This window comes from Kocuria sp. CPCC 205235 (genome assembly GCF_040980905.1).
Taxonomy (GTDB): Bacteria; Actinomycetota; Actinomycetes; order Actinomycetales; family Micrococcaceae; genus Kocuria; species Kocuria carniphila.
The window spans coordinates 1-57671 of record NZ_JAVKPR010000017.1; the positions used below are offsets into that span (position 1 = coordinate 1).

Below are 57671 nucleotides of genomic sequence, written 5' to 3' on the forward strand. Positions count from 1 at the left end.
ACTACATCGCCCGCAGCCTCCTCGAATCAGGCGGCTTCAGAAACCAGCTACACCCTCGGATGCGATGAGCCGGAAATGCGGCAATTCGATCAAGGCCTCGGGCATCCGGTCCCGCAAGCCGAAACGGTCTTTGCCGTCCTTGTCCTCGAACAGCGAGCGCCCGAATCCGATCGTCACCGTCAGGTGTCCCGCGGACAGGTCGTGGGCCTCGCCCGTGTCCTGCGGTGGGGCGTACTGGGAGCCGCCGTCGAAACCGGTATCGGAGACATCTAAACCCTGAGTGATGCGCGCGCACGCCGCGGTCCACCGGGTCAGCAGCTCCACAAGCTCGGCCCGATCCTCGGTGAGCACATTGAGCGCGGCAAAGCACAACCGGTCCTGAGCGGGAGTCACGATCCCGGCCTGGTGCTCGCCGAAAAAGTCGACGACGTCGCTGTGGGCCTCCCCGTTCACCGCATCCTGGATCGCGGCGGCCGCGGGTCGACCGAACCAGCCGAGGCCAGCACCCACGGCCACGGCGCCGGCTCCGGTGCCGAACAGGGCTCGGCGGCTGACGCCTTTCTCCGCGCCCTTCTGGTCGGGCCGGCCGGACGGGTCGGTGTGATTCCCCGTGCCAGGTTCGGCTGCGGGGTCGTGCTCTTCTGGGCGGTGGTTCATGGGTTATTCGACGACCTTTTCCGTCACCATGGACAGCGGTTCGGACAGCGCGTTCACGGCATCCGAGAGTTCCTTGACCTGCTCCTGGCTCAGCTCGTCGTAGTAGACGAACCCGTCGCCCTTCTTGTGCTGATCCAGCAGTTTCTGCAGGTCGGTGAAACGGGTCTCCAGTGTGCTGTTCAGTTCGGCGTCGCGCTTCTCGAGCAGCGGGGACAGGTTTTCGTACGCGATACGTGCACCGTCCACGTTGGCCTGGAAGTCCCACAGGTCCGTGTGGGACCAGATTTCCTCTTCACCGGTGACCTTGCCCGTGGCCACCTCGTCGAGTAGTTCCTTGGCACCGTTGGAGAGCTGGTCCGCGGTGAATGACATGTCGCGGGTGCGGTCGTAGAGTACTCGGGTGTCGGCCACCAGCTGATCGGCGTACTTCTGGCGATCGGCCAGGCTCATGGCCTCGTAGCCGTCCTGGGGCGGCCACAGGTCCTTCTCGATCCGGTGCCAGCCGGTCCATTCCTGACCTTCTTCCAGGTCCGCTTCGCGCAGATCGAGCTTGGGGTCCAAGTCGCCGAAGGATTCGGCCACCGGTTCCACGCGCTCCCAGTGCATGCGCACGGGTGCGTACATCTCCCGCGCCTTCTGATCGTCCCCGGACGTGTACGCCTTGGCAAACTCCTCGGTGCCCGTCATCAGCTGCTCGGTCTGATCCTTGACATAGGCCGCGTACTGCGTGGTGGCCTGATCTTTGAGCTGAGAATCCTCGGCGTTGACCTCGGCACCGCCCTCGCCTTCGGTCACGGTGAATTCGTTGCGGATACCGTCACCGACCATGCCCGGCTTGCACGCCGTGAAGTACTTGCCCTGCGGAGCGGACACGGTCAGCGTGCGATTGAGACCGGGTGCGATGTTCTCCACCTCGCCCACGATGCGCAGCCCGTCCTCACCTAGCAGATAGAACTCGGTCACCTTGGAGCCGTCGTTGGTCACGTCGAAACGCAGGGTTCCCGCGGGTGCTTGTCCCACGCCGACGTCGCATTGGTCGTCGGTACTCGACACGGCAATTGCGCCGTTCTCGCCACCCTGATCGTTGGGTTGGCACGCGGCCAGCGTGAACAACAGACCCACGGCGGTCACGGCGGCGGGAAGGCGGGCGGAGACAGAGCGCATGGATGGTCCTTAGAAATTCAGTGCCCCGGTGTCGGGTGCATCAGGCAAGTACAAGAAATGAGGTTTCAGGCGGAGGCCGAGGAACTCGCGACCGGAGCGGAAGAGGCCGCCGGCGGCGTCGTCGGCTTTCTCTTGGCCGAGCGGGAGCGGGCGATGAACAGCGGCATGACCGTGAGCACGTAGGCCCACCACACTCCGAACTCGAGCCATGTGGTGGCCGGTGAGAAGTTGAAGACGCCCTTGAGGAGCACGCCGTACCAGCTGGTGGGCGGGATCTGTTCGGACACGTCGAAGGCTAGGGAGTTCAGGCCGGGTAGCACGCCCGCTTCTTGCAGGTCATGGAACCCGTAGGCCAGAACACCTGCCGCGATGATGACCAGGAATCCACCGGTCCAGCGGAAGAACGTGGAGAGGTTGAGCTTGAGCAGGCCGCGCGTGATGAGCCAGGCCAGGGCGATGGCCACCAGGATGCCACCGAGTGCCGCGAGCGTCGGGGCGAAGATCCCGCCGCCGGCGTTTGCCCGCGTGGCGGCCCACAGGAACAGGGCGGTTTCCAGGCCCTCGCGGCCCACGGCGAAGGCGCCCAGCAGGATCAGCCCCACTGCGGAGCCTTTCAGGGCGACGTCTGCCCGGGATTCGAGCTCTCGTTTCAGGCCTCGGGAGGCGCTGGCCATTCAGAAGATCATCCAGGTCACGAATCCCACGGCCAGGATGGACAGGGTTCCGCCAATGATTTCCTGGGCTTCGAACGTGAGGGTGGAGGGTCCGAACGTCAGGAGTGCGCCGAAGGCCAGTGAAATGGCGATGGCCACGGCAATGCCGATCCACAATCGACGAACGGCGTAGCGCTGGCCGGTGCGCTTGAGGTATCCGATGAGGATCGCGACGATCAGCGCGGCTTCGGGGCCTTCGCGCAGACCGATCAGAAATGTCTGGAACATCCGACTGTCTTCCACTTATGAGGTTAGGTGAGCCTAACCTGAACAAGGTGAAATTAGCACAGTGCCTGTCGGTAAAGAAGATGTGCGAGCGAGATTCTTTCAGGGCCACTCAGTGCGTCGTTATGTGACGCGAACAACGCGCTTCAGCGAGCGTCCGGCAACCCGATCGATGCCCGGAATGCCGCGGCTCCGGTGACCTCCACGGGGTACGGTGCGCGCACCAGGTCTCCCGGGGCCAACCGGTACATTTCGACGTCGCGCCACCCCACGCCGTCGGCGTGCACGTAGCGTCGATAACCGTTGGGCACGTAACCGAGTTTCCGGGACACCGCCAGGGATGCTTGGTTGCCCACCATGCCGCCGGACTCCAGAACTTGGGCGCCCAACTCGTCGAACGCGAACGCCAGAACAGCCTGGCGCATCAGCGTACCGATGCCCTGACCCTGCTCGTGCCGCAACAGCCACGATCCGGTCTCGGCCGCGCGAGTCTGGCGGAAGTCCTGAATTGCTTCGAGGTGCTGGATGCCCACGAACCGACCGTCCATGCTCACATGCAGCAAGAGGATCCATGACTCCGGTGACCAGGACGCGAACGCGTCGTAGTAGTACTGCAGCGTGTTGACCGCCAGGTCGTCTCCCGCCTCGGCCCAACGCCGCATGAAGGGCATGGGCTCGTCCGGGGAGTAGATGCCGTGTTCGTGGATGGCTGCCGCGATCTCGGGCACGTCGACGTCGCGGACGAAACGCATGCTGAGCGGGCCGCAGGAGATGCGCAGCGCGAACGGCGCAAAGATGTCTTCCAGGGGATCCACGTGACTCATGGTGGGCAGCTTAGCGGCAGCGCCGCTGGTCACATGGTCAATCCGCCGCTCACGGACAGGGCCTGTCCGGTGATGTAGGCCGAGCCTTCGCTGAGCAGGAAGGCCACGGTCGCGGCAATCTCCTCGGGCTGGCCGAGCCTGCGGGCCGGAATGCCCTTGGCCATGCCGGAAAACACCTTGCCGGTCATCCCCTCGGATTCTGCGGCCTGGCGATACATCTCGGTGTCGGTGGGCCCCGGGCACACGGCATTCACGGTCAGCGGCACGGCCGCGTTCTCGCGAGCCACGGATTTGACCATACCCAGCACTCCGGAGCGCGCCGCCGACGATGCCGCGTCACCCATGGAGCCCGCTTTGGCACTGTCCGAGGCGACGACCACGATGCCCGCGCGCCGACCCTTGTTCCCGGCGTTGCGAAGGAACGGTAAGGAGTGGCGGACCAGGGACATCACGCCGATGAGCTCGGTTTCAATGATCTCCCGGGCCCAGCCGGCCTGGGTTTCGTGCAGGGGCGCAAGTTCGTGACGGTGACCCGCCGTGACCACCAGGGCGTCCAGCCCGCCGAGGATTTCCGCGGCGCGGCTGACGCCCCACTCCACGGCGCCGTCGTCGGTGATGTCCACGGTGAGGTGACCCAACACAATGCCGAGTTCGTCCTTGGGGTCATCGAAAGGCCCATCCATGCGGACGTTCCTGCCCGCGACGACCACACGCGCGTCCTCGGTGACCAGATGCTCCACCGTGGCGGTACCGATGCCACCGGCCCCGACCACCAGAATCTTCTGACCCACGTGCTGACCCAAGCTCATGTGCGTGCTCCGTTCAGTGTTGTAATACGGTGCTGCCGACTTTAACCCCGATCCTAGTTAGACCGATTATGCAGAACCATGAGCAAGCCCACTATGCTTGAATCTGGGCACCAGTCGAACCATGGCCACCATGATCAGCAGTTCCACCAGGGTCTGAGTGACCACGACCAACGGCGCAAGATCCATGGCGGCGGGCAGCGCAAGAGCCAAGGGCAGGATTACCAAGGAATTGCGCGTGACACCCGAGAAGACGAGTGCTCGTCTCGCGGCGACGTCGTACCCGCCGCATCGTCCCACCCACTGGCCCAAACCGAACATGATCACGGCGAAGGCAACAAACAACGGGATCACCACCAGCAGGGCTGCTAGCTGCGCGCCGACCCCAGCGATTTGGGAAGCGACCACCACGGCGAGGGTGAGCATCATGAGCGGGACCATCGCGGCCATTGCGCTGGCCTCCACAATGCGGCCGACGCGAGTGCGTGCTGCCAGTTGAGTCAGAATTGCGGCTGCGAGCGGCAGCACGATCAGCAGAACGAAGGCCTCAACGAACGGTCCGATCTCCACGACCGAGACCACAGCCGCACCGGCCATCAACCACAAGTAGACCGGCAGGAGCAGCATCTGCACGAGCATGAGAACGGGCGAGGCTGCAAGGAGACGGTCGTGGGCGCCACCGGCCAAGCCCGTGAAGACCATGACGTAGTCCACGCATGGGCAGAGCAGCACCAAGAGAACCCCGGCCAGCAAGGCCTGATCATGGGCGACAAAACGCGACAGCCCGAACACCACGACCGGCGCCAGCACGAAGTTGAGCAAGAGCATAGAGCGAAGAAATTTCCAGTCCCGTACTACAGCACCCAGCCGTGTGAACGGGATGCCCAGGAAGGTCGCATACAACAGCAGCGCGAGGACGGGGTTGATCAGGGTCTCCGCCGGAGCGGCGATTCCAGGCACTGTGAGGCCAACGATCACCGCAACACCGATAGACGCCACATACAGCGCAACTTGATGCCGCTCGAACCACTGAATCACTCGATCCAGGCTAGTTCACTCGTTCAGACGCCGCCGACTTGGATCAGCCCCGGATATGCAAGAAGCTCCCCGCCCGTTCGGACGAGGAGCTCCCAGCGAGAAGTCTTGCGGAATTACTGATCCTTGATCAGTGACAGCTCGAATTCCAGGCTGATCTTGTCGCTGACCAGGACTCCACCGGAGTCCAAGGGGGTGTTCCAGGAGACGCCCCAGTCCTTGCGGTCGATGCGTCGGCCGCCTTCGAGGCCGGCGCGCAGCCCGCCCGTGGGGTCGGTGTCGATACCCAAGAGCTCCATGGGGATGGTGATGGGCCGCGTGATGCCGCGGATGGTCAGGTCACCGGAAATGATGAACTGCGACTCGTCCACCTCATCCAAACCGGTGGACTTGAAGACGATCTCGGGGTGATTTTCCGCATCGAAGAAGTCGGGGCTGCGCAGGTGTTGGTCACGCTGGTTGTTGCGAGTGTCAACGCTCTGGACCTTGAGCCGGACCTCCACCGTGGAGTTGTCCCAGTCGCCGGTGTCCAGGTGAGCGTGACCTTCAACCTCGTTGAAAGCACCGCGCACACGAGTCACCATCGCGTGGCGGGTGGAGAACCCGAAACGCGAGTGCGACGGATCGATGGACCAGTCGCCGTTCAATGTCGAATCAATTGTCAAAAAGGACACCCCCATGTCAGGACCAGCTGAGCCGTTGTAACCAATGCCGCAGCGGCCGTTCAACCCTCAACCCATGTAGTTATGCGCCATGTCATTGAGACTGTTTAGATCTTCAACCCAAAGTATTCAAATCAATCATTCCGGACTGGACCCTGGTCACGCTACCCCATAGTTGGTGACCCTTGAGGGAGGGTTAGCGTGTGCCTTCCGAGAATCTGCAACTTACTTGGGGGTAAGAAGCGGCTATATTTCCCTACGTCAGGGCGACACCGGGGCAGTCTTGATCTTCGTGCGTCTTCACACGGACCTGTCGCCGCTCCCCCTGAAGATAGGGTGGAATCCATGGGCTGGCAGTACTGGACAGAATCAGCAGGCACGGGCACGTGGCGGGAGGTGCCCGAACCCCACGCTGACATCAATGCGCATGAGCTGCGGGTCCGTACCGTGGCCACTGCCGTTTCTCGCGGGACGGAGACCCTGGTCCACACCGGAAACGTCCCGGAATCCATTGCGCACCTGATGCGGGCTCCGCAGCAACTGGGTGACTTCCCCTTCCCCGTGTCTTATGGCTACCTGGGCGTGGGTGTTGTCGATGAAGGACCGGCTGACTGGCTCGGGGCACGGGTGTTCGGCCTGCTGCCGCACCACACCCATCACGTGGTCACCACGGAGGACGTCCAACGCATTCCCGATGACGTGCCCGACCACCGCGCGCTACTCGCCGGGGCCGCCGAAACCGGACTCAACATTCTCTGGCAGGAGCCCCCGCGCATTGCGGACCGGGTTGCCATCATCGGTGCCGGAATGATCGGCACCTCCACGGCGCTACTCGCTTCCGGAATGGCGCTGGATCGGCTCGAGATCCTGGAAACCAACCCGGACCGCCGCCAGCTACTGACCTCCCTGGGACTCACGGCGGTGGATCCCAGTGAGGCATCCCCGGACAACGACATCGTCATCCACACCTCCGGCACCGAGCCCGGTCTGGCCCGTGCCCTGGAGATCGCCGGTGACGACGGCACGGTGGTCGAGGCCTCGTGGTTCGGTTCCCGCGCGCCCTCGGTCCCCCTGGGTGCAGATTTCCACGCTCGTCGGCTGTCCATCGTGGCCAGTCAGGTGGGTCAGGTAGCCGAGGGACGCCGCGCCCGCCGCACCAGAGCCGAGCGACTACAGACCGCGCTACGCACCCTGCGCGATGAGCGCTTCGACGCGCTATTGACCGGCCAATCCCCACACCAAGAACTTCCCGAGGTCATGGACGAGATCACCGGAGACACCGACCTGGCCCGCACCACCCTCTGCCACATCCTGACCTACTGACGCCCCGCAGACACCCACGCACTGACCAGCCCCATCCACCCGAGCAGGAGAACCATGCACAGCCTCACCGTCAATGACCACGTGATGATCGCCCACAGCCTGCCCGACGAGTTCTTCGGCCCGGCTCAGGGAATGCACGGCGCCACCCTCACGGTGGAGGCCACGTTCACCCGCGCCGAGCTGGACGAACACGCGGTGGTCCTGGACATCGGCCAGGCCATGGAGATGCTCGACGACGCACTGTCCCCGCTGCGCTACGCCAACCTGGACGAGCACCCCGATTTCGCGGGCAAGCTCTCCACCACCGAGGCCACTGCGCACTACATCGGGCAACGGCTCGCGGACTCCCTGAGCGATCAGCCGGACGTCGGAATCACCGTGACCCTCACCGAGAATCCCCGCGCCAAGGTCGCCTATACCGTGCCAGAGCGCCCGTGACAATACTGATCGAGCCGGATCTCGGACGCGTCAGCGGCGGCCTCCGCTACAACCGCGCCGTGGCCGACGCCGCAGACGGTGCCATCATGCGCCACGCCCTTCCCGGGGCGTGGCCGGATCCGTCCGCCCAAGACGACGCCGCTCTGCGTCACCTCGCCGCGCAGTTCGATGAGCCGATCATCGTGGATGGCCTGATCGGCTGCAGTCTGAAGGAACCCCTCGATCTGGCAGTACCGGTCATCCAACTCGTCCACGCTCCCCTGGCCGCCGCTGACCCGGCCGCATTGGACCGCGAGCGCGCGAATCTGGCAGCTGCGAGCGCCGTCGTCACGACCAGCCGCCACGCCGCCGATCAGGTGCGTGATCTGTATGGTCTGGAGGCCATCGCAGCAGTGCCCGGCGTGAGAGCGCGCCAGCCGGCCGCGGGGACCGCGGCCGGATTGCACCTGGTCTGTATCGGTGCCGTGGAGGAGAACAAGAACCAGCTGTTCCTCGCGCGCGTGCTCGCCGCGCTCTCGGAGGCCGGTGTAACCGGGTGGCACTGCACGTTTGCGGGACCCCCGACCGATCCGGAATATGCGGAGCAATTGCGTCGTGCGTGTGTGCAGCTCCCGTCGGGCAGCGTGACCATGGCGGGTGAACTAGATTCGCAAGCCATCGACGATCTCTTGGCCGCGTCGGATCTTCTGCTGCTGCCCTCGCATCGCGAGACCTACGGGATGGTCATTACGGAGGCGGCGTCGGCTGCGATCCCCGCTCTGGTATCTGCCGGGACGGGAGCTGAAGAAGCACTCGCAGCGGGATTCACCCTTTCCCTGGTGGAAAACCAGTGGGGAGCGGCTCTGACTCGGTGGCTGACGGACGTCGAGTACCGCGGGTCATTGCGCGATGAGGCCGCGAGGCTCCGACCAGGGCTACGCACCTGGGGAGACACCGCCCGCACGGTGCTCGCCGCTGTGGCTTCGTGTGAAGCCCCCGCCACAGCCGACATCGCCACGGAAAGGAACCCGACATGATCGGAGCCGCCCAGGATTGGCTCGAAGCTCGCGTTCCTTTCGACGACACCGCTCGACAACAGTCCCTGCCGCTACTGGACCGTGCCGCGCAGGCCTTGTTGGACGCGGACCCCAGCGGGCAGAGTCGGCTGACGATTGTGGATCTCGGGGCCGGCACCGGAAAGTCAGCGGCCTGGTTCCGCGAGCATCTCACGCCTCGGCTGCCCGGTCGCACTATTCAGTGGCTGCTCGTGGATGCTCATGAACCGTCGCTGGAGATCGCAACGCAGCACGTTGGGGAGGCCGACACCATCGTGACCCGGTTGTCTGAGCTGCCAACTGCCCTGGGTGAATACCTACCGGGGCATCCCGCGCCGGGCTCCCTGTTCCTCACCTGCAGCGCGGTCTTGGACGTGCTCACTCAGGACGATGTGGACGCCATCCTCACCACACTGGACACCTACAAGGGTCTGGGATTGTTCTTGTTGAGCATCACCGCGGACTGGCACCTGACCCCGCCCGACCCCCGGGATGAGTGGCTGGCCCAGGCCTTCGCCGCCCATCAGCGATGGGACGGCAAGCTGGGTGCGGACGGCGGCCACGTCATGCTGCGTACCGCACGAGAACGTGGGGTCCCTACAGCCCACGGCAACACTCCCTGGCAGTTGAGTGGGCCCCAAGATGCCGAATTCATCCGGCGGTTTCTGACCGAACGAGTGGCGGCCGTCATCGAAGCCGAGCCGGATTCCGAGGCTGAGGCCATGGACTGGTTGGAGACCAGGAACAGGCAGGTTGCAGAGAACCTGAACGTGACCGTGGACCATCTCGACGTGCTGGTGGACTCGCGCAAGGGCGGTTGATTCCGTGAAGAAACCCTGGGTGCGGCGGACCGCGATGATCGCGGTCACCGTTGTGCTGCTGTGGCTCACGGCGCGCGCAGTCGGGACCCAGGCACTGTTGGCCGGTGGTCAGGTGTTTTCCCCACTGAGCATTGCCGCGGCGCTGCTCGCCGGATTGATCGTGGCTCTGACCCAGGCGATCCGCTGGAAGGTCTTGGCGTCACAGCAGCAGATCACGCTCGGTTTCCGCCGGGCCTGGGCCGACTGCTACGCCTCAGCTTTCGGCAACATGCTCCTACCCGGCGGACTGGGTGGGGACGCCGCCCGGGTGGCCGTGTACCGCAATCGGGGGCGACGGCGTTGGTGGTCTCCCCTGCTGGCCGTGGGTGCAGAACGGCTCAGCGCCACCGCTTGTCTGTTCATCGCCACCGCCATCGTGCTGGCCGCGAGCGCCGAGACGGGCGGAGCGCTTTGGTCGGTGGCCGTTATCGCCGCGGTTGCCGCCACGGTGTTTCTCGCCACTGCGATCGTGTGCCTGCGCGGGGTGCCGGCCCGTGACCAAGTCATCGTGTGGAGTTCCTCGGCGCTGAGTGTGGTCACCCTCATTGCACTCTTCCTGCTGGCCATGGCCCAATTGGGCGGGCCGAATCATGCACCGGTTGCGACCGTGGGATTGGCGTCCATGAGTCTTCCGGTGGGAGTCGGAGGCTGGGGAGTTCGAGAGTTCTCGGTCGGTGCACTGGCCCCTGCCTTGGGAGCTCCCGCGGATCAGGCGGTGACCGCCGCCACCGGGTACGGCCTGCTCACCGTGGTGTCTACGCTCCCCGGTGCGGCTGTCCTGGCCTGGGGTACGTGGCGTCGTGCTCTCTCGCTGCCTCGCTGAGCACGAACTCGGTGCAGACATCGTCCTCGAACGTGTAGCGGCGGAACGGTGCGCGCAGCGCCTCACCCATCACGGCCGACCCTTCGAAGCGCACACCGGGAACACCGTCGCCGATCAACACCGGTGCAACCGTCAGGAACAGCCGGTCCAGCAGCCCTGCCGACAGGAACGCGGAGACCGACTTGCCGCCGCCCTCCACCAGGATCGACCCACTCACGTGCTCACGCACCACGCGCAGAACCGCCGCCGGATCCACCGAGGTGCCCGTGGCACCGTCACCCTCGCTCTGCGTCTGCGGGCCCGATGCCTGGGTCGCGCCCGCGGGAAGCCGCACGATCTCCACATGCTCGCCGAACCCGGAAGGTACCTCAACGTTCTGACCGACCAACCATAGGGTTCGTGCGTCAGGGGATTGCAGCACGCGGCTGGTCACCGGAATCCGGGAGCGGGGGTCCAGCAGAACGCGCACGGGATTCTCGCCCTCGACCGCTCGGACCGTGAGCTGAGGATCGTCACGAGTGACCGTGGTGGCTCCCACGAGCACCGCGTCCACGGCCGCACGGAGATGATGCAGGTGGGTGCGATCCGCCTCGCCGGAAACGAATTCCGCGTCCCCGCCACGAGCCGCGATGAAACCGTCCGCGCTCTGAGCCAGCTGTGCGATGACCTCCGAATGCTCAGCAAGGGTCCGGTACACGGGGAAGGTATCGTCCTCGACTGCCACGCGACCCGCCAGTGGATCATGGCGCATACGCTGCCGCTTGGTCTGCAAGTAGTGAGAGTTCTCGGGCCGGTCCAGCACCGGCAGCACCACGCGGTCCGCCACCGTAATACCCAGGCTGGTCAGGGCCTCCGCCTTGGCCGGGTTGGAGGACAACAACCGAACCGTTGAAGTCCCCAGGTCGCGCAGCATCTCGGCGGCGGCGGTATAATCCCGGGCGTCATCCGGCAGACCCAACGCCCGGTTGGCGTCCACCGTGTCCATGCCCTCATCCTGTAGGGCGTACGCGCGGAGCTTGGCCGCCAGCCCGATCCCACGACCCTCATGACCTCGCAGGTACAACAGGATGCCCGTGCCCTCGGCGGCAATGGCCTGCAGCGCAGCTTCCAACTGGTCTCCGCAGTCGCAGCGGTGGGAGCCAAGGGTGTCACCGGTGAGGCATTCACTGTGCATCCGCACGATCGGTGCCTCGGCCCGAGCTGGATCGCCCATCAGCATGGCCACGTGTGTGACATCCCCGAAGGTGTAGGCGCACGTGGTGAAAACGCCATGATCGGTCGGCAGCACCGTTCGAGACTCGAGCAGAAGAGCGTGATCCTGTTCTGACTGTTGCATGCGTTTCAGTCTATGGTCAGCACGCTGCCGGACGGGCCACGGGATAATTCACGGGCGCGGCTGTGTCGCCCAGCCGTTTCAGGCTCACGACGCCGCTCGGCGGCGTTCCAGCCACAGGATGTCCCGCCCGAACGAATACAGCACCGACACCACCGCGGCGGCGACGCACAGCACCCCGAAGGCCGGGATGGCCACCGCGATCGGCGTACCGGCGGCGAGCAGGAGAATGCCCTGGGCTGCCGCAATGACCCTGCGGCTCAGAGATTTCGGAAGCTGTCTCCGCCAAGTCGGCCGGAACGCACTCATCAGGTGGAATGCGTAGTACATCAGCCCCGGGATCAAACACCAGGGACCCCACAGGGGAACGAGTCCCATGGACAGAATGAGGATGAACAAAGCGTCCACGGCCTCGTCGTACAGTGCACCGGCCCGAGTGCTCCCGGTGCTACGGGCGATTTTCCCGTCCAGGCCGTCCATGGCCAGGGCCGTTGCTCCCAGCACCACGGCGGTCCAGGTGAACCCCGGACCGTCGTGCCCCAAGAACAAGGCTGTGACGATCACGATGACTCCAAGCCGGAGTGTGGTCAAGTCGTCCGCGCGGGTCCATGAATCGCGACGCAACAGACTGCGGATTGCGCCAACCCCGGCCACGAGGAAACACACCACCGCATCCAGCGGGTTCGGGGTCAGAGACCAGGCGACCAACAACGCCCCCAGAAGAACGGGTAGGGCAACGATGAGGCGTCGAGCAAGACCATTCATCCGCCGTGCACCGACCTCGCGGCGTCCCTGAGCCATCGCTTCTGACCGCGAGTCTCCACGGCGCGCGGGTGATAGTGCGCGCGGGCCCATGCCAGAGCGTCGTCGGCGGCCACCCCGCTCATGACGGCGAGCAGGGCTATGGCCGTGCCCGTGCGACCCACCCCGCCGCTACACGCGATCTCCACGCGCTCGGTCATGGCCCGTTCGTGGGCTTCGCTCAGTGCAGCCACTGCGTTGAATGTGTTGGCGGGCGTGCGGAACTCGGGCCACTTGGTCCAGCGATACGGCCACGCTTCGATGCGGGGGTCCTTCCCCAGCAGATAGATCGCGAATTCCGGTGCGCTCGCGCCACGCCGACGACACCGCACTCCGGTCCCGCGCACAACTCGCCCGTCCGGCAGCTTCAATACACCCGTTTCGGTTTCCCACGCGCCCATGCATCAAGCGTAGGTGCCCCCTCAATGGACGAGTCCCGCACCGCAGATCGCGGGGCGGGACTCCACAGGAACAGTCCGCTCAGAAGCTGAACGTGGCAGTGCAATCATCTCCGATCCATTCCCACAGTTGGACGGTTCCGGCGACTTCTGCGTTGTCGACGAGTGAATCCGGATCAACGCCCTTGGCTTTCACGCAGATCCCGCACGCGATGTAGTGCCCGCCGGCGTGGGCGAAACGATCCATGAGGTCGGGCAGTGGTGGGCACCCTTCGCAGGCAGTGCCCTTGGTGAAACCGGTGACGGCCAAGCGGACCGATTCTTTGGTCAGAAAAATGAGCGTGTCTCGGCCGGATTCTGCGGCACCGACGGCGACCAGGAAAGCCACCGTCACCTTCTCCGCGTCTTCGAGGCCTGTGGTGAGTGTGATGGCTGCTTTGGTCATGATGCCCTCCAATGGGGCCGAAGAGATCCGAGTTGAACCCCTATTTACAAGTATGACCTCCCGTGATAATGAGTCAATGGGTCCAGTGGCCCCGACCGTCTCCCTTGTGTGCCGTTCGGATATATCCGACACCGACTGCTATGTGCAGGACCGCTCCCAGGTCGGCCAGAGCATGCGGCAGCCTCCCCAACCGGCCTCGCTTCCTCGGACCCGATGCGGCCATCACCAACGCCACGAAGAGGATCGCGCTCCGCACCTTACCCAGGTACGACACGCTGAGATGACCGCGGTAGGCGGCCTTCGACGTCAGTAAGACGTTGGCAACGTCCACGACGAGCACTGTGATCGGGACCCGCCGCGGGATTTCGCCCACGCTCGCTAGAGTCCACGCGATCGCCGAAATTCCCGCCCGATCAGCCAACGGATCCAAGGCCTGACCGACCTTCGATTCCCAATGCATACGTCGCGCCAGAGCGCCGTCGACCCAGTCGGTGGCGGCCCAGAGCGCAACACCCACCGAGGTTGCCAAACCGGTCCGCCCACCTCGAATGTGACGGACCAACGGAACGGTTGCGGCAAGCCTCACCGCGGTGAAGATGTTGGGCAGCTGGTGGGTGACGCGCATCTGGATGTCGTTCCTTTGAACTGGACGGTCAGGAGACCAGGAATGCGTCGATCTGATTGATCGACGATACCGATCCCTCCTCCATGCCCATATCCAGTACCTCTTGCAAAGCCTCGGCAGAAGCGAACACCGAGACGTACGTGGCGCGCACGTTCTGGTCGTTCGATTCGAACGAATAGCTGCACTCGGACGCGGGTAGTCCTTCGGCCGGTTCAAAGTTCTCGTTCGCGAAGTAGTCCTGGAACGTGAATTGGTTCGGCCGGTTCACGCTGGTGATGCGCCACAGGCCGCAGTACTTCTCCCCTTCGGGGCTCGTCATGTAGTACTTGCTAGAACTTCCCTCCGTCAGTTCGTGTTCCACGAACGTGGCCGGATAAGTGGGTGGTCCGAATACTTTCTCGAGCTGGCGGGGATCCGCATACAGTTCCCACAGTCGCTCCTAGGTTGCGGAGAATTCCGCGATGATCGTGATCGAATGCGCTTCTTCGTTTTTGGTGACCTCGATGACTGGCATCTCAACTGTCCTTCAGGAGTTCGTCGACGCGGTCGATGCGGTCTCGCCACACTTGCTCAAGCTCGTCGAGCAGAATTGCCACGGATCGTACGGCCTCCACGTCACCGCGTGCGTGCTGTTCGCGACCTCGACGCTGTTTGACCAGCAGTCCGGAGCGCTCCAGTACGGCAACGTGTTTCTGTACGGCTGCGAACGACATGTCGTAGTTCGCGGCCAGGGCCGAAATCGACTGCCCCTCGGAGAGCACTCGACGCAGGATGTCGCGTCGCGTCCGGTCCGCAAGTGCATGGAATAAACTGTCGGTTCGCTCCTCGGTGATTTGGCTCATACCGCAAATCTACAACCAGTTGGTTGTAGATACAAGAGGTTATGATCATGACGCGGAGTAATATTCCATCAGTGGGCTGATGGCGAGGCGCTAGGATGTGGAACGATCATTCATCCATGGATAAGCCCGCTATCGGGAGATTGTGGGGCTACGAGTCGTGACCACATTTGGTATCGAGGAGGAATTCCTCCTCATTGACCGCGAGACGCAACTACCCGCAACGCCCGCACCACAACAGGCGGAAGCGTTGCTGGAGATTACCGCTGGCGGCGGCAAGGCCACGCCGGAATGGCTCACGTGCCAGCTCGAGCACACCTCCCCCATCTACAGCGACGCCGCCATGGCACTGGACTCCCTGCTGAGTTTCCGCCGCGAACTCGCCTCGGTCACCGGATCCATGGGGTTCGACGCCGCCGCGGTGGGTACCGCGCCCGACATCGCCCTGGCTGCCGCCCAGATCACCCCCGGCGAGCGCTATCACCAGCTGGCGGGAATGACTCCGGCGATTGCCGCCGATCAGTACCTCAATGGCATGCACGTCCACATCGGTTTGGACTCCCTCGAAGATGGTGTCCGAGTCCTCAACGGTCTGCGCCCCTGGCTGCCGCTAGTGGTTGCCCTGGGTGCCAATTCGCCCATGTGGCGTGGCGCCGACAGTGGATTCGCCTCGTGGCGGTCCATTCATTACCGCCGATGGATGGCCAATGGCATCCCGCCGCAGTACGAGAATCTGGCCGATTACCAGGCCCGGTTGGATGCGCTCCTGCACTTCGAAGTGGTCGAGAGCCCCAGCACTCTCGCCTGGCTCACCCGCATTTCGTTCGCGCACGGCACCATCGAAATCAGGGCCTGCGACGTGCAGCTCGAAGCCGACGACGCCGTGGTCATCGCGCTGTTCATTCGCGCCTTATCGCGCATGGCCCTCGATACTCCGGTGGTCACGCAGATCCAACCCGAAGTATTGGAGATTGCCGTGTGGCAGTCGGCGAAGTTCGGGCTGTCAGGCTCCCTGTTGGATCCCACCACGAGCACCCAGAAACCCGCGGCGGATCTGATTCATGAAACGCTCGAACGGCTCCAGCCCTACTTCGAAGGACCCGAGGACGAGGCGGTCGTCCGGCGCGGCCTGGACCGGATGCTCTCGCACGGAACCGGGGCCGAACGCCAGCGCCGCGCGATGCAGGACGGTGGACTGAAGGGGCTGTTGACGCATGCGTACTCGTCGTTGACGGCACACCCCGATCACTGAGGACACGATTTACTGCGGGCGATTGTTTCCATGCGCTTGGGCATCTTCCCCATGTAGCACAGTCGTGCTAATTTAGTTGAGTCAGCACACTCGTGCTACAACGCTCTTGAGGAAACGTTGCCATGAGCTCGCATACTCAACCATCTCGAGTTGGTCGCCGCACCGTGCTAAAGGGAGCAAGTGCTGTTCTTGGCCTTGCCGCACTGGGTGGGGCCTGGCGTGCAGAGTCTCGCGGAGTCATAGACCCCGCGCGTGGCCCCGCTTTCGATCCGTGGACCGATTGGCAAGCGCACGAGCGCGGCGACCTCGCGGCCCTGGTCTCGGCGGCCATTCTCGCGTCCAACGCGCACAACGCCCAACCCTGGTTGTTCCGCATGGAAGACACCCGGATCGATCTGTTGGAAGACGGGACCAGACATCTCGGAACCCTTGATCCTTTTGGACGCGAGATGCATATCGAACTCGGCGGTGCTTTGGAAAACCTCCTGCTGGCTGCTGGCGCCAACGGTTACGAACACCGGCTTTCGTTGTCACCCCGCACCGAAGATCCGGCCCACGTCGCCTCGGTTACGCTGTTCCCCGGTCCGTCAGTGGCCTCATCGCTCTACGCCGCGATCCCACACCGGCATACCAACCGACATCCCTTCGATACGTCTCAGACGTTGCCCCTATCAGCCTTCACCTCCCTCGAGAGGCTCAATGACGAGCAGGCTGTACAGATTGTCTGGTTCACTTCGAAGACCGAACGAGACAGTATGCATGAGTTGCTCGCCGGTGCCGCCGAAGCCATCAACGCCGACACGGAACAGTCCTACGACAACGGCCTGCGCTGGCTGCGTCAAGACCGCAACTCGATCGAGGAACACCGGGACGGATTGACGCTGGACACCATGGGCCTGGAAGCTCCCACCGTTGTCGCAGCCAAGATGCTGCCTGACCCCAGCGCCGAGGAGTCCGGACGGGCGTGGATAGCCTCCATACATGAGCAGGCCAATACTGCCGGGGCCTTCGGAATCCTTGCGGTTCGCAACGACCGGGACCGCGCCGAACGTCTACGAACCGGGCGAATCTGGCAGCGAATGCACCTCTGGATCGCTGCCAACGAACTGGCAGCCCAGCCGATGAACCAACTCCATGAACGCGCGGATCGAGAGGACCAGCTCGGCTTGGAACCGCAGTACGGTGATGCCCTGGATGAGCTCATCCACGATCCGGGTTGGCATGCGCTGTTCACCTTCCGTGTTGGACATCCCACTCAGCCGGCACCGTCCAGCCCAAGGCGACACGTCAGCCAGGTCATCACAACCTCTTGAGTGACGTTCGCTCGGTCGTCATCTCCGTGGTTGTCACCTCCCTCCGCCAACGGGACAACACACCCCCGGTGTGTTCAGCTCGGCACGGTGCTAGCGTGCCGAGTATGGCTACCCACAATGTTCTGGCCCGCTGGGTGACTCCCGGCAGTCACCCACAGCGCCGACTCGTCTTCTTTCCCCACGCTGGTGCGGGCGGGTTGACGGGGCGTTCACTAGCCGCCGACGACGCCGAAGTCCTGGCCCACCGGCGGCCCGGTCGTGAGGCCCGCATGGCGGAACCGGCGGCATCGTCCGTGGAAGAGGCGGTACAGGAAGCCGTCGAAGCGCTGCTACCCACCCTCGATGCCGATGACCTGCCCACCGATGTCCTGGGGCACTCTTTTGGTGCGCTGCTGGGGGCGGAGTTCGTGGCCCGCATGGAACGCGATCGCCCGGGGCGGATTCGCCGCTTAGTAGTTTCGGCGAAAGTCCCACCGCCTGACCCCAGCCCGGAGCTCTCCGAGGCCTTGCGCGACGACCAAGCCCTCGTGGCATGGCTCATAGATCTGGGTGGCACTCCCCCGGAACTACTGGAAGACCCCGTGATGCGCTCCATGGTGCTGGACCCACTGCGTGCCGACCTGACCGCTTCTCTCGGTCATGACCGGGAACCACCCCTGTTGAATACCCCCCTGCTGACGGTGACCGCAGACGGAGACGCCACCGCTCCGGCACAGGACGTCGATTCCTGGAGCCATTTCACCACCGCCCCTGTGGGCACGCTCCGCTTGCACGGCGGACACCATGCGCTCTTCGAGCAGGCCGAATTACTGCACCAAGCGTTACGTGAACCGGGCTCGAGTCCTTCAGCCCCTGAACGATGACCCTCGCTACGAGGCGCTGGAGTGGCCGTGAGGAACCAGACTGGGCCGAGTGGCGTCGGCGATTGCGGAACACCCCGCCGGACCTGAAACTACACCTCGTGGAGCTACGCGACGTGAGCCGTTGGGCCTCACAGGCGGTGGGGTGGCTTTCCGAATCCGAACTGACTCGCGCCCAGGACCTGCGAGACGAGACTGCTCGCCGTGAGTTCCTGGAATCTCGGGTGATTCTGCGCCGGCTGCTGGCTCTCCGTTTGGGCTGTGAACCCGAGGCTGTGGACCTGCCCCGGGATTCCGCGGGCGGTGCCCCGGCTCCCGCGCGACCCCGTACCGGTGAGGGCGGCGCCGGCGCGCGGAGGGTCCACTATTCACTCGCCCGAACTCCCGGCTACGTCGCGGTCCTGATCGGGAATCGCGCCGTGGGAGTCGACGTGGAACGGCGGCAATCACCGGCCCAAGCTGATTCGTTGCTGCGGGTGCTGCACGCCGCGGACCGAGCGCGCCTAGCAAACGAGCCGGAGCGACGTCGTCCCCGCGCGGTGACCGACGCGTGGGTGCGACTCGAAGCGCTCCTGAAGGCCCGTGGCACGGGCCTGTCCATTGACCCGTCGACCGTGAGTGTGGGGGCAGCGCCCCGGGTGCGCCACTCCGACGGACTGATCGTCATGGGAGTGCGCACCCGGCGCGGTTCTCGGCTGCATGTGGCCGTCGCGTGGCTCGAGGATCCCGAGGGAATCCGCGAGCTGACGGTGGGCGGCTAAGAGTCCTCGGGTTTCCGGACGACCGCCAGCCCGACGGCCTTGGATGCCCGGGTGACCACGCGTTCCAGAGGACCGCTACCCAGAGCCTGCTGCCAGGCGGTCGCTACGAGTGCCGCGACGGCCATCTGCACGAGGTACCAGAACCACGGCATGGGGCTCACGTCCACGAACGTGAGGAACACCAGGTGCGCCGCGTAAAGGGTGAGCGTCATGGACCCCAACGCGGCCAGCGGAGTGAACCACCGGCCGATCGCCCTGCTCGCAATCAGGAACGCGCCGAGTGCGACCATGGCGAGCCCCGCCGCGCCGATGAGAGCGAAAGGCGTGTTGGTGTGCGGCCCGGACAACAACAGCCACTGCCACGTGGTGGTGGGTAGCTGAGGGTCGGGGCCGTAGACCTGCGCGGTCCACACGTCCTCGCTCGTGAGCCAGGGCGTAGCTTCGATCAGCGCATACTCCAAGTCGAACCGGTACAGCATCAGCAAGGAAATGCCCTTGCCGACCGCCGCCACGACCGCACCAATGACCACCAGCAGAACCTGGATGCGATCCCGCGTCAAAGGCATTCGGCCCAGGGCCATGCCCAGGCAGATGAAGGCCATCCACGGCAGCGCCGGATACGTACCGGTCAGGAACAACTCCGCGAGCACCGTGGTCGGTTCGGTCACCAAGTCCAGCGCGTCCGGATTGGCGTGCACGTGGGCCGGAATGTGATCCAGCGACCACTGCATGAGGAACGGCGAGCCCACCGCGAACGTCACGGCGGAGACCAGCAGCCACCGGACGGACAGCATGGTGAACGGGATCGCAAGCAGGAACATCAGGCCGTAGTAGATCAGGATGTTGTAGGCCGGGATCGCCAGGAAGTTCAGGGACAATCCCACACCGAACAACAGCATTGCCCGCACAACCAGGGACACGCGTGACCGGGCGGCGTCCCGGCCACGGCGCGGGTTGCGGCCGCCGGTCAGGAACGCCAGGCTCACTCCGGCCAGGACTGCGAACAAAGCCGCCGCGTTGCCGCCGAACAGGCTCCACGTCCAGGTCGGGTTGCCGGCGGCGTCCGCGGTTGCGGGCAGGGTATGCACCGCAACCATTCCCAGCAGCGCGAACCCGCGCGCCACATCCACGCCCACGATACGGCGACTCGTGCGCCGGCCGTCCGCGCTGGGCACATTGCGAATGGCCGCACCCTGACGGGGTGCCGCCGCGGGAGTGGGGGCCGGGGCGGTGATGATGGGAGTCTGGGCTGTCCACAGCTCATTCTCCGTGACCGGTTCGGCACGGTCCTGGCCCTCACCCGTCCATACCTGGCGTTCCGGCCGGGGTCCCGGCGCCGGGCGATGCCCCGGGGGTAGGTACCCCTCAACCACAACTTTTGCTGATTGCTCGCTCATTTCACGGCCTCCTGCGTGTCTGCGCTGTGTGCCGCAAGTGTGGTGTTCGCGGGACCTGCCCACGGTGCCATGCGGATGTTCGATGCGTCATAAATGGGTACGGGTTGGCCCGTCACGGGCGGGCCCGGGTTCACCTGACAGCTGATCGCCTGGTCTCCCGGTTCGAGGTGCTGAATGGGATTGCCACCCCAGTTGCCATCACCCGGAACGGTCTCCTGACGCATGACCAGCGATCCCGGCCCCACGGTGGAGCGGTCTTCGATCGTGGCACCGGGGAGCACAAAGCTGTTCGGTCCCAGGGTGGAACCCTGTTTCATGGTCACGGGTTCCAAGCGCATGATCCGATCGTGGAACAGATGTGTCTGCAACACGGTGCCTCGGTTCACGGACACCCGGTCCTCCAGTTCGACCAGGTCGAATTCGGGCAGCCACCAGGTCTCGCACCAGACGCTGCGGCCGATCTTGGCGCCCATGAGTCGGGTCCACATGTTGAACATGGGCGAACCGATGCTCAGGCGAATCAGTGACGGCACGGCCAGCGACTCGGCAAAGACGTCTGCCAGCTCATTGCGCCACACGAAGGAACTGAACAGCGGACGTTCCCCCGCGCGGAAGCGACCCATGAGCGACCACTTGACCACCACGGGAACCAGGCACGCCAGGGTACTGGCGACGATCAGCACCGGTCCGGACCAGAGGAAGGTATAGAGCACACCGCTCAGCCCCTGCCCGTGGGTCATGAAAATGCTCGTCAGGGTGAACACGATCAGCAGATCGATCCACGCGGACACCATGGCGGGCACCACGCGGAACAGCTCCACGAATGCCCGGGCGGCCTTGAGTCGGTGTGGTGGCTGGAACGTCACGTCGGCGGCGGCGTCGGCCTGGGCACGCGCGATCGGCTCGGCATTGCGCCCGAGCCACGAGGACCCGGCCGGGGCTCGGTGGGGAGCCGAACTCAGAACGGCCACTAGCACGTCGTTGGGCAGGTCTCGGTCCGGCCCGACGATCGCGGAGTTGCCCACGAACGTCCGCTCACCAATCACCGAGGTGCCCACGTTCAACCATCCGAAGCCGGAACGATGCGAAGCCACCAGGGAATGGTCCGCAAGGAACGAACCGTCCTTCAACGAGGTGAGATGCGGAATCGATTCCATGGTGGAGATCTCCACGTTGCGTCCGACCCGCACGCCCAGCAGCCGCATGAACCACGGGGTCACGCAGGAGGCGTAGATGGGATAGGTGGAGATCAGAGTCCGCTGCAGCAACATCTCCGTGAACCACGTGGCCCACGCGACCTTGCCGGTGTGCGGGAAGTAGCCCGGAGTGATCATGTCCGCCACGAACCGGATGCAGCCGGCCACGAGCAACAACCAGGTGGCCGCCGTCAGCACCGTGAAGACAGGAACCCAGAGTGCGAGAAAGGAGAAGACCTCTTCGTAGCGCTCCGTGAAAATGATGTTGACGAGGGCCAGCACTGACCCCGGGATGATTGCCAGAAGCGGCAGCAGAGAGATCAGCGCTACGCCGCCCGAATACGCCAGGTGAGCTTGGAACTTACCCCACGCACCCAGTCCGGGAACCTCCTGCGGGGCCACCGCCGGCCAGGTCTGCCCGGCCACCCCCAGGTGCTCCAGGGGCGATCCGCCCCACAGTTCACCGTCAGGAACCGTTCCGCTCACGTGGGAACCGGGGGAAATCTCGGCCCATGCGCCCACACGGCTGCCGGGGTCCACGAGTGTTCGTGTCCCCAGGCGGGCGTGGGCACCAATCTCGATGGCTCCCACGTGGAGGGTGTCGTTGTCCAGCCAGTAACCGGCGATGTCCGTTTCCTGTTCCAGCGAGGCGTTCTCGCCGATGATGACCAGGCCCGTCACGGGCGGTAGGGCATTGAGGCTGGCCCTGTGGCCCACGGTGTTGCCGAAGAGCCGATGCAGCGTGCGGGCCATGGGCGTGCCCAGCAACAGCTCGTACTTGTTGAAGACCACGAGTCGTTCCGCGGCCCAGATGCGCAGATGGGTCCAGCCACCACGCGGATAATGCCCCGGCTTCAGCCCCGCATTCAGGATTCGTATGGCGGCGGCACCGAGGAGGACCCGCCCCGGCAGTGAGAACATCACGAGCCAGCCCAGGAACAACGGCCAGAACGGAGGCTGCGGCACCCAGGCCGCGTCCACCACCACGGAGAGCACCCACACCACGATCAGCGAGCCCATCACGTAGCGCAAGCCGTTGAGAATGCAGAGCCCCACCAGGAAAGCGCCCTGGACCCAACCGGTCCACCCCGGCATACGTTCCGGATCGACCTTGGAATCGGTCGACGCCTCCAAAGTCTCCAGGTAGGTGGCCATCCCGCGCAGGGTCGGGTCCGCATAGATGCGGGCAATCTCGGTGTCCGGGTGGCTCTGCCGCAACGCCGACACCAACCGGGCCACACCCACAGAGCTCCCGCCCAGGGCAAAGAAATCACTGTCCGCGGTGAACGGCAAGGGACCCAATTGGTCCGCCCACAGCTCCGCGAGCCACTCCAGATCCGGGTCGAGGTCCGGCTCTCCGTCCCCGCCCGAGTTCGGCAGGGGCCACGGCAGCGCCTTGCGGTCCACCTTTCCCGAGGTCTTGAGCGGTAGTTCGTCCATCAGGCACAGCGCGGGCACGAGCTGCCCCGGCAACCGTTCGGACAACCAGACACGCGCCTGTGCGAGGTCCACGGAGCCTTCTGATTCGGCGACCAGGTAGCCCGCGATCACGCTGCTGCCGCCCGGAGTGGAGTGCACGGCGCACGCACCGGCGCGCACCCCGGGTACCCGAGACATGTGGTCGTCGATCTCGCCGAGCTCAAGTCGACGCCCGGAAACCTTGACCTGGTCATCGGCGCGTCCCGCGAAAACGAGACCTTCTTGGTCCGCGCGGACCACGTCACCCGTGCGGTAGGCACGTTCCCACCCCAGGGCGGGCAGCGGCGCGTACATTTCCGCGTCCTTGGCGGGGTCCAGATAGCGACCCAGGCCGACGCCGCCCACGATCAGTTCACCGGTTTCGCCCCAGGCCACCGGCTGACCCTCGGAATCCACCACCGTGAGTTCCCACCCCGGAACGGGAAGGCCGATCCGCACGGGATCCTCACCCGTCAGGATGGCCCCGGAGGCGATGACGGTGGTTTCCGTGGGGCCGTAAGTGTTCCAGACCTCTCGACCCGGACGGACCAAATGCTTGGTGAGTTCCAGCGGGCAAGCCTCACCGCCGAAGATCAGCAGCCGCACGGTATCCAGGGCCTCGCGAGGCCACAGCGACGCCAAGGTCGGGACGGTCGATACCGCGGTGATGTGATGTTCCACGATCCACCGCCCCAGATCCGGGCCGGAGCGCACGATGTCTCGCGGTGCCGGAACCAGGGTGGCACCGTGGCGCCAGGCAAGCCACATTTCTTCGCAGGACGCGTCGAAGGCCACGGACAGTCCGGCCATGACGCGATCCCCCGGTCCCAACGGCCGGCGTTGCAGGTACATCAGCGCCTCGGCGTCGACGAGCGCGGCGGCCGAGCGATGAGTGATGGCCACGCCCTTGGGCTTACCGGTGGAGCCCGAGGTGAAGATGATCCAGGCGTCGTCGCGTGTGCGTGGTGACCCGATGTCATTGGTGGTCTTGACCTGCTCAACTCGAGTGAGGTCAAGGTTCCGACCGAAAATCGCAGCGACTCCGGCTTCTTCCCATACGGTCCGTGCGCGCTCATCCGGGTCGTCCCAGTCGACGGGCACGTAAGCTGCGCCCGCGAATAGCGTGGCCAAGATGCCAACGTAGAGGTCGATACTTCCGGACGGCACGCGAATCCCGACCCGGTCCCCACGCCCCACGCCCAGATCCCACAGCCTCTGGACATGAGTTTCGATCAGGTCTTCGAGCTCGCCGTAGGCCACTCGCTGGTGTTCGTCCTCAAGGGCGATCGCATCAGGGAACTGCGAGACCGTGTCGAGCACGATGTCGACCAAGGTGCGTGCCTCGGGAGGCTGTTCCACCGGGTAAACGGCGCGGTCTTCGGCTATGTCTATCGGTGATCTGTCGTGAATCGTGTGGTGGTTTTCCACGGACAAGGCTTCCCCCAAACGGATAACCATTGGACACAGGGGTAGCCGGGCTCCGTCGACTCACAACGGCGATCCATTGGCGATGCGAAATTCATCCGGACCAGTCCCCCGACGGTCCGGAACGCGCGTCGCATCAACGCGCCCGCTCATTAGACAGCATCCCCTGCTGATTATATTGTGCGTTTAACCGTACATCGCAGCAGGTCAGACAACAATTTACGTGAAAAACGATTCAGTAATTGCGACCGGATCTCAGCCCCGAGCGGCCTTCATCAAGTCGTCCAGGATGCGCGCGTCCGGCATGTCGTAGTGATCATGACCGTCCAGGATTTCCAGATCGACTTGCTCGAAACCCTTGTCGTCATAGAAATCCGCACCCGACACCGCTGCACTCAATGCGTCAAACGGCGCTGATTTGGTGGAACCGTCATCTTTTTCACCCGTGACCCACCACAGCGGCATGTTCTCCAGCTGAGACTCAGTGGCAGCTTTATCGAGGGCCTCGGGGGCTCCCCCGCCGCCGACTAGGGCAGCACCCTGGGTCACCAGATCTCGTGGTCCGGCGAGGATGCCGTAGCTGAGCATTTCGGCGCCACCCGAATAACCCATCCAGGTGATGCGATTCCGGTCCACGGGGTAATCCTGCAGGATCCGATCTTTCACCAGGGACGTCAGCCAGTCGCGGTTACCTTTGAGGTTTTCCCACCAGGTGGGCTCCTGGACCCTGTCCGGTGTGCGAGGCACCACGAGCAATGCATTGTGGGATGCAGCCACGGCGGCCAGGCACGTGGTTCGGCCGCTGGGATCGTGGTATTCCCTGGCGCCGTCGCCATGCAGGTGCATCACCAGTCCGACGGGCTTGTTCGTGTTCACGCCTCCGTCAATCACGTGATACTGCCCCGTGAGACCGTTGTGAGTGAAGGTCTGAGCCATCTCCCCGAGTTCTCCCGCGGCGGAATAGGTGCTGCCCGCCCGAAAGCTCGCATCAATGATCTGCGTGGGTTCAGCGCGCGGGTCATCGGCCGCAAGACCGTAGGTCGTGCAGCTGACAGCGGTGGGTTCTTCACCGGGATCGAGGGAGAACATGAGGGGGGAAAGAGCAGTTCCCGTTGCCAACACGAGAGCAGCGCCGAGCGCAACGCGAGCGGTGACAGAAAGGGAGCCGTCCCCCGTACGTCGGGTCGGCATGGAGCGATTCTAACGGTGTCTACGCACCCCTAACGAACTGGACGCGGAGTTACCTTGAAATAGAGAACTGCCCCGCCATCAGGCGGGGCCCTTCTCTCAATTTCAATCGTACTGAGGATTCCCTCAACCCACAGTGACGTTGCTCGGGACCCGGTCCCCTCTCGTTGGCATCGGACGTGTTTCGTGCAGCAGCCCCACGACCAGACCCGCACAAGCACCGAGCAGGAGCAGCCCGGACAGGTAGGTTTCCCACTGTGTGAAGTTGCTGCCAACGAACTCGACAACGACGAACGCGAGCAGCACCGGCCCGGTCCATCGTGGTGCAGCACCGGAACGGAGATGGGCGATGCCGAGCAGTACCAGGCCCAACACCGTGCCAATCAAACCGACCATCATGAACGGCATCAAAGGTGGAAAAGACTGCAGCTGGCCGGCCACCAAGGCGTTGACGTCAGGATCGACCGCCATCACCTGACGGGCCATTTCGGCTCCGCTGAACACAGCGTGACCAAAACCGCCGAGCACGGTGAGCGTGCCGCCGATCGTAGCCAGCTTGGGGCTGGTCGGATATAACCAGGCCGCGACACCGGCGAAGGCAATTATGCAGGCGAGTTGGCTGAGAGACAGTGCCAGAACTGCGATCCGGGCGGTGCCGCCTGCATCAGCGACGGCAAGCAAACCGTCGTGTGGATCCGCGAAGTGGTCCGGTAATAGCAGCGTCCACACGGCCGACAACAATGCGAAGAGTACGAGACTTGCGGCGACGAGAAGTCGCAGTTTCTTGTTCATGTCTCCAGCACACCGCAGCTGGACCCGCCCGTCATCGGCCACAAGTCGCGACTATTGTCATCCGTGGGATGACGCCACGCGCACACATCTCGCCTACCGTTAACTCATGGAGCGGCACCGGCCCAGGATCGTAGATCTGATGATCGTCCTCGCGGTGCTCCTTGTCGGCCTGATGGAGATCTGGGTCCCGTTCGCTTCCCGAGCCGGGGGCGGGAACCTCTGGTTGTCATCGGCGCAGGTGGTGATCGTGGCGGCGGCCATGGTGGTGCGCCGCACCCGTCCATTGATTGCGGCCGGCGTGACCTTCGTGCTGTTCAGCGGCCTGCACATCGCCGAGGTGACCTTTCTCCTGTTCTACGGACAGTTCGTCCCGATGGTGCTGACGACCTTCGCGGTGGCCCGCCACGGAAAGTACCGGGAGCCCTACCTCGGGGCAGCCCTGATCATCGGCACGATGCTGCTCGGCGACCTGCTAGTGCCGGAATTGCAGGACCCGGACGAGATCGTCTTTCACTGGAGTGCCCTCTTCGGCGCCTACGCCCTCGGAACCTGGCAGCGAGTGATGGCAAACCAGGCTGCGCAAGCTCGGCAACGGGCAATCGATGCTGAGGTCGAAGCCACGGCCCGGGCCACCACAGCGATCCTCGAGGAGCGCACCCGGATGGCGCGGGAGCTACACGACGTGGTGGCCCACGCAATGAGCGTAATCGTGGTCCAGGCCGGTGCGGCCCAGCTCGTCACCGATGACGAGGATGATGTCCGCCGCTCGCTGGAGACGATTCGCAGCACCGGGGCCAACGCGCTGGCTGAAATGAGGCGGTTCGTCACGATGCTCCGGGACCAGGACGAGACCGCCCTGCGCGTCCCGCAGCCGGGGCTGTCTGCGGTCGAACAGCTCGTGCACGATGCCAGGGCGAATGGTCTTCCGGTCACCTTCGAGGTGCGTGGCACGCCAAGGGATCTCCCGGCGGGGATTGACCTTGCGGCCTATCGGATCGTCCAGGAGGCGTTGACCAACGCACGGCAACATGCGTCGGGGGTCTCGTCGATCGAGGTGATTGTCGATTACGCCGGGGGTGCGCTGCACCTGGGGGTCCATGACGACGGGATGGCCGTGGCTCAGACCTCCGGTAAGGGTCACGGCCTGATCGGGATGCGAGAACGGGTTCAGCTCTACGGGGGGTCTTTACGCGCCGGGCCGTCGGATACTCGCGGCTTCCTGGTGGATGCCGTTCTGCCCCTGGGGCCACAATGACTATTTCGGTGTTAATCGTCGACGACCAGGAGCTGCTCCGGGAGGGTTTCCGGCTGATTCTGGAGAAATCGGGTCTTGACGTCGTCGGGGAAGCCTCCGACGGGGTCGAGGCCATTGAGCGCGCTCGGACCCTGTCGCCAGATGTCGTGCTGATGGATATCCGAATGCCGCGCCTGGACGGGATCGAGGCCACCCGCCGGATCGTGGCGCAGCAACCCTCCACCAGGGTGCTGGTGCTCACCACCTTCGATCTGGACGAGTACGTCTACGACGCCGTTCGGGCCGGGGCGTCCGGCTTTGTCCTCAAGGATCTGCGCCCGGCCGACCTCGTACGGGCCGTGGAGATTGTCTCGCAGGGTGAGGCGATGCTCGCTCCACAAGTGACACGCCGGCTGCTCGAACAGTTCGCGCCGGTGCCCTCACGGGCCGTGGCGTTGCCTGCACTGACAGGGCGCGAAACCGACGTGTTGCGGCTGGTCGCGACCGGAATGTCTAACGCCGAGATCGCCAGTCACCTGTTTCTCAGTGAGGCAACGGTGAAGACCTACGTCTCGCGGTTGCTCGCCAAGCTCGGGGTTATAGGTCATAAACGTGGTGCTGTGTGGTCCTGGTTGCCTGTAATGGCGCGGGGAAATCGGGGTGCTCATACTCTGAGGCGTATATCCAGGGAGGATGCTTGCATCTTCTGAGGTATGTGATCTGTGCGGCGGGGCGCTGAAAAAGAACGGGAAAACCGCCGCGGGAGCCCAACGATTCAAGTGCACCGGTTGCCGGGCCACGACCTCCACCACCCGCCGGCGCCGTGATGTGGCCCGCCGCCACGAACTCGAGGCGTTCCTTCCATGGCTCATCGGTAAAGACAGCCAAGCCCAGGCAGGCAAACGAGCCGGGATCAGCGCCCGTTCTTTCCGACGCCGCATCCAGTGGTGTTGGTCGATCAGCCCGCAGATCCCGATCACCGGTGAGATCTACGACCAGGTCCAACTCGATGGGATCTATATCGGCTCCTGGTGCTGTTTGATCGCTCTCAGCCCCACCGGGGTGATCGGCTACCAGTGGTGCGATACCGAAAAACGCCCCGCCTGGGAAGCACTACTGGCCCAGATCCCCGCCCCAACCGTGGTCATCCACGATGGCGGGCCCGGTTTGATCGCGGCCAGGAAATACTGTTGGCCCCACACCCGGGTCCAACGCTGCCTGGTTCATCTCCAACGCAACGTGCGCACCTAGCTCAGCACCCGGCCCCGCACCGGGCCCGGACGAGAGCTACGACGCCTATCACTGTCCCTGACCAAGATCACCACCACCGCCCAGGCCGCCGCCTGGCTGGCCGCGTTAGCGGACTTCCATCACCGTCATCACGGCTTCATTTACGCCCGCACCCACCGGCAAGACCACCACGGGCCGCTACCACGATGGGTGCGCGCCGGGCAGAAATCCTGGTACACCCATGACCGGGTCAGGAGGGCCTACACGCTGCTGGAACGATGCGCCCAACACCACGAGCTGTTCACCTACCTCGACCACGACCTCGACTTTGAGGTCGCCTCGAGCACTAACCAGCTCGAGGGCGGAATCAACGCCGGTATCCGGTTGGTGCTCCACCATCACCGAGGACTAAGCGAAGACCACGCCAAACGGGCCGTGGAATGGTTTCTCTACCTCAACAGTCAGAACCCGAGCCCGGCCCATCACCTGATCGAAGACCACCACTACCAGCCACCCATGACGGCCACGGAGGATGCCGAGGAAGAAGTCGGACCGGCCCTCTACGACACCGCTACCACCGCCGAAGAAGGCCTCTGGGACAGAGCCGGATGGGCCGGACGGCACCACCCCTAAACCCCCGACACACCCGAACCAGCACCACGTTTCTGGCCTATAACCCCAAGCTCGGCCTGCGCGACCGCGTGCAGTTGGCGGTCCTGGCCTACGAGAGCCGGCTTGTTCATCCCGGATCAGGGTGACAGTTCAAGCTTTGATAACCCGGACGCGGGATATTCCGGGAAATGCAGAATGCCCCGCCATCAGGCGGGGCATTTCTGGATATTCACTTGTGGAGCTAAGGGGACTCGAACCCCTGACCCCCTGCATGCCATGCAGGTGCGCTACCAGCTGCGCCATAGCCCCGTGCTTTACCTCGAAGACTTTACCACAGTCGTCACGCCCAACCTTTGGCGGTTGTTCGTACATATTCTGTGGCGTTCCCCGTGGGCAACGCATTTATCCTAGACAGTCATTTACCCGCCGTGCAAATCGAGTTTGCCCCCGCGTGGCCGCCCGGATACCAAGCCGTTATTCGGCGTGGGAGGTGCCCGGAGCGGCGTCGGCATTCGAGGTGGCCGCCTGCTCGGGAAGGTTCAGGGAGATCTTGGGGCTGTCACCCCAGAGCCGCTCGAGGGCGTAGAAGGCGCGGTCCTCGTCGTGGAGCACGTGGATCACGATGTCGCCGAAATCGAGCAGGACCCAGCGGCCCTCTCCGCGGCCTTCGCGGCGCAACGGCTTGACCTTGTGCTCCTGGATGAGCTTGTCCTCGATGGCGTCGACCACCGCGGAGACCTGTCGTTCATTCGGCGCGGAGGCGACCATGAACGCGTCGGTGATCGCCAAGGAATCGCTGACGTCGAACGCCACGATGTTCTCTGCCTTCTTCTCGTCCGCGGCCAGGGCGGCGGCGCGAATGATCTCGACAGATTCGGGGAATGCAGTCACAGAGTTGTGAGTCCTTTCAGAGGTTTTGGGATTAGAGCACAAAGATGATGAGTACCGCGATGAGTGCGGCAATGACCAGGAACAACAGGACGAGCAGCGGAACGAGCGGGCCCGATTTCTGCTTGTAATCGTTGGGTTCGAGCAGTTCCAGCCCCTGGGCGTCCACGGCGCGAACGGGCGTGCCGGGCGCGCTGACCTGCTCCGAGGGCGTCGGTTCCGGTGCGCTGGGGGTCGCCACAGGCAGTGCCTTGACCTCGCTTGAGTGCTCGCGTTCGGGCTGGGGTGCAGGCTTGGTATCGCCCACGGCCGCGGCATCGACGGCACGGTCCTGGGGCGACGACGCCGCTCGCACAGGTTCGTCCCGCGGTGCAGCTCGGTCTTCCGAAGACTCCGCCGCTGCCGCCGGTGCAGCGGCCGCCTTGGTCCCGGGCCGAGCTGGGGCCTTGGGTACCAGACTGATCGACACCGTGTTCGGGCCGGAAGTCTGGGCGAGCGGCGAGCTCGGGAACTGCCCTGGATCCACCGTCAACGGATCTGCAGCCAGCGATGATCCGATTGTCGCGGACTGCGGGAAGGACACCGTAATGGTCTCCTCACCCCCGGTCGTGGTGGAATCAGCAGCAGAAACGCCGGACTGCGTACTGCCGCCCTGTCGGGCGTCCGCGGCGCGCAGGGCTGCCTGGGCATCCTGCCGATCTTGTTCATTGGCCGCGGCGGCACGCAGAGCTAATTCCGCGAACCGTTGCTGCTTCAGGAGCAGGTCCTGATCCACTTCCCCGGAGTTGGCCGTTTCCGCTTTCTGGATCTCCTGAGCGTGGGCGGCCATTTCGCGTTGCAACCTGGCCAGCCGACGGGGACCCAACGGCTTGACGGGGCCAGAATTCACGGGGGCGTCCAGTTCGATCATGGGCGCCGGGCCGGCCACCTGTGGAACTTCAGAGGTCCACGGAGCCACCTTGGAGTCGGCTCGTTCCTCGTTTGGGTCGGAGCTGGCCGATCCGGTCGTGACCGGTTCCTGCTGATCCCCGGAATTCTCGGGATTGTTCTTCTCGGAACGAGGCTCACTCACGTCATGCTCCTGCTGGTTTCTTGATGTCCGTTCTCAGCACCACGCTCGACGGTCGCCAAGGAAGTGGTCGACGTGTTCTCGTCCTGGACATAGAGACCGTATTTGTTGATGTACTGCACCACACCGTCCGGCACCAGGTACCACACGGGCTTTCCCTCTTCGACACGAGCGCGGCAGTCCGTGGACGAGATCGCCATGGCGGGAACGTTCAACAGGGACACGCTGGATGATCCCACCGGCGCGGCCAGTTCATGCCCCGGGCGAGTGACACCCACGAAGTGCGCCAGGTTCCAGAGCTCGTCCGTGCCCTTCCATGTGAGGATCTCCCCCATGACATCCGCACCGGTGATGAAGAACAGTTGCGCATCCGGCCGTTGCCGCGACAGATCGCGCAGCGTGTCAATGGTGTACGTGGGGCCATCGCGGTCGATGTCCACACGGGACACCGTAAAGCGAGGGTTGGAGGCGGTCGCGACCACCGTCATCAAATAGCGGTGTTCGGCGTCCGAGACCTGTTTACCGGCCTTCTGCCACGGCTGACCGGTGGGCACGAAGACCACTTCGTCCAGGTCGAAGACCGAAGCGACCTCGGACGCCGCCACAAGGTGACCGTGGTGGATGGGGTCGAAGGTGCCACCCATCACGCCCAGCCGGGTTTTACCCGGCTGGCGCGGTGGGATGTGCAATTCGGTGCCTTCAGCCACGGCTGAAGAATCGATCGGATTCACGCAGTCAGAATTACCGACGGCTCAGTGCTGACGCGGTGAATTGAGGTCGTTGATCATTGCACGCTCGTTGGCGGGCAGTTCCGACGGGTCCTCGTATTGGCCGATCTCCGGGCTCTTGCCGCGAGGAGAGAAGGAAACCGTGGCGATCAACATGAGGATGAACAAGATGAACGCGATCACGCCGAACATCTCCGTGGGGATGGGCAGTTCGTTCACCACATGGTGTCCGCCTTCTTCGGCGGACAGAGCGGCGTTGTTCAACAGGTGCAACATGTCTGTGCGGTTTCCCTTCTGCTACCGGGCGGTTCCGGTGTCAACAGTGCGATCCGCCCGGGGGCGGTTGATTACATGGTACTTGTCAGGAGCGCACGTGGCCGTCACCCTGGACAACCCACTTGGTGGTGGTCAGCTCTTCCAAGCCCATGGGGCCGCGCGCGTGCATCTTCTGAGTCGAGATGCCGATCTCGGCTCCCAGACCCAGCTGACCACCGTCGGTGAATCGCGTCGAGGCGTTGACCATCACGGCCGCCGACTCGATTTCCGCGACAAAGCGCTCCGAGTTGGTCAGATCGTTGGTCACGATGCACTCGGTGTGACCGGTCGAGTATTTGGCGATGTGCTCAAGCGCCTCGTCCAGGGAGTCCACGACATTCACGGCCATTTCCATGCCCAGGTACTCGGTTTCCCAGTCCTCCTCCGTGGCCTGCAGGTGGTCCGAACCCGGGGGCAGCAACTGTGCCGCACGCTCGTCCACGTGTAGTTTCACGCCGGCCTTGTCGAGGGCCGCCAGTACCTGCTTGCTGGCTTCAGCCTTGGAGTGCAGCAGCAGGGTCTCCGCGGAGTTGCACGTGGAGGTGCGGTGCGTCTTGGAGTTCACGGCGATCTTCTCGGCCATCTGCGGGGTGGCGGACTCGTCGATGAACACGTGCACGTTGCCCTCACCGGTTTCGATGACCGGCACGGTGGCGTTCTTGACCACGGACTGGATCAGTCCTCGACCGCCGCGCGGGATCAACACGTCCACCTTGCCGCGAGCACCCATCAGAGCGTTGGCGCCGTCGCGACCGTAGTCATCCACGGTCTGCACGCTGTCCACGGGGAGCTTAGCATCGGTCAGTGCGTCGCGCAGGATACCAACGAGTGCACGGTTGGACTCGAGTGCGGCGGAGCCACCGCGCAGCATGGCGGCATTGCCGGACTTCACGGCGATGCCTGCAATGTCCACGGTCACGTTGGGGCGAGCCTCGTAAATGACGCCGACCACGCCCATGGGCACGCGCATCTGACGCATCCGCAGGCCGTTGGGCAGGATTTGGCCGCGCACGATCGTACCCACCGGATCGGGCAACGCAGCCAGTTCACGCAGCGAGTCGGCGAGTCCCTTGATGCGGGCGGCATCGAGCTTGAGACGGTCCAGGAGCGCCGGCGACGTGTCGTTCTTTCGTCCGCGCTCCAGATCCTTGCCGTTCGCCTCGAGAATGACGTCGGATCGCTCTTCGATGCGCTGAGCCATGAGCAGCAGCGCACGGTCCTTCCACGCTCGGGGAGCTCGTGCGAGTCCTCGAGCAGCCTGGCGCGCGTCGTCGGCCATGAGGCCGACGCCCACCACGGGGTCTTCGCCAAACGTTTCTTGTGCGGTCAGTCCTGAAGTGTCTTTCTCGGCCAAGAGTCCTCCTGGATGTTGGTCGGTGCGGCGCCCTTGGGAGGCGCCTGCATCAGCGTACTTCTCGTAAATTTCTGCCCGGGTTACTTTGCGGGGTTCTGCTTGAGCTTGGTCTTGGCGGAACGCGGACGCAGCGTGACCAGGTTGTCCACGTGGATCAACTCGCGGGCGAATTCCTCACCGAACTCGTCTCCCAGCTCATCGGTGCGCTTACCCAGCATGCCGGGCACTTCGTCCGAGCCGTAGTTGATCAGACCGTGGGCAACCTCGTCGCCCTCCTTGTCGACCATGGACACGGGGTCACCCGCCGTGAACTTGCCGGTGACGGCGTTGACGCCCGCGGCCAGCAAGGAGCGGCGACCGCGGATGGCTTCCACAGCGCCGTCGTCGAGAGTCAGCGTGCCCTTGATGTCAGCGAGGTGTGCCAGCCAGAGTAAACGCACGTTGCGACGACCGCCGGTGGTGGAGAACCAGGTTCCCACGTCTTCGCCGGCCAGCGCCTCGTTGATGTTGCCCGCCGAGGTCACCAGGGCGGGGATGCCCGACGCCGCCGCGATACGCGCGGCCTGCACCTTGGTCACCATGCCGCCGGAGCCAACGCCCACCCGACCCACGGAACCGATCTCCACGCCCTCGAGGTCAGCGATCGGGTCGTCGATGCGTGCGATGCGTTCGCCGCCGTCCTTGGGCGGCTTGGTGTAGAGGGCGTCCACGTCGGAGAGCAGCAACAGCGCATCGGCCTTGATCAGGTGCGCCACCAGCGCTGCGATGCGGTCGTTGTCGCCGAACTTGATCTCGTGAGTGGCCACGGCGTCGTTCTCGTTGACGATGGGCAGAATGCCCAGGTCCAGCAGACGCTCGATCTGACGGTGCGCGTTCTTGTACTGCGAATGACGCATGAGGTCTTCCGCCGTCACGAGCACCTGGCCCACGGTGATGCCGTAACGGGCAAAGTAATCGGTGTAGCGCGAGATCAACAGGCCCTGCCCCACGGAGGCCGCGGCCTGCTTGGTGGAGAGATCCTTGGGGCGCTTGGCGAGGCCCAACGGTGACAGGCCGGCGGTGATGGCACCCGAGGACACGAAAATGACGTCCGTGCCACGAGCCTTCGCGCCGCCGAGTGCGTCCACAATGCTGCGGAGCGCGTTCTCGTCAATGGAGTTCTCGACTGAGGTCAGCGAAGACGATCCCACCTTGACTACCACGCGTCGTGCCTGGGGCAGCTGGGCGCGTTCGGTGATCGGAGACCGGCGGTTCTTTCCGCGGTTCTCCGTGCTCAACTGCATGGCCGACTTGGCCGCATCCTGTTCGACAGCTGCGACGTCAATCTTTTCGGTGGTCGTTTTCTCACTCATGCTCGGGGAGATCCTTTCGACGCTGATCAGTTTGGCGGCTACGTGCCTGGTCCACGGACTCGGTCCAGACACCTGCCTTGCGTTCGGCTTCGAGCTCGGCGCGAGCCTCCGCCTTCGCGTCCATGCGGTCGTAGAACTGTTCGCGCTTCTCACGACGCGTGGGACGGTTCGTTTCGTCCAACCGCAAGTCCGTACCGCGCGGGCCGCCCAACAGCTCCGCGCCTCCCACCATGGTGGGTTCCCAATCGAAGACCACGCCATTGTCTTCAGGGCCAATCAACACTGCATCACCGGGACGGGCACCGGTACGGAACAGTTCGTCCTCGATACCCAGCTTGGCGAAACGGTCCGCGAGATACCCCACGGCTTCGTCATTGTTGAAATCTGTCTGCTGCACCCAACGTTCGGGCTTCTCACCGCGCACGTGCCACAGCGGCTCTCCGCCGCGATCATCGCGGGAGATGCTGAAGCCCTTGCGATGCTCTCCACGGCGGTTGCGCACCAGTTCGGGACGGACCACTCGGGTCTGCTCGTCGGCGTCCTCGGGTGCATTCTCCGTGCGGGACTCCGCCACGAGCTCCGCCATCGCGAAGCCCAATTGCCGCAAGCCCTCGTGGGAAGCCGTGGAGACCTCGAACACGCGGTAACCGCGCTTCTCGAGATCCGGGCGGATGAAGTCCGCGAGCTCACGGGCCTCCGGTACGTCGATCTTGTTCAGTACCACCATGCGGGGGCGCTCGGTCAACGGCACGGTGTCCTGGGCGTCGTCCTGAATGTCCTGGGCGTAGTGGGCCAGCTCGGCCTCCAACGCGTCCAGGTCCGTGAGCGGATCACGTCCGGGCTCCAGCGTGGCGCAGTCGATCACGTGCACGAGTGCCGCGCAGCGCTCCACATGGCGCAGGAATTCCAGTCCCAATCCCTTACCCTGGGAGGCTCCGGGAATCAGACCGGGAACGTCCGCCACGGTGAACCGCGTGTCACCGGCCTGCACCACACCCAAGTTGGGAACCAATGTGGTGAAGGGGTAGTCCGCGATCTTGGGACGGGCCGCGCTCATGGCGGCGATCAAACTCGACTTACCGGCGGAGGGGAAACCCACCAGCGCGATGTCCGCAATGGACTTCAGCTCGAGTTCGACCTCTTGCTCCGCACCGGGTGTACCCAGCAGAGCGAAGCCGGGAGCCTTGCGCTTCTGGGACGACAGTGCGGCGTTTCCCAGACCGCCGTGACCACCGCTGGCAATCACGTACTCTGTACCTTCGCCCAGCAGGTCCGACAGCACGTTCCCCTGCCGATCCTTCACCACCGTCCCATCGGGAACGGACAGAATCAAATCCTGCCCCTTGAATCCGTGGCGAAGATCACCCTTGCCGGGCTCACCATTGGGAGCCTTCTGGTGAGGTGAATGGTGGAAACCCAGCAGCGTGGTGGACTGGCCGTCCACGCGAAGAATCACGGAACCGCCATCTCCACCGTTGCCACCGTCAGGTCCACCGAGCGGCTTGAACTTCTCACGGCGAATGGACACGCAACCGTGACCGCCATTGCCGCCAGTAGCGTGCACGATGACTCGATCGACAAAACTGGCCACGGGGCTCCTTTAAAGTCCTCGGTGCCTACGCTGCCGTGAATGCACAGCGAACACCTCTAATTGTAAAGACTAAAGGGTGAGCGCGTATCGCGCCCACCCTTTAGTGGTCGCCGTCCACGGGATACCAGTGGAAAGCGGGTGGACCCTGGGGTCCGAAAGATAATTACTCGGCGATCTGGATGTTGACCACGCGACGACCGCGGCGGGTGCCGAACTCGACGGCACCGGCGGACAGGGCGAACAGGGTGTCGTCCTTGCCGCGGCCGACGTTCAGGCCCGGGTGGAAGTGGGTGCCGCGCTGGCGAACCAGGATCTCACCGGCGCTGACGGTCTGACCGCCGAAACGCTTCACGCCCAGGTACTGAGCGTTCGAGTCACGACCGTTGCGAGTGGAGCTCGCGCCCTTCTTATGTGCCATGGTGTGTGCCTACCTTCGTTTAAAAATTGACGGGACGGGGTGACTCAGGCGTCGATGCCGGTGACCTTGACGGTCGTCAGCTCGGCGCGGAAGCCCTGACGCTTCTTGTACCCGGTCTTGTTCTTGTACTTCATGATCGAGATCTTGGGACCGCGAAGGTCTTCAATGATCTCGGCAGTGACCTTGACGTTGGCCAGGGTCTTGGCATCGGAGGTGACCTTGTCCCCATCGACCAGCAGCAGTGCAGGAAGCTGAATGGTGCTGCCTGCCTCGCCGGCGACGCGGTCAAGGGTCACGAGGTCTCCAACGGAAACCTTCTCCTGGCGGCCGCCTGCGCGGACAATCGCGTACACCACTTGGGAACTCACTTCTCTCGACATCTATGGACTACGTGTAAGGACGGGAACACACCTGGAGGACCACGAATGTCGAGACATCACGTCGCGGCGGTCAGAACTGACCGCGCCTCGCGTGGCTTTCGCATCGAACAGGAGGTGAACCCGAATGTGCCGCCTGACGGGGTGGAATTAACGGACCACACGCACGTCGGTACCCGGCACCGAAAATCTAGACTACCCGATGCGTGGAAGCTACGGCAAACGGGCGCGCCTCGGCGCGTCGAACGGGCTCCGCGAAGAACCGCAGTTCCAGCTCGCACGCACGCATGAACGCGTCCCGCATGCGCTGCCGGGTCACAGGATCCGCGGCGCTGGCGGCACGATCCACGATATCGCGGGCGCGTTCGGTGGCCAGTTGGAAATCGGGGGCGTCGTAGGTGGCCAGCCAATCCCCGTACGGGTGCGGGTCCAGCCCGGCAACACGAGCCTTCTGGGTGAGCGCGCTCCCCACGGCCGCGTAGAGCCAGTAACACGGGAGTACTGCGGCAGCACCCACGGCGTAGGGCTCACTGCCCGTGGCCGCCAACAGGAAGTCCGTGTAGGTGCGGGTCACCTCGGAGGGCGGCAGGGGCTCGGCGTCACCCAGTCGAGCGCGGTGGAGGGCGGACTCCACGGTGACGACCTCGGCCGCTCCCCCGGCGAAGAATTCTCGTTCGGTCTCCGACGGCGCCGCGGCGGCCAACGCAGCCAGGGCCCGGGAGTACACGTCCAGGTACTGCATGTCCTGATCCATGTACCACTCGAACGTCTCGAACGGCAGCGAACCGTCCGCCAATTGGGTGATGAACTCCAACTCGTTGATGTCACCACGCACACCCGCGCAGTCGCGCCACAGGGAATCCGTGAAGCGTTCACAGGACTGGCTGTCCTGCAAGGTGGCCTGGACGTGATGGAAGTGGTGCACCGGACCGTTGCCGTGCCCCACGTGCAGGCTGTCCGCGTGTGCCAGCGCACCGCGCAGCCACGCGCGTGCCGTACGCACCGCCCCCGCCCAGCCCCCCGTGCGGGCCACCACCGTGGCAATGGCGGAGGACAGCGAACACCCGGTGCCATGAGTGTTGGAGGTCGCCACCCGAGGATCGTCGAACGTCACGACCGGCTCGGTGCGGCCCGGTTCGAGCAGCGCGTCGGGAGTTCGTGACCCGGGCAGGTGACCGCCCTTGACGAGCACACGTGCGCCGAACCTCTCGGCTACGAATCGTCCTTGTTCTAGCGCCTCACTCCACGTGGTTGCGGTGGGGGCATCGGCCAGCACCGCGAGCTCCAGGAGGTTGGGGGTGATCAGATCGGCCAGGGGCAACAATGACATGAGTGCCGTCTCGGCCTCAGCCCGCAGCAAGCGGCCGCCGGCGGTGGCCACCATCACGGGGTCCACCACGGTCACCGGAGGTTTCACGGCGGCCAACCAGTCGCGGACGGTGTCGATCACCTCGACCGATCCGAGCATGCCCACCTTGACGGCATCCAGGGTGACGTCGGAGCTGACGGCCTCAAGCTGGGATCGCAGGATGTGCACGGGCGGGGTGTGGATGTCGATCACGCCGGTGGTGTTCTGGGCGACCACCGCGGTGATCACGTTCATGCCGTAACCGCCCATCGCGGCAATGGATTTCAGATCCGCGGCCTGGCCGGCACCACCGGTCGGATCCGTCCCGGCAATCGAGAGCACGCGGGGCACGGTCAAAGAATCAGAATGCGCAGTAGTCACGACATTCCCTTCGCTAGTACGAGCTAGATCAGGTTCAACGGGTGTCATCTCAGCCGCTCGTGCGGCACCCCGTGTCAGTGATACACATCATGCCACAGGGCCGCGGGTTCTCATCCCCCGCGGCCCTGTGGCATGTCATATCCCGGAGCTGGTGCCCGGTGTCAGTCCTTGGAACCGCCGGTCATCTTCATGTTCGCGGCCTTCACGCCCACGCCCACCACGGTGGGTTGCGAGGAGGACTTGGGCGCGTCCTGCTTGGACGCGTCGGCGGTGAACCGCTTCACGGTGCCCGTGGAGCTGACCGGCTCGTGCTTCTGCACGCTCGCCGTTCCCGGTGCGGCCGTGGGTGCGGAAGCACGGCGCGAACGACGCCGCGTGGCCGGCTTGGTCTCCGTGGTGGCGGCGGGTGCCGCGCCCTGACGTGACGCCGCCTGCTTCGGAGCAGAAGCCCCCGCTGACTGTCCTGACGAAGACTGTGCAGGCGCACCGGACTTCTGCTCTGAGCCGGACTGCTTGGAGGAGTCTGCAGTCTCAGCGGATTCCGCCGTGGACTGCTCGCTCCCCTGTCGGGATTCATGCGTAGCTCCGCGCTGGGCACGGCGGGAACGGCTCCGGCGATTACCTCGCGTGGGCTGTTCCTGGGAAGAGTCCTGCGCGGGCGCTTCCGTGAACGCTGCCGTCAACGAGTCCAGCGTCAGCGACTGCTGACCGCTCTCCGGCTGGTCCTCCGGGGAACCACCGCCGTGCGGCAGCTCGATGACCTCACCGTGAATGGTCAGGCTCGAGGACTGGTTCTCGCCCTTGTCCTCCGAACCCCGGTCACGATCCTGGCCGTCCGAATCCGAGGCATCCTTCGACTGCGAATCGTTGCCCTGGCTGTCCTGGCCCGACTGAGCGCGGCCGCGGCTGCGCTTGCCGCGACGCTTCTTGCGGCGACGATCGCCGTCCTGATCACCGTGGTCCTGGGAACCAGACTGATCCTTGCCCTGATCCGGCGTCTGTTCCTTACCACCGGAGCGTTCGCCGGACTGGTCGCCGCCCTGGTGACCCGAGGCGGCGTCGTCGTCGTGCTGGGAAGCTGCAGCGATACTGGCCAGCGCGTTGCGTGCGGCTTCCGCGCGGGCCTTGGACTCCTGGTCGTTGCCCTCGTTGCCGTTGTCCGATCCGTTGTTGCCGCCGTTACCGGAGTTCTTGGGCTTGTCCTGCTGGTTGCTCTGCTGGCCACCCTGGTGCTGCTGCTTGTGCTTGGAGCGCTTGCGCTCGTTGCGGTTATTACGGTGATCCGGGGCGGAATCCCCCGCGCGACCCTTGAGCGGGTGGTCGTGCACGATCGCACCGCGGCCGGCGCACGCCTCGCAGGGCTCCGAGAAGACCTCGAGTAGGCCGGTGCCCATGCGCTTACGCGTCATCTGCACGAGACCCAAGGAGGTCACCTCGGCGACCTGATGCTTGGTGCGGTCTCGGCCCAGGCACTCGACCAGGCGACGCAGCACGAGTTCGCGGTTGGACTCGAGCACCATGTCGATGAAGTCGACCACGATGATGCCGCCGATATCGCGCAACCGCAGCTGGCGGACGATCTCCTCGGCAGCTTCCAGGTTGTTCTTGGTGACCGTCTCCTCCAGGTTGCCGCCGGAGCCGGTGAACTTACCGGTGTTGACGTCCACCACGGTCATGGCCTCGGTGCGGTCGATCACCAGGGAACCGCCGGAGGGCAGATAGACCTTGCGGTCCAGGGCCTTCTGGATCTGCTCCTCCACGCGGAAGGATTCGAACAGGTCCGTATCCTCGGTCCATTGCTGCAGGCGGTCCAACAGGTCCGGGGCCACGTAGGTCACGTAGGCCTCGATGTTGTCCCAGGCCTGCTCGCCCTGGACGACCATGGCGGTGAAGTCCTCGTTGAAGACGTCGCGCACGGTCTTGATGGTCAGATCCGGCTCCGCGTAGAGCATCTCCGGGGCCAGGGTCTTGGTGGACCCTGCCTTCTCCTGAATTTGTTCCCACTGCGAGCGCAACCGGTTGATGTCGTTGGTGAGTTCCTCTTCGGACGCGCCTTCCGCTGCGGTGCGCACGATCACGCCCGCACCCTCGGGTAAGCGGTCCTTCAGAATCTTCTTGAGGCGCTGTCGCTCCACGTCCGGGAGCTTGCGGGAAATACCGGTCATGGAACCACCCGGCACGTACACGAGGTAGCGGCCCGGCAGGGAGACCTGGCTGGTCAGGCGAGCGCCCTTGTGGCCCACGGGGTCCTTGGTGACCTGCACCAGGACGGAGTCTCCGGACTTGAGTGCGTTCTCGATCTTGCGGGGCTTGTTGCCCAGCTCGGCAGCGTCCCAGTCGACCTCGCCCGCATACAGCACGGCGTTGCGGCCCCGGCCGATGTCGACGAACGCCGCTTCCATGGAAGGCAGCACGTTCTGCACCTTGCCCACGTACACGTTGCCAATCAGCGAATCCTGCTGGGTATGGGACACGAAGTGCTCGGCCAGCACGCCGTCCTCAAGGACACCGATCTGGATCCGGTCCTCCTTCTGACGCACGAGCATCTTGCGCTCGACCGATTCGCGCCGTGCCAGGAACTCTGCCTCGGTGATCACGTGGCGGCGACGCCCGGACTGGCGCGATTCACGACGCCGCTGCTTCTTGGCTTCCAGCCGCGTGGAACCCTTCAGACCGGTCACCTCACCGGCGCCGCTCTCGGACACGCGCGGGGCCCGGACGCGGGTGACGGTGCCGTCGGCCTCGTCCACGAGTTCCATGTCCACGTCACCGCGGCGACGACGGCGCCTGCGACGGCTCGTCACATTGCCCGAAGAATCGTCCTCGTCCGCATCATCGTCGTCCTGCTGGCGCGACTGGCGACGCTGGTTATCGCGTTCCTTGGCGGCCTCGCGCTGACGAGCGGTCGCGGCCTCCGCGGCAGCGCGGATCTCATCCGGATCCGGTGCGTGGAACATCAGGCCGGCGCCCAGACCGAAGGACGGTTCGGTTTCAGAGGCCTCGGATTCGGAGGTCTCGGTTTCGGTCTCGTGGTTGTTGGTCTGCTCGGAGGTTTCTTGGCCGGCGGCTTCGGTGACCTCGGCGTCCTGAGTACCCGGGGTCTGAGCCTCAATGGCGTCAGTGGCGTCAGCCTCGGTGGTCTCAGCCTGTGAGTTTTCCGACTCAGTGGTCTCAACCTTTGAGTTTTCCGGCCCAGTGGTCTCGCTGCTGGGCGACGTGTCGGCAGCCGACTCCTCGATTGTCTCGGACTCGACCTGCGATTCCGCTGATTCGTCCGTCAAGGCCTGCTGCGCATCGGTCGACTCGACCGAGGTGTTCTCGCTTGCGTCAGCAGGTTGATCCGTCTCGGGGGCTACCGTTTCGGCATCCGGCGTTTCGGTCTGAGGCGTCTCAGTCTGCGACGGCGCGTCAGCCTGGGAGTCGGCCGAGTCGTCGGCCACGTCAGTGCCGGCGGGCTGCGGGAGCATTTCGGGCTCGTCGTCAACCTGGGTGTCTACCTGGGGTTCGGTCGGGGTTTGCTCAAGAACGGGCTGTTCCGCGGGGGTTTCCGCCACCGAAGTTTCGGCGGGGGTCTGCTGTTCCGCGGTAGCTGCCTGGTCCTGTGTCGTCTGTTCCGCGTTGTCCTGTTCGGATTCCATGTGAGGTTGTACTCCTGCTCGGAACACCGTCCGCACTCGGGTCCGAGGTGTGCTCGGTCGGTCGAACCGGTGGAAAATCCACGCGGCCGCCGGAAGTCATTGTGGTACTTACCGAGTGCGCTGACTGACTAGAGCGCTACTGGCAAGCCGGCGGATGTCCGAGTCGCTTGACCCTTCAGGGTCGCGAACTTTTTTCGGACGGACGCGCTCGATCTGTTGAGAGCCGCGGGTCCATCCATTTTTTATCGGAGGTCCTGCCGGACCGGTTCCCGTGTACGGCTGGGAACCGACCGTTGCCAAGTATCTCACAGGACGTACACGCACCCCAGGATTGACGTGTGCGGCAGACCACATCGCCCAAGGTGTCGGGTCGATTAGCATCGGCCTGTGAGCTCAACAAACACCATGGACCGTCAGCCCAGCACTTCCTCGGACCGAGGTTGGGGAATCCTCGCCCTGATCCTGTCGATCATCGGCTTCGGGGCCTCCGCGACCCTGGTGATGGAACGCCTGGCCATCTATGCCGACGCCGGCCACCGCACCAGCTGTGACATCAACGCGTGGCTCTCATGTGGCACCGTGATGCGCACCCCGCAGGCCGAGCTGTTCGGCTTCCCCAATCCGTTCATCGGCATCGTGGCCTACGCGGTTGTAATTGCCCTCGCTTTGGCGGTGTTGGCCGGGGCCCGCTTTGCCAACTGGTACTGGTGGCTCATCTGGGTGGGAATCCTCGCCGGTTCGGTGTTCACCCTGTGGTTGTGGTGGCAGACCACGTTCGAGATCAACACCCTGTGCCTGTACTGCATGATCGTGTGGTGCGCACAAACCATCCTGTTGGTTCACACCACGGCCCGGAATGCCCGCGCTGGGATGTTCGGCGCCCGCATGATCAATGCGGGTCACTCGACCGCGTGGGCCTGGCTGATCGCCATCGGCCTCCTGGTGATTGCTTTCGGCATCATTGCCATCCGCTTCTCCACGGTAATTTTCGTCTAACCGTGATCTGCCTGAACCCGTGAGCTTTCGGCAGTGGTGGTCAAGGGTTACCGATCGGACCGTGCCCATCCCGGTGCCCCTTGAGGAAGACAGTTGTGACCCCGTGGAACTTCGCACCGATTGCGTCATTGGCGGACATGTGAGGCGCCTTTAGGACCAGCCATGTCATCTCAGGTGCCGATGGGACCTCGTAGAAGGCCTTCAAGGGCTCCACCGGCACACCAGGTGCACTCTAGGGCTCTAACCAAACACAGCATGTGGGTGATTGCGAGAGCCGCGTCCCTGCTGAACTTCGCACCGATTGCGCCATCGGCGGACACGTGAGGCGCCTTTAGGACCAGCCATGTCATCTCAGGTGCCGATGGGACCTCGTAGAAGGCCTTCAAGGGCTCCACCGACACACCAGGTGCGATCTAGGGCTCCAACCAAACACAGCATGCGGGTCATTCTGAGGGTCTTGAAAGGCGCCGTCATCATTTGGCGCCGATCCTGAGGCCCGTGATGACTCAGCGGCGCCGCTGGCGGGTTTGATCACGGCAACCCTCCGTGCACATTAGGGGCACGGGTTCGTCCACCGGGTGACACTCAAGGCACAGGCTGGCGCCCTATCGACATTAGGGGCACGGGTTCGTAACGAGTGCCATACCTCGTGCGGAATTTCGTACCCGGGGTGACACTCAAGGCACAGGTTCGCGCTCGGTCGACATTGGTGGCGCAGGTTCGTAATGGGAGTTACATCTCGGGCGGAGGATCGTACCCGGTGACAATCCGGGTAGAAGTCCGCTTCGAAAGCGCACTTCGCGGCGTGACACTCTGCCAGATATGTCCCGGCGGCACTCGAGTGCATTGGATCGCCCAGAGCGCGGCCCACCGCGATCCCCGCTAACCGGGTCCGGCCACAATTACGGTGAGATCCATGGCCCACGACCCCGCAACCCACCCACTACTGGCTGGCGGGTCGGCTCGCCCAATGACGACGGCGGGGTGAGACTGGATTTCCAGTCCCACCCCGCCGTCGTCGGTTCAGCAGGTCACCCGATCAGGCGAACCAGATGCCGATCTCGCGGTCTGCCGACTCGGGAGAATCCGAGCCGTGCACGAGGTTCTTCTGCACCTTCTCGCCCCAGTCGCGGCCGAGGTCGCCTCGGATGGTGCCGGGAGGCGCAGTGGTGGGTTCGGTGGAACCGGCCAGGCTGCGGAAACCTTCGATCACACGGTTGCCCTCGACCACAGCGGCGACCACGGGACCGGATCCCATGAACTCGACCAGCGGTTCGAAGAAGGGCTTGCCCTGGTGTTCCTCGTAGTGCTTTTCGAGGATGTCACGCGTGGCCTGCACGAGCTTGAGCTCCACGATCTTATAGCCCTTGGCCTCGATACGGGCCAGGATCTGTCCGGTCAGGCCGCGCTCGACGCCGTCGGGCTTCACCAGCACCAAGGTGCGTTCCGTCATCTACATCTCCTTGAAATTGTTCTCGTCAGAGGTACCGCGACCAGCCTACCGGCCAGGCACCGCGGCCCGGGTAGTCAGGCACGATCTTGCGGATGCTGGGCTTCCCACTGTTCCTGGAGCCGATCGCGCTCCCGGTTCTCACGGTCGATGGTGGTTCCCTTGGCCACCGCGTACCACCAGGCCAGGGCGCACAGCGCACCGATCACGAACATGGCGGGAAGCAGGAAGCCCGTGGCGATGAGCACCAGTTGCAGCACCCAACCGAGCACGTAACCGCCCGGTCGGCGCACCATGCCGCACGCGAGCAGGAACACGAGCGTGAGGAGCACCCCGCCGCCCACCAGCAGCCACTGCTGAGTGGTGCCCCAATCACGGGCCAGAATTCCGAAGGCCGCCAAGGTCGCGAAGAAGACGATGAACGCCTCGATCGACAGGACGGACACGGCGAACATCGCCTTAATCGAACGGCGCGGTTTCTTCTGTCCCGGGCGCCATTCGCGCTGGGCCTTGGTCATTTTTGCCATGCTCAGTCCCTCCCTAGGTTCCGGCGGTTGTCAGAGTCCGAGCAGCGCACGGGCTTCACCCACCACGGTGACGGAGCCGGTGATCAGTACCGCGCCGTCGAACTCCTGACGGTCGGCGGCGTCCTGGATGGCGGAGGCGATGGCGTCGTCCAGGCGGTCCTGGGCGTGCACCATGTCCTCGTCGAAACCCATGTCCGCCGCAATCTCGGCCAGTTCTTCGGGCGCGATGGCCCGCGGGGACCGGGAGTGGCTGCACCACAGTTCCAGCTCGTACTCGCTGTACTCCTCGGCGAGCGTGCGCAACATGGTCTCCACATCCTTCTCGCGCAGGATCCCGACCACCAGGTTGAGTTTGGCGAACGTGAACGATTCCCGGACGGCCCGGGCCGAGGCCTTCAGTCCGTGCGGGTTGTGGGCGGCGTCCAGCAACACCGGGGGTGCCTTGCGGGCCAACTCCAGCCTGCCGGGCGACGTCACTGCACCCAACCCCGTGACCAACAACTCCTGGTTGAGGGGCTTGTCTCCCCCGCCCAGCAGTGCCTCCACCGCGGCAATGGCCAGCGCAGCGTTCTCCGCCTGGTGCTCGCCGAACAAGGGCAGCATCAGGTCGATGTACTCCGCCGCCAAGCCCTGGACGGCAATGATCTGTCCGCCCACGGCGATGGTGCGACCGCGCACGCCGAACTCGACACCCTCGAAGCGGAACTGTGCCCCAATTTCTTGAGCGCGTTCCAGCAGGATCTGGGCCACCACAGGATCCTGTGCAGCGGAGATCAGGAAGCCACCCGGCTTGATGATGCCTGCCTTCTCCAAGGCGATGTCCTGCAGGGTGTCCCCCAGCATTTCGGTGTGGTCCAGGTCCACGGGCGTCACGATGGAGACCGCCGCGTCCGCCACGTTGGTCGCGTCCCAGCTGCCACCGATTCCCACTTCCAGGACCATGACGTCCACGGGCTCATCCGCGAAGACCGCGAATGCCAGAACGGTCAGTACCTCGAAGAACGTAAGCCTCGGTTCCCCTCGTTCCGAAAGCTCGGTGTCCACGAGCTGAAGGTACGGGGCGATCTCCCCGTAGATGCGCACGAACGTTTCGTCCGTAACGGGCCGGCCGTCCAGGCTGATGCGCTCGGTGACCTTCTCGAGATGCGGGCTCGTGTAGCGGCCCACCCGGAGATCGTGAGCGAGCAGGAGGGACTCGACCATGCGCGCGGTCGAGGTCTTGCCGTTGGTCCCGGTGATATGGATGACCGGCGCGCTCTTCTCGGGATTACCCAGAATGTCGACGGCGCGCTGCACCGCATCCAGGCGCGGCTCCATCTTGTTCTCCGGCGCACGGTCCAGGAGTTCCGCGTAGACCTCCTCCACACTCTGAGGAGTGGACAGGTTCCAGGCTTCAGTCATCAGCTGACCACCGATGCATAGATATTTACATGGTCCCCGGAGGCAAGTTTGACGGCATGGCCAGTGGTCGATAGGGCCGTCGCGGCAGCATTAACTCCGGAAATTTCAGATGAGTGCAGCCCAATATCTTCTTGGGTCGGCGCGGGTCCAAACTCAATGTCGCGAGCGAGGGTGGACTTGCCTATCAATCCGAGATGCGGCTCAATCAGGTTCTGGAATTCCGAGGTGGCCCCCAATCGCAAGATTATTCGGTCAGAAACATTGAATTTTCTGATTCGCCGAAATTGTTGAACCTCTCGAATCAGATCACGAGCAATCCCCTCACCGCGCAGCTCGTCGGTCAGTTCGGTGTCGAGCACCAGGAAACCGCCCTCGGGCGGCACGGTGACGGCGCGCGCCGAGGTTTCCGCGGCGTCGTCGACGACCGTGGCCAATTCGTACTCGCCCGTTTCCAAGAGAATCGAGCCGGCCGTGACGGCGCCGTCCTCGGAGACCGACCAGTCACCGGACTTGGCGGCCTTGATGACCTGCTGGACCTGCTTGCCCAGGCGCGGGCCCGCGGCGCGGGCGTTGACCTTGAGCTGCTGCGAAATGCCGAAGTCCGCGGGCGAAACCTCTGCGGAGTCGAGCAGCGTGACGGACTTGAGGTTGAGCTCGTCCGCAATGATGGACTCGAACGTTCCGGTGAGGCGTTGGCCCTCGGGAACCGCCACGGTAAGACCGGCCAGCGGCTGGCGCACGCGCAAGTTGTGGGCCTTACGCAACGCGGAACCGGACGAACAGATGGCGCGCGTGCGGTTCATGAGCGTCATGAGGTCCTCGTCCTGTGGGAACAGGGACGCGTCCGGCCAGTCCGTCAGGTGCACCGAACGGCCGCCGGTCAAGCCACGCCAGATTTCCTCAGTGACCAGGGGCAACAGGGGCGCGGCCACGCGGCACACGGTCTCCAGACAGGTGTAGAGCACGTCGAAGGCCTGGGTGTCCTCGTCGAAGAACCGCTCGCGGGAACGGCGCACGTACCAGTTGGTGAGCGTGTCCATGTAAGAGCGCAGGGTTTCGGCGGCGGACCAGATGTCATAATCGTCGAATTGCTGCTTGGTCTCGGAGACCAACCGTCCGGTCTCGGCCAGGATGTAGCGGTCCATGACGTTCTCGGCCTGGTAGCGCAGCTGCGCCTCGTACCCGGAGCCACCCTTGGCGGCGTTCGTGTACAGACCGAAGAAGTGGTAGACGTTCCACAGTGGCAACATCATCTGACGCACGCCCTCGCGGATACCCTGCTCGGTCACGACCAGGTTGCCGCCGCGCAGGATGGGTGAGGACATCAGGAACCAGCGCATAGCGTCCGCGCCGTCGCGGTCGAAGACCTCGTTGACGTCAGGGTAGTTGCGCAGGGACTTGGACATCTTCTGCCCGTCCGAGCCCAGCACGATGCCGTGCGAGATCACGTTGCGGAAGGCCGGGCGGTCGAACAGCGCGGTGGCCAGCACGTGGAGCAGGTAGAACCAGCCGCGGGTCTGACCGATGTACTCCACGATGAAATCGGCCGGGTTGTGGGTCTCGAACCACTCCCGGTTCTCCATGGGGTAGTGCACCTGGGCGTAGGGCATGGAACCGGAGTCGAACCACACGTCCAGGATCTCGGGAACGCGACGCATCACGGACTGGCCGGTGGGGTCGTCCGGGTTGGGGCGGGTGAGATCGTCGACCCACGGGCGGTGCAGGTCCACCTCACCCTCGGCGTTGCGCGGAAGCGTGCCGAAGTCCCGTTCGATCTCGGCCAGCGAGCCGTAGACGTCGCGGCGCGGGTAATTGGGGTCGCTGGACTCCCACACCGGGATGGGCGAACCCCAGTAACGGTTGCGCGAGATCGACCAGTCGCGAGCGTTCTCGAGCCACTTGCCGAACTGGCCGTCCTTGACGTTGTCCGGGATCCAGTTGATCTCCTGGTTGAGCTCGACCATGCGGTCCTTGATGTCCGTGACCTTGACGAACCACGAGGACACCGCACGGTAGATCAAGGGGTTGCGGCAGCGCCAGCAGTGCGGGTAGGAGTGCACGTAGCTGGATTCGCGCACGAGCGCGTCCTGGGCACGCAGGTCCCGGATCACGGTGCGGGCCACTTCCTTGTCGAACACGTTGTGCCCGGCGATACCGGCCAGGGGTGCCCCGGCGGCCAAGGACTCGTCCTGGAAGAAGTCGTAGAACACGCCGGCCTCGTCCACCGAGAGCACCACGGGGATGTCGTAGCGGGCGCACACGTTCTGGTCGTCCTCACCGTAGGCCGGGGACTGGTGGACCAGTCCGGTGCCGTCGGTGGTGGTGACGTAATCGGCCACGAGGATCTGCCACGCGGTGCCGGTGCCGAAGCGCTCGGCGTCCGTGAAGTAGTCCCACAACGGGCGGTAGCGCACACCTTCCAGCTGGGATCCGGTGAAGTGGGCGGTCACGGCATCGTGGGCGGCCGCTGCCGGGTCCTCGGCGTCTCCGAAGCCCAGGTCCTTGGCGTAACCGGCGAGCAGGTCGGAGGCGATAAGGTAGCGACGCCCGGCCAGGTCTCCCCCGCCGTTGACCAGCACGTAGTCGATGTCCGGGCCGACGGCGAGCGCTTCGTTGGTGGGCAGGGTCCAGGGCGTGGTGGTCCAGGCCAGGGCGCGGGCCCCTGCGAGCTGGGACACGACGTCGGGTTGGACGGCCCACGCGGCGTCGTCGAGGATCTCGAAGCCCACGGTGACCGTGGTGTCCTGGCGGTCCTTGTAGACGTCGTCGTCCATGCGCAACTCGTGGTTGGACAGGGGCGTCTCGTCCTTCCAGCAGTACGGCAGCACCCGGTAACCGGAGTAGATCAGTCCCTTGTCGTTGAGGGACTTGAACGCGGCCATGACCGATTCCATGTACTCGACGTTGAGCGTCTTGTAGTCGTTGTCGAAATCGACCCAGCGGGCCTGGCGCGTCACGTAGTCCTGCCACTCGGTGGCGTACTTCATGACGGAGGCGCGGCAGGCATCGTTGAACTTGTCGACGCCCATCGTTTCGATTTCTTGCTTATCGGTCATGCCCAACTGCTTCATGGCCTCGAGTTCGGCCGGCAGACCGTGGGTGTCCCAGCCGAACCGGCGTTCCACGCGGCGACCCTGCTGGGTCTGGTAGCGGGCGACGAGGTCCTTGACGTAGCCGGTCAGCAGGTGCCCGTAGTGGGGCAGTCCGTTGGCGAAGGGAGGGCCGTCGTAGAAAACGAATTCGTTGGAACCGTCCTGGCCCCGTTCGCGCTGGTCGATGCTCGCCTGGAAGGTGTCGTCGGTCTTCCAGTAGTCGAGAACGCGTTCCTCGACCTGCGGGAAACGCGGGGCGGACGGCACGCCTAGGGCGGTGGGGTCGGTGCTTACCTTGGGGTAAACGGGTGAATCAGTCACGGTGCTCCATCCTGAGACGTCAGTAAATTCAGGATGCGAGGACGCTCGGGCGTACGGAGTACGCCGGTGGCGCGGTACCACCTCGCTTACTCGCGTCGGTTCGTCCCTTGCCGGGGACGACGACGCCGCGAGCCGCTCATTCGCAGGCTGTCACGGGCCCACCCGCTCGGTTCTACTGAGACCCACCCGAAGGCTTGATCCGTTCTTCCGAAGACTCCCCGGTGATGGCCGGTTCACAGTCCGTGTACACACAGTGCACCGCGCCATTCTAACCCCACCGGGGACTCAGTCGTCATCCCAATCGTCGTCGCACTCCCATTCGTCGTCATCCCATTCGCACACACTGCTCAGAGCCGGCGCCTGGGGCACGGACACGGGAGCCTGCGGTGCCGGGGCGGGAGCGGGAGCCACGGGAGCCGGAGGCGGCGCGGGTGCCGCCGGGCGCTCGATCGGCGCGGGAGGCGCGGGGGCGGGCGCTTGGGCCGGGGCCGCGCGCTCGGGCGCGGGAGCGGCGTCGTCGTCCTTCTTCTTGTCCTCGGCGGCCTTGTCAGCCTTGTCGGAACGGTCGGGAGCGGCCGTGTCCGAGGGCGAGGCCGACGGCGCCGCGCTCTGACTCCCCGTCGAGGTCGGTGAAGCGTTGGGCGCGGTCTGCGGGGTCACCACAACACCGGGAACGGGCGTGGCCTCGTTGGAGTCCATGGGCATGATGACGATGGCGGTGGCCGTTGCCCCAAGTGCCGTCAGGATTGCGGCGTTCCGAAGCGTTTTCATGCTTCAAGTCTGATGCGGGTCGATGAAACCACCGTGAACCGGATATGAGGAAACTCTCATAATCACCCCGATTGGGGCGCACAGGCCTATGATTCGCGCGGGTCCACCAGCTTGTAGCCCGCGCCGCGCACGGTGATGAACCGATCCGCACCCATCTTCTTCCGCAGGTAGCGCAGGTAGACCACCACCACGTTCGACGCACCGTCGTAGTCGTAACCCCACACCCGCGACAGGATGATCTCCTGGGTCAAGACCTGATTCGGGTGCTCCAGGAACAGCGCCAACAGAGCGTACTCGCGGCTGGACAGCTCCACTTCACGCTTCTGCGCGCCGGTGCCCACCGTGGCCACACGCGTGCGGAGGTTCAAACTCAGATCACCGAGTTCACGGATTTCCTGCGTGGGCTGTGTGGTGCCACCGGTGCGTTCACGCGCTCGCAATTTGATGCGGGCCAGCAGTTCCTCGAAGCGGAAGGGTTTGGCCAGGTAATCGTCGGCACCGCCTTCCAGGCCGTGCACGGTGTCCTCGACCGAATCGCGGGCGGTGCACATGAGCACGGGGATCTCCGCGCCCATGTCCCGCAATGCCCTCAGCACCGCGAAACCGTCCATGCGCGGCAGTCCCACGTCCAGGACCAAGAGGTCGAACTCCCCGCTGCTCGCGTAGTCCAGGGCGGTGATGCCGTCCTCCACCACCGTGGGTGTGTAACCGTGGGCCTTGAGGCCGCGGGCCACGAAACGCGAGATCCGGGGCTCGTCCTCGGCAATCAGAATTCGCATGTCAGCGCTCCTTGGGATCGGTCACGTGGGTGTTGTCCTGAGGGAAAATCATGGTGAACGTCGAACCGTGACCCGGCCTGGACGTGAGACTGACCGAGCCGCCGTGGGCCTCGGCAATGGCCTTGACGATGGCCAGTCCCAGACCGGAACCGGATTCACCGCCGCTCTCGGAGACCCGGGCGAACCGTTCGAAGATCCGGGCCTGATCCGCCCCGGCAATGCCGATTCCTTCGTCACGGACTCCCACCATGATCATGGATTGACCGGACAGCGTCATGTGCTGGACCTTGAGCTCGATCTTGGTGTCGGGTTCGCTGTAGCGCACCGCATTGGCGGCCAGCTGCACCACGGCCTGCGTCAAACGATCCTCGTCCGCTTGGGCCACCACGTCCGTACCGGAATCGAGCAACCACTCCCGCGGGCCCAGGTGCTCGATGCGGGAGGACGCATTGCGGGCGAACTCCGCCATGTTGACGTCCTTGAACTTCACGAAGTCCGGCCGCCCGGTCTTCGCCAGCGTGGACAGGTCCGTCACCAAGCTGTTCATCCGATCGAGCTCGTCCAAGGCGATCTCGTGCCCCTCCGTCACATCGGCGGGATCTTCGGGGTCGGTGGTTTCCAGCGTGCCCCGAACAATGGTCAGGGGTGTCCGCAATTCATGGGAGACGTCGGACATGAACTGGCGCTGATGCGCGTAACCCTCTTGGATGCGTTCGAGCATGCGATTGAAGTTCTGAGCGAGCGCGGCGACGTCGTCCCGGGTGCCGGGGTCGGGAACGCGACGCTCGAGGTCGTAGATCGTGATCTCGCGGGTGGCGTCGCGCAGGTCGCCAATGGGGCGCATGAGCTTGCCCGTCACGACCAGGCCCACCAGCGCGGAGGCGAGCAACGTGGCCAGGCTGACGACCGTGTAGGTGATGGCCGAGATCCAGATCTGTTCTCGCTGGCTCTGAATCTTGTTCGCTGCCACGAAGATGCCGGGTGTCTCGTCGCTGTACAGTTCCACGGAGGCGATGGCCGCAGGAACCGCCTCCCCGTCCACGATGACCTCAGTGAAGATCGTCTGCCCGGGTTCGTGCGCGGCCAAGATCTGCTCAACCGTCTCCGGGTTACCGAGTTCGAAGGCCTGTTCCTGGGGTTTGAACTGGGGCTTGTCGTCGAGGAACGCGAGGAATGCCTCGTGTTCGCCGGGCACCGCGCTCTGGATGGCGGCGCGCATCAGGTCCTCGGTGCTTTCCTCATCGCCCACGTCCGACTGGCGCAGTTCGGCAATCCGTTGGAACTCGTCGACCTCTTGCAACAGCTCGGTGTTCACCCGGTCCTCCAGGACGGTGAACTGCACGTAGTAGCTGACGAATCCGGCGATCAACAGCCCACCGGCCATGAACGCGAGCATCGTGGACAGGATGCGAACGCGCACGGACCGCGCAGACAGGTCCTTGCTGAATGGGCCGTTCACTGTCACCTTCCGATGCATCGATGCCGAGGGCAGGGCGCATCCGACCGCCGGACAGCGGTTACTCCGTGGTGCGTCCCCGTTTCCAGTACCCCATGAACGATATGTCAGTTTTCTGAACCCCGTGTGCCACACACATGCGCCGCAACGATTTCACGGCGGAGGATTCCGCGGCCAAGAACCAGTACGGACCGGCCCCGGTGGCATCCGCGTTGGCCCACACGAAGTCGCCGGTGTCATCCTCTCGTTCGTCGACCGCCGACGACGCCGCGTGGCGCGCCGTTCCTTCCCGGCCCTCGAGTTGTCGGCTGAGCCAGGACTCCAGGAGCTCGTTGCGAGCAGCTGTTTCACCGCGAGCAAGCCACGTCCAGGTCAATTCGGTGCCGTTCTCGAGGGTGACCCGGATGTCCCCGTCGGTCATTACCCCGCGTGACAACGCGGCCGGTCCGGCGGGCATTGTCGCGTCACCGTGCACGGGGACTTCCACGGCTACGTGCAGGGATTGTGCTGCACCGGTCGCGTGCACGGAATCATCTCGCAGCGAGATGGACCGATCCACGCAGTCGACGATGGCGGCGGCCGCCGGTAGCGCCGTTTCGTCTGCGGCTATGACCACCCGATTGTTCCGCGCTCGGTGCTCGTCCCAGCCGGCCCACCACGCACCACTGGCCGAGGGCACCATCAATTGCACCGTGTCGCCGGGGGCCAGTTCGGAGCCCCAGCGCGCGCCGGGGCCCAGTCCTCCGTGCACTTCGTCCTCGTGCACCACCACGTCGATGTCCATCTCGGGAACGGCTTCCGCGACATCCCCGTGCCCGCCGGTCAGCACGCGTGCGTCCCGGAGGGTATAGGTGCGGATCCAGCCGCGCTCGTCCTCGGGGCGTGACAGGAACTCCTGCCGCCACCGGGACATGTCCGACGTGTCAATGCGCACGTGGTCACGTCCCGGCGCGGGGATCAGCACCTTGAAGTACGCGTCCGCCCGAGGCCCGGGGCCGGATACGCCCCACGGCAGGGTCCAGAGTTCCTCCCCGGCCACACTCACCCGGACCAGGTGCTCCCCCACCATCTCGGTGCGGGTCACGCGGGTCATGACGGCTTGGATCTCAGTCATTCGTCCCTTTCTCGGTTGCGTTCGGTTCGTGGATCTCGGGTGTCGACGACGCCGCTCGGCGGGTTCGCAACGGAACCACCAGTCGGGCGTCGGATTCGGGATCGTGCAGGACCCGGGCGGGCATTCCGAAGACCTCGCTGACCGTGTGATCGGTCATGACCTCCTCCGCGGTACCCGCGGCCAGCACTACCCCATCTTTGATGGCCACCAACTGGTCCGCGTAGCGGGCGGCCATGTTCAGTTCGTGCAGCACCATGACCAGGGTGATCCCGCGCTGTCGTTGCAGGTCCGACAGGATGTCCAGGACCTCCACCTGATGGGCGATGTCCAAGTATGTGGTGGGTTCGTCCAACAGCAGCACGTCCGTCTGTTGGGCCAAGGCCAGGGCAATCCACACGCGCTGGCGTTGGCCGCCCGAGAGCTCGGTGACCTGACGGTCCAGATAGCTCTCCAATCCGGTCAGTTCCACGGCTTCCGCGACGGCCTGATCATCAGTGGGACGCCAACGCCCGAACGCACCCCGGTGCGGGTGACGACCACGCGAGATCAGGTCGAGCACGGTGACGCCCTCCGGGGCCACCGGATCCTGCGGGAGGAACCCGACGCGCCGGGCGAATTGGGTGCGCGACCAGGTTCCTGTGTCCTCGCCGTCCAGCAGCACCTCGCCGTGGGTGGGCTTGAGCTGGCGCGCAATGGTCTTGAGGAGCGTGGACTTGCCACAGCCGTTGGCACCGACCAGAACGGTGATGGCGCCGCGTGGGATGTCCAGGGAGATCTCGCTCAGGACGGGCCCCGCACCGTAGTCCGCCGTGAGGTTACGGATCCGCAGTGAGGACTCCCCTGTCGCGGACGTGCCGTGCGCGACGAAGGAGGTGGGCGGCGTCGTCAAAGATGTCCTTTCGACCGATTCAAGCGCGTCGACCGACGAGTGCTCGGAGAGTTTCATGATTCAGCCTTTCCGCGACCGATCAGCAGCCACAACAGAACGGGTGCGCCGGCGGCCGCCGTCACAACGCCCACGGGTAGGGCGATCCCGGGCAGGGCCTCGGCGGCGATGTAGTCGGAGACAACCATCAGCAGTGCCCCCACGAGGGCCGCATGGTGAGCCAGACCGGCACCGCCGGTGAGTCCCCGGGCAATGGGCGCGGCCATGAAGGCGACGAAGGCCACCGGACCCACCACGGATGCGGCCACGGCCACGAACACCACGGCGAGGGCGAGGGCGGTGAGTCGTACCGGCAACACCCGGACCCCGAGCCCGGAGGCCAATTGGTCACCGGTTCCCATGGCATCCACCGACGGGGCCAACAGGGCGCACAGTGGCAGCAGGACGATCAGCGCAATCCCCACGAGCGCAATGTCGCTCCACCGCGCGGAGTTCAACGAGCCGGTCAGCCACTGTAAAGCGTCTTGGGCGGCGTAGATATTGGATCGTGTGAGCACGCCGTTGATGCCCGCCGTGGTCAGTGATCCGGCGGCGACACCGGTGAGCACCAGGCGTCCGATGTTTGCCCGGGTGCCGCCGGCGGCGAGGATTACCGCGGCCATGAGCAGGAAGGCTCCGGCCAGGGAACTGACCGTCACGGCGGCTCCCGACAGGCCGCCCAGGGTGATGGCCACGACCGCGGCCAGACCCGCCCCGAAGGAGACGCCCATGATGTCCGGGGAGGCCAGCGGGTTGCGGAGTACCCGTTGGAAGAGGTGTCCACCGAGTCCGAAACAGACACCCGTGTGGATGCCCAGCACGGTGCGCGGCAGGGTCACGTCCCACACGATGTAATTGGCGGGACCGTCGTAGCTTCCGGCGAGCACCGAGATCAGATCCGGAACCGCCACCACGTACTTGCCCAGGGCGATGCGGGCGAAAGAACACACCAGTAGAGCCAGGCACAGCACCACGGTGACCCTGCGCAGCTTGCGGTGCGTGCGGCGTCGTCCGTCGTGGACCTTCTCGACCGTGGTCCGGGCGGGCTGAGCTGCAACGGGGCGGGTGGTCAGTGTCTGGCTCACGCCGTCACCACCCCCTTGCGGCGCACGATGGCCACGAGCGCGGGCGCACCGATGATCACCAGGGCGATACCCACCTGCAGTTCACGATCCGGGAGCGCAACGCGCGCTACGGTGTCAGCGAGCAGGACCACCACGGGACCGGCCAGTATGCACGCGGGAATCACGCGGCGATAGGACACCCCGACGAACGCGCGCACGGCGTGGGGCACGAGCAAACCGCAGAACACGAGCGGGCCGGCCAACGCGGTGGCGGTGCCGGCCAACAGCACCACCGCCACACCGGCGAGCAAACGAATCAGCGCGGGATGGGCGCCCAGGCCGCGACCCAGCGCGTCGCCCAGACTGAGGGTATCCAGGGAGCCGCCCAGCGGCCAGGCCAAGACCAGGCCCACCAGAATCACGGGCGCCGCCAACAGTAGGAACGTGCCGTCCGGCCGGGACAGGTCACCCACCTGCCACGTGCGGAACGAGTTGAAAGTCGCCTGGTCTGTGAGCAGCATGGCGCTCGTGAGCGCCCCCAACCCCGCGGAAATTGCGGCACCGGTCAGCGCGAGGGTCACGGGCCGGGCGCC

The 57671-nt window shown here is 64.6% G+C and carries 53 protein-coding genes, 1 tRNA gene, 1 pseudogene and 1 riboswitch (1 of these 56 running past the window's edge); of the genes and pseudogenes, 14 read left to right on the plus strand and 41 right to left on the minus strand.

The features are described 5' to 3' along the window. Positions 1–36: 36 nt before the first annotated feature. From RF638_RS11605 to RF638_RS11635, 7 genes and pseudogenes are all read right to left on the minus strand, one after another. Entirely contained in the window at positions 37–657 is a 621-nt protein-coding gene (locus RF638_RS11605) for a Dyp-type peroxidase domain-containing protein (RefSeq protein ID WP_368842081.1), read from the minus strand. Positions 658–660: 3 nt separating this feature from the next. After that, positions 661–1821, minus strand: coding sequence for an iron uptake system protein EfeO (efeO, locus tag RF638_RS11610; protein ID WP_368842082.1), 1161 nt, complete (start codon positions 1819–1821; stop codon positions 661–663). Between the two features lie 65 nt (positions 1822–1886). Then, positions 1887–2762: pseudogene (efeU, locus tag RF638_RS11615) on the minus strand (iron uptake transporter permease EfeU). Positions 2763–2905: 143 nt separating this feature from the next. Next, positions 2906–3583 carry a GNAT family N-acetyltransferase gene (locus RF638_RS11620; RefSeq protein ID WP_368842083.1) on the minus strand — a complete coding sequence of 226 codons (678 nt, stop codon included), beginning with the start codon at positions 3581–3583 and terminating at the stop codon, positions 2906–2908. Between the two features lie 29 nt (positions 3584–3612). After that, the gene (locus RF638_RS11625; protein WP_129699475.1) at positions 3613–4392 is read right to left on the minus strand and encodes an SDR family NAD(P)-dependent oxidoreductase; all 780 of its coding nucleotides are present in this window, start codon (positions 4390–4392) and stop codon (positions 3613–3615) included. 66 nt (positions 4393–4458) lie between these two features. Next, positions 4459–5436: an arsenic resistance protein gene (locus tag RF638_RS11630; RefSeq protein ID WP_368842118.1), complete on the minus strand. Its 978-nt coding sequence runs from the start codon at positions 5434–5436 to the stop codon at positions 4459–4461. A gap of 104 nt (positions 5437–5540) precedes the next feature. After that, positions 5541–6089: a YceI family protein gene (locus RF638_RS11635; protein ID WP_368842084.1), complete on the minus strand. Its 549-nt coding sequence runs from the start codon at positions 6087–6089 to the stop codon at positions 5541–5543. Between the two features lie 342 nt (positions 6090–6431). On the opposite strand from RF638_RS11635, the gene RF638_RS11640 reads away from it, so the two are divergent. From RF638_RS11640 to RF638_RS11660, 5 genes are read left to right on the plus strand one after another with little or no spacing between them, the layout of a single operon-like run. Then, positions 6432–7409 carry a zinc-binding alcohol dehydrogenase gene (locus RF638_RS11640; RefSeq protein WP_143469989.1) on the plus strand — a complete coding sequence of 326 codons (978 nt, stop codon included), beginning with the start codon at positions 6432–6434 and terminating at the stop codon, positions 7407–7409. Positions 7410–7463: 54 nt separating this feature from the next. After that, positions 7464–7847: a 6-carboxytetrahydropterin synthase gene (locus RF638_RS11645; protein ID WP_259913349.1), complete on the plus strand. Its 384-nt coding sequence runs from the start codon at positions 7464–7466 to the stop codon at positions 7845–7847. Continuing rightward, complete coding sequence (locus RF638_RS11650; RefSeq protein ID WP_368842085.1) at positions 7844–8863, plus strand: glycosyltransferase; 1020 nt, start codon at positions 7844–7846, stop codon at positions 8861–8863. The genes RF638_RS11645 and RF638_RS11650 overlap by 4 nt, the downstream gene beginning before the upstream one ends. After that, a complete protein-coding gene (locus RF638_RS11655) occupies positions 8860–9702 on the plus strand; it encodes a class I SAM-dependent methyltransferase (protein ID WP_095798187.1) in 843 nt (280 codons plus the stop codon). Before RF638_RS11650 ends, RF638_RS11655 begins: the two co-directional genes overlap by 4 nt. A gap of 4 nt (positions 9703–9706) precedes the next feature. Continuing rightward, positions 9707–10564 carry a lysylphosphatidylglycerol synthase domain-containing protein gene (locus RF638_RS11660; protein WP_368842086.1) on the plus strand — a complete coding sequence of 286 codons (858 nt, stop codon included), beginning with the start codon at positions 9707–9709 and terminating at the stop codon, positions 10562–10564. Here RF638_RS11660 and ribA read toward each other — a convergent pair. The 7 genes from ribA to RF638_RS11695 all read right to left on the minus strand — a co-directional run bounded on the left by ribA (position 10497) and on the right by RF638_RS11695 (position 15008). Beyond that, positions 10497–11900, minus strand: a complete 1404-nt coding sequence (ribA, locus tag RF638_RS11665; RefSeq protein ID WP_368630368.1) for a GTP cyclohydrolase II — start codon at positions 11898–11900, stop codon at positions 10497–10499. The genes RF638_RS11660 and ribA overlap by 68 nt on opposite strands. Positions 11901–11984: 84 nt before the next feature. Then, positions 11985–12698 carry a CDP-alcohol phosphatidyltransferase family protein gene (locus tag RF638_RS11670; RefSeq protein ID WP_368842087.1) on the minus strand — a complete coding sequence of 238 codons (714 nt, stop codon included), beginning with the start codon at positions 12696–12698 and terminating at the stop codon, positions 11985–11987. After that, entirely contained in the window at positions 12659–13099 is a 441-nt protein-coding gene (locus RF638_RS11675) for a protein-tyrosine phosphatase family protein (RefSeq protein WP_368842088.1), read from the minus strand. The genes RF638_RS11670 and RF638_RS11675 overlap by 40 nt, the downstream gene beginning before the upstream one ends. Before the next feature lie 79 nt (positions 13100–13178). After that, on the minus strand, positions 13179–13541 hold the full coding sequence (locus tag RF638_RS11680; RefSeq protein ID WP_368842089.1) for a DsrE family protein: 363 nt from the start codon (positions 13539–13541) through the stop codon (positions 13179–13181). Positions 13542–13614: 73 nt separating this feature from the next. Further along, positions 13615–14166 (minus strand): CDP-alcohol phosphatidyltransferase family protein, encoded by a 552-nt coding sequence (locus RF638_RS11685; protein WP_368842090.1) that lies wholly within the window; start codon positions 14164–14166, stop codon positions 13615–13617. Between the two features lie 28 nt (positions 14167–14194). Beyond that, a complete protein-coding gene (locus tag RF638_RS11690; protein WP_368842119.1) occupies positions 14195–14599 on the minus strand; it encodes an SRPBCC domain-containing protein in 405 nt (134 codons plus the stop codon). Between the two features lie 82 nt (positions 14600–14681). Beyond that, positions 14682–15008: an ArsR/SmtB family transcription factor gene (locus RF638_RS11695; RefSeq protein WP_368842091.1), complete on the minus strand. Its 327-nt coding sequence runs from the start codon at positions 15006–15008 to the stop codon at positions 14682–14684. A gap of 157 nt (positions 15009–15165) precedes the next feature. On the opposite strand from RF638_RS11695, the gene RF638_RS11700 reads away from it, so the two are divergent. The 4 genes from RF638_RS11700 to RF638_RS11715 all read left to right on the plus strand — a co-directional run bounded on the left by RF638_RS11700 (position 15166) and on the right by RF638_RS11715 (position 19191). Continuing rightward, the gene (locus tag RF638_RS11700) at positions 15166–16257 is read left to right on the plus strand and encodes a YbdK family carboxylate-amine ligase (RefSeq protein WP_368842092.1); all 1092 of its coding nucleotides are present in this window, start codon (positions 15166–15168) and stop codon (positions 16255–16257) included. 122 nt (positions 16258–16379) lie between these two features. Next, entirely contained in the window at positions 16380–17570 is a 1191-nt protein-coding gene (locus RF638_RS11705; RefSeq protein WP_368842093.1) for a hypothetical protein, read from the plus strand. Between the two features lie 104 nt (positions 17571–17674). Next, on the plus strand, positions 17675–18433 hold the full coding sequence (locus tag RF638_RS11710) for a thioesterase II family protein (RefSeq protein ID WP_368842094.1): 759 nt from the start codon (positions 17675–17677) through the stop codon (positions 18431–18433). A 113-nt stretch (positions 18434–18546) separates the two neighbouring features. Next, positions 18547–19191: a 4'-phosphopantetheinyl transferase superfamily protein gene (locus tag RF638_RS11715; RefSeq protein ID WP_368842095.1), complete on the plus strand. Its 645-nt coding sequence runs from the start codon at positions 18547–18549 to the stop codon at positions 19189–19191. Here RF638_RS11715 and RF638_RS11720 read toward each other — a convergent pair. From RF638_RS11720 to RF638_RS11735, 4 genes are all read right to left on the minus strand, one after another. Next, positions 19188–20588 carry a heparan-alpha-glucosaminide N-acetyltransferase domain-containing protein gene (locus RF638_RS11720; protein ID WP_368842096.1) on the minus strand — a complete coding sequence of 467 codons (1401 nt, stop codon included), beginning with the start codon at positions 20586–20588 and terminating at the stop codon, positions 19188–19190. The genes RF638_RS11715 and RF638_RS11720 overlap by 4 nt on opposite strands. Further along, complete coding sequence (locus RF638_RS11725; RefSeq protein WP_368842097.1) at positions 20585–24670, minus strand: Pls/PosA family non-ribosomal peptide synthetase; 4086 nt, start codon at positions 24668–24670, stop codon at positions 20585–20587. Before RF638_RS11725 ends, RF638_RS11720 begins: the two co-directional genes overlap by 4 nt. Before the next feature lie 252 nt (positions 24671–24922). Next, complete coding sequence (locus RF638_RS11730; RefSeq protein WP_368842098.1) at positions 24923–25858, minus strand: hypothetical protein; 936 nt, start codon at positions 25856–25858, stop codon at positions 24923–24925. Positions 25859–25981: 123 nt separating this feature from the next. Further along, on the minus strand, positions 25982–26647 hold the full coding sequence (locus tag RF638_RS11735) for a hypothetical protein (protein ID WP_368842099.1): 666 nt from the start codon (positions 26645–26647) through the stop codon (positions 25982–25984). Positions 26648–26753: 106 nt separating this feature from the next. Here RF638_RS11735 and RF638_RS11740 point away from each other — a divergent pair, with 106 nt between their 5' ends. The 4 genes from RF638_RS11740 (at position 26754) to RF638_RS11755 (ending at position 29744) form a co-directional block, all read left to right on the plus strand. After that, positions 26754–27902, plus strand: coding sequence for a sensor histidine kinase (locus RF638_RS11740; protein WP_368842100.1), 1149 nt, complete (start codon positions 26754–26756; stop codon positions 27900–27902). Beyond that, positions 27899–28591: a response regulator gene (locus RF638_RS11745; protein WP_368842101.1), complete on the plus strand. Its 693-nt coding sequence runs from the start codon at positions 27899–27901 to the stop codon at positions 28589–28591. Before RF638_RS11740 ends, RF638_RS11745 begins: the two co-directional genes overlap by 4 nt. After that, entirely contained in the window at positions 28575–29132 is a 558-nt protein-coding gene (locus RF638_RS11750) for a transposase (protein WP_368842102.1), read from the plus strand. Before RF638_RS11745 ends, RF638_RS11750 begins: the two co-directional genes overlap by 17 nt. 189 nt (positions 29133–29321) lie before the next feature. Beyond that, positions 29322–29744, plus strand: coding sequence for a hypothetical protein (locus RF638_RS11755; RefSeq protein WP_368842103.1), 423 nt, complete (start codon positions 29322–29324; stop codon positions 29742–29744). A 215-nt stretch (positions 29745–29959) separates the two neighbouring features. On the opposite strand, the gene RF638_RS11760 is transcribed toward RF638_RS11755, so the two are convergent. The 12 genes from RF638_RS11760 to RF638_RS11815 form a co-directional block, all read right to left on the minus strand. Next, positions 29960–30032, minus strand: a tRNA-Ala gene (locus tag RF638_RS11760). Between the two features lie 165 nt (positions 30033–30197). Next, positions 30198–30614, minus strand: a complete 417-nt coding sequence (gene rsfS, locus RF638_RS11765) for a ribosome silencing factor (RefSeq protein ID WP_259915747.1) — start codon at positions 30612–30614, stop codon at positions 30198–30200. Positions 30615–30645: 31 nt separating this feature from the next. Next, positions 30646–31683: a hypothetical protein gene (locus tag RF638_RS11770; protein WP_095798205.1), complete on the minus strand. Its 1038-nt coding sequence runs from the start codon at positions 31681–31683 to the stop codon at positions 30646–30648. Next, on the minus strand, positions 31680–32387 hold the full coding sequence (nadD, locus tag RF638_RS11775; protein ID WP_254049386.1) for a nicotinate-nucleotide adenylyltransferase: 708 nt from the start codon (positions 32385–32387) through the stop codon (positions 31680–31682). Before nadD ends, RF638_RS11770 begins: the two co-directional genes overlap by 4 nt. Positions 32388–32432: 45 nt before the next feature. Then, complete coding sequence (locus tag RF638_RS11780; protein WP_095798207.1) at positions 32433–32684, minus strand: hypothetical protein; 252 nt, start codon at positions 32682–32684, stop codon at positions 32433–32435. An 85-nt stretch (positions 32685–32769) separates the two neighbouring features. Then, positions 32770–34077 carry a glutamate-5-semialdehyde dehydrogenase gene (locus RF638_RS11785; RefSeq protein ID WP_095798208.1) on the minus strand — a complete coding sequence of 436 codons (1308 nt, stop codon included), beginning with the start codon at positions 34075–34077 and terminating at the stop codon, positions 32770–32772. Between the two features lie 80 nt (positions 34078–34157). Further along, the gene (gene proB, locus RF638_RS11790; RefSeq protein ID WP_095798209.1) at positions 34158–35429 is read right to left on the minus strand and encodes a glutamate 5-kinase; all 1272 of its coding nucleotides are present in this window, start codon (positions 35427–35429) and stop codon (positions 34158–34160) included. Next, on the minus strand, positions 35422–37020 hold the full coding sequence (gene obgE, locus RF638_RS11795; protein WP_368842104.1) for a GTPase ObgE: 1599 nt from the start codon (positions 37018–37020) through the stop codon (positions 35422–35424). The genes proB and obgE overlap by 8 nt, the downstream gene beginning before the upstream one ends. A gap of 163 nt (positions 37021–37183) precedes the next feature. Next, on the minus strand, positions 37184–37438 hold the full coding sequence (gene rpmA / locus RF638_RS11800) for a 50S ribosomal protein L27 (protein WP_095798211.1): 255 nt from the start codon (positions 37436–37438) through the stop codon (positions 37184–37186). 44 nt (positions 37439–37482) lie between these two features. Further along, positions 37483–37794 carry a 50S ribosomal protein L21 gene (gene rplU, locus RF638_RS11805; protein ID WP_095798212.1) on the minus strand — a complete coding sequence of 104 codons (312 nt, stop codon included), beginning with the start codon at positions 37792–37794 and terminating at the stop codon, positions 37483–37485. A 211-nt stretch (positions 37795–38005) separates the two neighbouring features. Beyond that, positions 38006–39544: a bifunctional hydroxymethylpyrimidine kinase/phosphomethylpyrimidine kinase gene (locus RF638_RS11810; RefSeq protein WP_259915738.1), complete on the minus strand. Its 1539-nt coding sequence runs from the start codon at positions 39542–39544 to the stop codon at positions 38006–38008. Continuing rightward, a riboswitch (TPP riboswitch) is annotated at positions 39532–39626 on the minus strand. Its footprint overlaps the gene before it by 13 nt. 79 nt (positions 39627–39705) lie before the next feature. Next, complete coding sequence (locus tag RF638_RS11815) at positions 39706–43182, minus strand: Rne/Rng family ribonuclease (RefSeq protein ID WP_368842105.1); 3477 nt, start codon at positions 43180–43182, stop codon at positions 39706–39708. Between the two features lie 387 nt (positions 43183–43569). Here RF638_RS11815 and RF638_RS11820 point away from each other — a divergent pair, with 387 nt between their 5' ends. After that, positions 43570–44178 carry a vitamin K epoxide reductase family protein gene (locus RF638_RS11820; RefSeq protein ID WP_238663106.1) on the plus strand — a complete coding sequence of 203 codons (609 nt, stop codon included), beginning with the start codon at positions 43570–43572 and terminating at the stop codon, positions 44176–44178. A gap of 1039 nt (positions 44179–45217) precedes the next feature. Here RF638_RS11820 and ndk read toward each other — a convergent pair. The 11 genes from ndk to RF638_RS11875 all read right to left on the minus strand — a co-directional run. Further along, entirely contained in the window at positions 45218–45631 is a 414-nt protein-coding gene (gene ndk / locus RF638_RS11825; RefSeq protein ID WP_095798216.1) for a nucleoside-diphosphate kinase, read from the minus strand. Positions 45632–45705: 74 nt separating this feature from the next. After that, on the minus strand, positions 45706–46155 hold the full coding sequence (locus tag RF638_RS11830) for a DUF4233 domain-containing protein (protein ID WP_368842106.1): 450 nt from the start codon (positions 46153–46155) through the stop codon (positions 45706–45708). A 30-nt stretch (positions 46156–46185) separates the two neighbouring features. Beyond that, a complete protein-coding gene (locus tag RF638_RS11835; RefSeq protein WP_368842107.1) occupies positions 46186–47556 on the minus strand; it encodes a folylpolyglutamate synthase/dihydrofolate synthase family protein in 1371 nt (456 codons plus the stop codon). Next, positions 47556–50969 carry an isoleucine--tRNA ligase gene (ileS, locus tag RF638_RS11840; RefSeq protein ID WP_368842108.1) on the minus strand — a complete coding sequence of 1138 codons (3414 nt, stop codon included), beginning with the start codon at positions 50967–50969 and terminating at the stop codon, positions 47556–47558. The genes RF638_RS11835 and ileS overlap by 1 nt, the downstream gene beginning before the upstream one ends. Positions 50970–51254: 285 nt before the next feature. Beyond that, positions 51255–51740: a hypothetical protein gene (locus RF638_RS11845; RefSeq protein ID WP_129700608.1), complete on the minus strand. Its 486-nt coding sequence runs from the start codon at positions 51738–51740 to the stop codon at positions 51255–51257. 86 nt (positions 51741–51826) lie between these two features. Continuing rightward, positions 51827–52519, minus strand: coding sequence for a response regulator transcription factor (locus RF638_RS11850; protein ID WP_095798220.1), 693 nt, complete (start codon positions 52517–52519; stop codon positions 51827–51829). A gap of 1 nt (position 52520) precedes the next feature. Beyond that, complete coding sequence (locus RF638_RS11855; protein WP_368842109.1) at positions 52521–53978, minus strand: sensor histidine kinase; 1458 nt, start codon at positions 53976–53978, stop codon at positions 52521–52523. 58 nt (positions 53979–54036) lie between these two features. Beyond that, positions 54037–55089 carry a siderophore-interacting protein gene (locus tag RF638_RS11860; RefSeq protein ID WP_368842111.1) on the minus strand — a complete coding sequence of 351 codons (1053 nt, stop codon included), beginning with the start codon at positions 55087–55089 and terminating at the stop codon, positions 54037–54039. Next, the gene (locus RF638_RS11865; protein WP_368842112.1) at positions 55082–56035 is read right to left on the minus strand and encodes an ABC transporter ATP-binding protein; all 954 of its coding nucleotides are present in this window, start codon (positions 56033–56035) and stop codon (positions 55082–55084) included. The genes RF638_RS11860 and RF638_RS11865 overlap by 8 nt, the downstream gene beginning before the upstream one ends. Beyond that, complete coding sequence (locus RF638_RS11870) at positions 56032–57099, minus strand: FecCD family ABC transporter permease (protein WP_368842114.1); 1068 nt, start codon at positions 57097–57099, stop codon at positions 56032–56034. Before RF638_RS11870 ends, RF638_RS11865 begins: the two co-directional genes overlap by 4 nt. Continuing rightward, on the minus strand, positions 57096–57671 hold the 3' portion of the coding sequence (locus tag RF638_RS11875) for a FecCD family ABC transporter permease (protein ID WP_368842115.1). 486 nt of this gene lie beyond the right edge of the window; 576 of the gene's 1062 nt are visible here — the last part of the coding sequence; the start codon falls outside the window, past its right edge; the stop codon is at positions 57096–57098. Before RF638_RS11875 ends, RF638_RS11870 begins: the two co-directional genes overlap by 4 nt.

Coding starts and splice junctions, on each gene's coding strand:
- proB (WP_095798209.1), bottom strand. CDS start 35,429: ATGAGTGAGAAAACGACCACCGAAAAGATTGACGTCGCAGCTGTCGAA.
- efeO (WP_368842082.1), bottom strand. CDS start 1,821: ATGCGCTCTGTCTCCGCCCGCCTTCCCGCCGCCGTGACCGCCGTGGGT.
- RF638_RS11780 (WP_095798207.1), bottom strand. CDS start 32,684: ATGTTGCACCTGTTGAACAACGCCGCTCTGTCCGCCGAAGAAGGCGGA.
- ndk (WP_095798216.1), bottom strand. CDS start 45,631: ATGACGGAACGCACCTTGGTGCTGGTGAAGCCCGACGGCGTCGAGCGC.
- RF638_RS11720 (WP_368842096.1), bottom strand. CDS start 20,588: ATGAGCGAGCAATCAGCAAAAGTTGTGGTTGAGGGGTACCTACCCCCG.
- RF638_RS11740 (WP_368842100.1), top strand. CDS start 26,754: ATGGAGCGGCACCGGCCCAGGATCGTAGATCTGATGATCGTCCTCGCG.
- RF638_RS11750 (WP_368842102.1), top strand. CDS start 28,575: ATGCTTGCATCTTCTGAGGTATGTGATCTGTGCGGCGGGGCGCTGAAA.
- rpmA (WP_095798211.1), bottom strand. CDS start 37,438: ATGGCACATAAGAAGGGCGCGAGCTCCACTCGCAACGGTCGTGACTCG.
- RF638_RS11710 (WP_368842094.1), top strand. CDS start 17,675: ATGGCTACCCACAATGTTCTGGCCCGCTGGGTGACTCCCGGCAGTCAC.
- RF638_RS11645 (WP_259913349.1), top strand. CDS start 7,464: ATGCACAGCCTCACCGTCAATGACCACGTGATGATCGCCCACAGCCTG.
- RF638_RS11695 (WP_368842091.1), bottom strand. CDS start 15,008: ATGAGCCAAATCACCGAGGAGCGAACCGACAGTTTATTCCATGCACTT.
- RF638_RS11605 (WP_368842081.1), bottom strand. CDS start 657: ATGAACCACCGCCCAGAAGAGCACGACCCCGCAGCCGAACCTGGCACG.
- ribA (WP_368630368.1), bottom strand. CDS start 11,900: ATGCAACAGTCAGAACAGGATCACGCTCTTCTGCTCGAGTCTCGAACG.
- RF638_RS11625 (WP_129699475.1), bottom strand. CDS start 4,392: ATGAGCTTGGGTCAGCACGTGGGTCAGAAGATTCTGGTGGTCGGGGCC.
- RF638_RS11865 (WP_368842112.1), bottom strand. CDS start 56,035: ATGAAACTCTCCGAGCACTCGTCGGTCGACGCGCTTGAATCGGTCGAA.
- RF638_RS11730 (WP_368842098.1), bottom strand. CDS start 25,858: ATGCCGACCCGACGTACGGGGGACGGCTCCCTTTCTGTCACCGCTCGC.
- RF638_RS11860 (WP_368842111.1), bottom strand. CDS start 55,089: ATGACTGAGATCCAAGCCGTCATGACCCGCGTGACCCGCACCGAGATG.
- RF638_RS11735 (WP_368842099.1), bottom strand. CDS start 26,647: ATGAACAAGAAACTGCGACTTCTCGTCGCCGCAAGTCTCGTACTCTTC.
- RF638_RS11845 (WP_129700608.1), bottom strand. CDS start 51,740: ATGAAAACGCTTCGGAACGCCGCAATCCTGACGGCACTTGGGGCAACG.
- RF638_RS11745 (WP_368842101.1), top strand. CDS start 27,899: ATGACTATTTCGGTGTTAATCGTCGACGACCAGGAGCTGCTCCGGGAG.
- RF638_RS11655 (WP_095798187.1), top strand. CDS start 8,860: ATGATCGGAGCCGCCCAGGATTGGCTCGAAGCTCGCGTTCCTTTCGAC.
- RF638_RS11670 (WP_368842087.1), bottom strand. CDS start 12,698: ATGGCTCAGGGACGCCGCGAGGTCGGTGCACGGCGGATGAATGGTCTT.
- RF638_RS11835 (WP_368842107.1), bottom strand. CDS start 47,556: ATGACTGAAGCCTGGAACCTGTCCACTCCTCAGAGTGTGGAGGAGGTC.
- RF638_RS11680 (WP_368842089.1), bottom strand. CDS start 13,541: ATGACCAAAGCAGCCATCACACTCACCACAGGCCTCGAAGACGCGGAG.
- RF638_RS11850 (WP_095798220.1), bottom strand. CDS start 52,519: ATGCGAATTCTGATTGCCGAGGACGAGCCCCGGATCTCGCGTTTCGTG.
- RF638_RS11705 (WP_368842093.1), top strand. CDS start 16,380: ATGAGCTCGCATACTCAACCATCTCGAGTTGGTCGCCGCACCGTGCTA.
- RF638_RS11830 (WP_368842106.1), bottom strand. CDS start 46,155: ATGGCAAAAATGACCAAGGCCCAGCGCGAATGGCGCCCGGGACAGAAG.
- RF638_RS11685 (WP_368842090.1), bottom strand. CDS start 14,166: ATGCGCGTCACCCACCAGCTGCCCAACATCTTCACCGCGGTGAGGCTT.
- RF638_RS11675 (WP_368842088.1), bottom strand. CDS start 13,099: ATGGGCGCGTGGGAAACCGAAACGGGTGTATTGAAGCTGCCGGACGGG.
- RF638_RS11640 (WP_143469989.1), top strand. CDS start 6,432: ATGGGCTGGCAGTACTGGACAGAATCAGCAGGCACGGGCACGTGGCGG.
- RF638_RS11815 (WP_368842105.1), bottom strand. CDS start 43,182: ATGGAATCCGAACAGGACAACGCGGAACAGACGACACAGGACCAGGCA.
- RF638_RS11620 (WP_368842083.1), bottom strand. CDS start 3,583: ATGAGTCACGTGGATCCCCTGGAAGACATCTTTGCGCCGTTCGCGCTG.